At 66.9% G+C, this 45,478-nt stretch carries 41 protein-coding genes, 3 tRNA genes and 1 other RNA gene; 25 read left to right on the forward strand and 20 right to left on the reverse strand.

Annotation, left to right across the window (positions count from 1 at the left end; genetic code table 11):
* Window positions 1-2,027 precede the first annotated feature (2,027 nt).
* The 7 genes from bamE to GBG68_RS12705 all read right to left on the reverse strand — a co-directional run bounded on the left by bamE (window position 2,028) and on the right by GBG68_RS12705 (window position 9,590).
* Entirely contained in the window at window positions 2,028-2,249 is a 222-nt protein-coding gene (gene bamE, locus GBG68_RS12675) for an outer membrane protein assembly factor BamE (RefSeq protein ID WP_193222335.1), read from the reverse strand.
* Window positions 2,250-2,901: 652 nt separating this feature from the next.
* Window positions 2,902-3,279 (reverse strand): hypothetical protein, encoded by a 378-nt coding sequence (locus tag GBG68_RS12680; protein WP_152147929.1) that lies wholly within the window; start codon window positions 3,277-3,279, stop codon window positions 2,902-2,904.
* 57 nt (window positions 3,280-3,336) lie between these two features.
* Window positions 3,337-3,747, reverse strand: coding sequence for a SufE family protein (locus tag GBG68_RS12685; protein WP_152147931.1), 411 nt, complete (start codon window positions 3,745-3,747; stop codon window positions 3,337-3,339).
* A 64-nt stretch (window positions 3,748-3,811) separates the two neighbouring features.
* Window positions 3,812-5,542 (reverse strand): potassium/proton antiporter, encoded by a 1,731-nt coding sequence (locus GBG68_RS12690; RefSeq protein WP_152147933.1) that lies wholly within the window; start codon window positions 5,540-5,542, stop codon window positions 3,812-3,814.
* A 96-nt stretch (window positions 5,543-5,638) separates the two neighbouring features.
* Window positions 5,639-6,967, reverse strand: a complete 1,329-nt coding sequence (locus GBG68_RS12695; RefSeq protein ID WP_152147935.1) for a response regulator — start codon at window positions 6,965-6,967, stop codon at window positions 5,639-5,641.
* Window positions 6,968-7,074: 107 nt separating this feature from the next.
* The gene (locus GBG68_RS12700) at window positions 7,075-9,138 is read right to left on the reverse strand and encodes a BCCT family transporter (RefSeq protein WP_152147937.1); all 2,064 of its coding nucleotides are present in this window, start codon (window positions 9,136-9,138) and stop codon (window positions 7,075-7,077) included.
* Window positions 9,139-9,233: 95 nt separating this feature from the next.
* Window positions 9,234-9,590, reverse strand: a complete 357-nt coding sequence (locus GBG68_RS12705) for a phage holin family protein (protein ID WP_193222336.1) — start codon at window positions 9,588-9,590, stop codon at window positions 9,234-9,236.
* Window positions 9,591-9,842: 252 nt separating this feature from the next.
* On the opposite strand from GBG68_RS12705, the gene GBG68_RS12710 reads away from it, so the two are divergent.
* From GBG68_RS12710 to GBG68_RS12760, 11 genes are all read left to right on the forward strand, one after another.
* Complete coding sequence (locus GBG68_RS12710; protein ID WP_152147941.1) at window positions 9,843-11,039, forward strand: O-succinylhomoserine sulfhydrylase; 1,197 nt, start codon at window positions 9,843-9,845, stop codon at window positions 11,037-11,039.
* A complete protein-coding gene (locus tag GBG68_RS12715; RefSeq protein ID WP_152147943.1) occupies window positions 11,040-12,269 on the forward strand; it encodes a glycerate kinase in 1,230 nt (409 codons plus the stop codon).
* A 2-nt stretch (window positions 12,270-12,271) separates the two neighbouring features.
* Complete coding sequence (locus GBG68_RS12720) at window positions 12,272-13,075, forward strand: ferritin-like domain-containing protein (RefSeq protein WP_152147945.1); 804 nt, start codon at window positions 12,272-12,274, stop codon at window positions 13,073-13,075.
* Window positions 13,072-13,584, forward strand: a complete 513-nt coding sequence (gene thpR, locus GBG68_RS12725; RefSeq protein WP_152147947.1) for an RNA 2',3'-cyclic phosphodiesterase — start codon at window positions 13,072-13,074, stop codon at window positions 13,582-13,584. Before GBG68_RS12720 ends, thpR begins: the two co-directional genes overlap by 4 nt.
* 88 nt (window positions 13,585-13,672) lie before the next feature.
* A complete protein-coding gene (gene recA, locus GBG68_RS12730; RefSeq protein WP_152147949.1) occupies window positions 13,673-14,704 on the forward strand; it encodes a recombinase RecA in 1,032 nt (343 codons plus the stop codon).
* A complete protein-coding gene (locus GBG68_RS12735) occupies window positions 14,704-15,156 on the forward strand; it encodes a regulatory protein RecX (RefSeq protein ID WP_226801798.1) in 453 nt (150 codons plus the stop codon). Before recA ends, GBG68_RS12735 begins: the two co-directional genes overlap by 1 nt.
* A gap of 36 nt (window positions 15,157-15,192) precedes the next feature.
* Entirely contained in the window at window positions 15,193-17,790 is a 2,598-nt protein-coding gene (gene alaS, locus GBG68_RS12740) for an alanine--tRNA ligase (protein WP_152147951.1), read from the forward strand.
* Between the two features lie 97 nt (window positions 17,791-17,887).
* Entirely contained in the window at window positions 17,888-19,141 is a 1,254-nt protein-coding gene (locus GBG68_RS12745; protein ID WP_152147953.1) for an aspartate kinase, read from the forward strand.
* 290 nt (window positions 19,142-19,431) lie between these two features.
* Complete coding sequence (csrA, locus tag GBG68_RS12750; RefSeq protein ID WP_152147955.1) at window positions 19,432-19,626, forward strand: carbon storage regulator CsrA; 195 nt, start codon at window positions 19,432-19,434, stop codon at window positions 19,624-19,626.
* 83 nt (window positions 19,627-19,709) lie between these two features.
* Window positions 19,710-19,801: transfer RNA gene (locus GBG68_RS12755), tRNA-Ser, on the forward strand.
* 54 nt (window positions 19,802-19,855) lie between these two features.
* A tRNA-Arg gene (locus GBG68_RS12760) sits at window positions 19,856-19,932 on the forward strand.
* Between the two features lie 119 nt (window positions 19,933-20,051).
* Here GBG68_RS12760 and GBG68_RS12765 read toward each other — a convergent pair.
* Window positions 20,052-20,528, reverse strand: coding sequence for a peroxiredoxin (locus tag GBG68_RS12765; RefSeq protein WP_152147958.1), 477 nt, complete (start codon window positions 20,526-20,528; stop codon window positions 20,052-20,054).
* A gap of 82 nt (window positions 20,529-20,610) precedes the next feature.
* Complete coding sequence (locus GBG68_RS12770; protein ID WP_152147960.1) at window positions 20,611-21,078, reverse strand: hypothetical protein; 468 nt, start codon at window positions 21,076-21,078, stop codon at window positions 20,611-20,613.
* A 40-nt stretch (window positions 21,079-21,118) separates the two neighbouring features.
* Between GBG68_RS12770 and GBG68_RS12775 the strand changes: the two genes are divergently transcribed.
* The 9 genes from GBG68_RS12775 (at window position 21,119) to GBG68_RS12815 (ending at window position 27,964) form a co-directional block, all read left to right on the forward strand.
* Window positions 21,119-21,529: a secondary thiamine-phosphate synthase enzyme YjbQ gene (locus tag GBG68_RS12775; protein ID WP_152147962.1), complete on the forward strand. Its 411-nt coding sequence runs from the start codon at window positions 21,119-21,121 to the stop codon at window positions 21,527-21,529.
* A 65-nt stretch (window positions 21,530-21,594) separates the two neighbouring features.
* Window positions 21,595-21,930 carry a DUF1820 family protein gene (locus GBG68_RS12780; RefSeq protein ID WP_152147964.1) on the forward strand — a complete coding sequence of 112 codons (336 nt, stop codon included), beginning with the start codon at window positions 21,595-21,597 and terminating at the stop codon, window positions 21,928-21,930.
* Between the two features lie 85 nt (window positions 21,931-22,015).
* Window positions 22,016-22,106, forward strand: a tRNA-Ser gene (locus GBG68_RS12785).
* 521 nt (window positions 22,107-22,627) lie between these two features.
* On the forward strand, window positions 22,628-24,457 hold the full coding sequence (locus tag GBG68_RS12790; protein ID WP_152147966.1) for a PHB depolymerase family esterase: 1,830 nt from the start codon (window positions 22,628-22,630) through the stop codon (window positions 24,455-24,457).
* Between the two features lie 121 nt (window positions 24,458-24,578).
* Window positions 24,579-24,675: signal recognition particle sRNA small type (ffs, locus tag GBG68_RS12795), an RNA gene on the forward strand.
* A gap of 80 nt (window positions 24,676-24,755) precedes the next feature.
* Entirely contained in the window at window positions 24,756-26,528 is a 1,773-nt protein-coding gene (gene dnaX, locus GBG68_RS12800) for a DNA polymerase III subunit gamma/tau (RefSeq protein WP_152147967.1), read from the forward strand.
* Window positions 26,529-26,565: 37 nt separating this feature from the next.
* Window positions 26,566-26,892 carry a YbaB/EbfC family nucleoid-associated protein gene (locus tag GBG68_RS12805; protein ID WP_152147969.1) on the forward strand — a complete coding sequence of 109 codons (327 nt, stop codon included), beginning with the start codon at window positions 26,566-26,568 and terminating at the stop codon, window positions 26,890-26,892.
* A gap of 11 nt (window positions 26,893-26,903) precedes the next feature.
* A complete protein-coding gene (gene recR, locus GBG68_RS12810) occupies window positions 26,904-27,503 on the forward strand; it encodes a recombination mediator RecR (RefSeq protein WP_152147971.1) in 600 nt (199 codons plus the stop codon).
* Between the two features lie 116 nt (window positions 27,504-27,619).
* Window positions 27,620-27,964 carry a histidine triad nucleotide-binding protein gene (locus GBG68_RS12815; protein ID WP_152147973.1) on the forward strand — a complete coding sequence of 115 codons (345 nt, stop codon included), beginning with the start codon at window positions 27,620-27,622 and terminating at the stop codon, window positions 27,962-27,964.
* A gap of 44 nt (window positions 27,965-28,008) precedes the next feature.
* Here GBG68_RS12815 and rsgA read toward each other — a convergent pair whose 3' ends face one another.
* Window positions 28,009-28,896, reverse strand: a complete 888-nt coding sequence (rsgA, locus tag GBG68_RS12820; protein ID WP_152147976.1) for a small ribosomal subunit biogenesis GTPase RsgA — start codon at window positions 28,894-28,896, stop codon at window positions 28,009-28,011.
* A 60-nt stretch (window positions 28,897-28,956) separates the two neighbouring features.
* On the opposite strand from rsgA, the gene orn reads away from it, so the two are divergent.
* Window positions 28,957-29,508 (forward strand): oligoribonuclease, encoded by a 552-nt coding sequence (orn, locus tag GBG68_RS12825; RefSeq protein ID WP_152147978.1) that lies wholly within the window; start codon window positions 28,957-28,959, stop codon window positions 29,506-29,508.
* A 30-nt stretch (window positions 29,509-29,538) separates the two neighbouring features.
* The gene (locus GBG68_RS12830) at window positions 29,539-29,853 is read left to right on the forward strand and encodes a hypothetical protein (RefSeq protein WP_152147980.1); all 315 of its coding nucleotides are present in this window, start codon (window positions 29,539-29,541) and stop codon (window positions 29,851-29,853) included.
* Between the two features lie 39 nt (window positions 29,854-29,892).
* On the opposite strand, the gene GBG68_RS12835 is transcribed toward GBG68_RS12830, so the two are convergent.
* From GBG68_RS12835 to ppsA, 6 genes are all read right to left on the reverse strand, one after another.
* Complete coding sequence (locus GBG68_RS12835; RefSeq protein ID WP_152147982.1) at window positions 29,893-30,714, reverse strand: sulfurtransferase; 822 nt, start codon at window positions 30,712-30,714, stop codon at window positions 29,893-29,895.
* 27 nt (window positions 30,715-30,741) lie between these two features.
* A complete protein-coding gene (gene glcF, locus GBG68_RS12840) occupies window positions 30,742-31,959 on the reverse strand; it encodes a glycolate oxidase subunit GlcF (protein ID WP_152147984.1) in 1,218 nt (405 codons plus the stop codon).
* Window positions 31,960-31,962: 3 nt separating this feature from the next.
* Complete coding sequence (gene glcE / locus GBG68_RS12845; protein WP_152147986.1) at window positions 31,963-33,018, reverse strand: glycolate oxidase subunit GlcE; 1,056 nt, start codon at window positions 33,016-33,018, stop codon at window positions 31,963-31,965.
* 1 nt (window position 33,019) lies between these two features.
* On the reverse strand, window positions 33,020-34,519 hold the full coding sequence (locus GBG68_RS12850) for an FAD-linked oxidase C-terminal domain-containing protein (RefSeq protein WP_152147988.1): 1,500 nt from the start codon (window positions 34,517-34,519) through the stop codon (window positions 33,020-33,022).
* A 91-nt stretch (window positions 34,520-34,610) separates the two neighbouring features.
* A complete protein-coding gene (locus GBG68_RS12855) occupies window positions 34,611-35,594 on the reverse strand; it encodes a lysophospholipid acyltransferase family protein (protein ID WP_152147990.1) in 984 nt (327 codons plus the stop codon).
* Window positions 35,595-35,797: 203 nt separating this feature from the next.
* Window positions 35,798-38,182 (reverse strand): phosphoenolpyruvate synthase, encoded by a 2,385-nt coding sequence (ppsA, locus tag GBG68_RS12860; RefSeq protein WP_152147992.1) that lies wholly within the window; start codon window positions 38,180-38,182, stop codon window positions 35,798-35,800.
* Between the two features lie 190 nt (window positions 38,183-38,372).
* Here ppsA and GBG68_RS12865 point away from each other — a divergent pair, with 190 nt between their 5' ends.
* The 3 genes from GBG68_RS12865 to GBG68_RS12875 all read left to right on the forward strand — a co-directional run bounded on the left by GBG68_RS12865 (window position 38,373) and on the right by GBG68_RS12875 (window position 40,199).
* Window positions 38,373-39,194 carry a pyruvate, water dikinase regulatory protein gene (locus GBG68_RS12865; RefSeq protein WP_152147994.1) on the forward strand — a complete coding sequence of 274 codons (822 nt, stop codon included), beginning with the start codon at window positions 38,373-38,375 and terminating at the stop codon, window positions 39,192-39,194.
* Window positions 39,195-39,264: 70 nt separating this feature from the next.
* Entirely contained in the window at window positions 39,265-39,735 is a 471-nt protein-coding gene (locus GBG68_RS12870; RefSeq protein WP_413463314.1) for a DUF1249 domain-containing protein, read from the forward strand.
* A complete protein-coding gene (locus GBG68_RS12875) occupies window positions 39,732-40,199 on the forward strand; it encodes a Fe-S cluster assembly transcription factor (RefSeq protein WP_152147999.1) in 468 nt (155 codons plus the stop codon). Before GBG68_RS12870 ends, GBG68_RS12875 begins: the two co-directional genes overlap by 4 nt.
* A gap of 40 nt (window positions 40,200-40,239) precedes the next feature.
* On the opposite strand, the gene GBG68_RS12880 is transcribed toward GBG68_RS12875, so the two are convergent.
* The 4 genes from GBG68_RS12880 to GBG68_RS12895 are packed head-to-tail and all read right to left on the reverse strand — an operon-like array spanning window position 40,240 to window position 44,823.
* Window positions 40,240-40,998 carry a glycerophosphodiester phosphodiesterase family protein gene (locus GBG68_RS12880; RefSeq protein WP_193222337.1) on the reverse strand — a complete coding sequence of 253 codons (759 nt, stop codon included), beginning with the start codon at window positions 40,996-40,998 and terminating at the stop codon, window positions 40,240-40,242.
* Window positions 40,995-42,974, reverse strand: a complete 1,980-nt coding sequence (locus tag GBG68_RS12885) for a DUF3488 and DUF4129 domain-containing transglutaminase family protein (protein WP_152148003.1) — start codon at window positions 42,972-42,974, stop codon at window positions 40,995-40,997. The genes GBG68_RS12880 and GBG68_RS12885 overlap by 4 nt, the downstream gene beginning before the upstream one ends.
* The gene (locus GBG68_RS12890; RefSeq protein ID WP_152148005.1) at window positions 42,971-43,918 is read right to left on the reverse strand and encodes a DUF58 domain-containing protein; all 948 of its coding nucleotides are present in this window, start codon (window positions 43,916-43,918) and stop codon (window positions 42,971-42,973) included. Before GBG68_RS12890 ends, GBG68_RS12885 begins: the two co-directional genes overlap by 4 nt.
* Window positions 43,918-44,823 carry an AAA family ATPase gene (locus GBG68_RS12895; protein WP_152148007.1) on the reverse strand — a complete coding sequence of 302 codons (906 nt, stop codon included), beginning with the start codon at window positions 44,821-44,823 and terminating at the stop codon, window positions 43,918-43,920. The genes GBG68_RS12890 and GBG68_RS12895 overlap by 1 nt, the downstream gene beginning before the upstream one ends.
* Between the last annotated feature and the right edge of the window lie 655 nt (window positions 44,824-45,478).

Consider the following 45,478-nt stretch of genomic DNA (forward strand, 5'->3'; position numbering starts at 1 on the left):
AGATCAGAGAAGCTCGACTGCATCGACCACGTACTCACTCTCAACCGGGGAGGGCCGACATTGTCTCAAGCCACAGCCACCGACGGAACGGCTGCCCCCGAATAAATCAGCGTTTCCTTAGGGCGGTGAGCCTGGCCGGTTGCCACCGACAGCGCCCACTGTTTCGTTTTTGTTCTCTGGAACCTACCGCAGCGTGCCGGGCTCTGTCAGTTCCGATTCCATTCGCTCTTTCATCAGGGCGAGGTGTACGGGCCGCCAACGGGTGCTGAGCACTTCCCCGAACAGGACACCGGCTTTACGTGTTCTTCGCTCGTCGGCGGCCCGGGTTCGGAGGAGGGCGCTTGTACCGCTACCGCCGAGCTTGGAAAGCCCGCAGTGCGTGGAAGAGCATCCGCCCCGACCGCGCTTCACCGAAGCAGGCTGCGCCTTTTCGAGCGCCAAGGCCTGAGCGGCTGCCGTGATGCCCCTTTCTCGCGCTAACGGCTAGCGGTAAGCCGCAGGAAAAACGCGCAGCGTTTTTGCTGTCGGCTTCACCGCTTTGTTAGCGCAAGTTGTTGTTTTCATGGCAGTGGGCCTGGCCGGATACCACCGACAGCGCCTGCTTTCTCATCTTGTTCTCTGGAACCTACCGCAGCGCGCCGTGCTTCGCCAGCGTTGGCTCCGTTCGTTCTTTTATCACGGCGCCGTGTTCGGGCCACGATGGGGCACTGAGCATTTGCACGGACAGAACCCCAACCTTGTGTGTTCTTCGTTCTTCAGCAGCGCCCCCTGGGGGGAGGGCGAGAGCAGCGCCTACCGCCGGGCCGATAAAACTCAGTGTGCTTCAGCGATCCGCTGCCCCGTGCCTTCACCAGCGCCGGTTTTGCCGTTTCAACCGCGAAGGTTTCTGCGGCTGCTGTGATGCCCCATTTCTCGCGCTAACGGCTAGCGGTAAGCCGCGGGAAAAACGCGCAGCGTTTTTGCTGTCGGCTTCACCGCTTTGTTAGCGCAATGTGTTGTTTTACTGGCAGTGAGCGAGGCCGGATACCACCGGCAGCGCCTGCTTTTTCATCTTATTCTTTGGAACCTACCGCAGCGCGCCGTGCTTCGCCAGCGCTAGCTCCGTTCGTTCTTTTATCTGGGCGGCGTGTTCGGGCCACGATGGGGCGCTGAGCATTTGCCCGGCTAGAACCCCGACCCTCTGGGTTCTTTTTCTTCTGCGGCCCATTCTCGGAGGAGGGCGCGAGCAGCGCCTACCGCCGGGCCGGCAAAACCAAATTGCTTCCGCTGTCCCGCGCCTTCGCCAGCGCCGGCTTTGCCGTTTTAATCGCGGAGGTTTCCGCGGCTGCTGTGATGCCCCATTTCTAGCGCTAACGGCTAGCGGTAAGCCGCAGGAAAAACGCGCAGCGTTTTTGCTGTCGGCTTCACCGCTTTGTTAGCACGGTGATGAGCGTGACTACGCCACGTGCACCACCATGCGGCTAATTCTTGTTTCTTTCACTCCGGCCGGGCAGAACCACTGCCGTGCTGGGGGCCAACTTACCCCGACGCGGCACCGCCGTGCCAGTGGGCAGGGCAGTGAAGGTGGCATTCGTGGCCGCAACCACCCGTGGGAGCAGCCCATGCCGAACACGCCCCTGGGTGGTCGGCTCGTAACCCCAATGAGCGGAACCACGACAGTGTTGGGGCCCGTCCTATGGGCGCCAACGGGGCTGTTCCCACTGAGGCCGCGCCTTCACAGAATGAACCGAGGGCGGGAAGAACCACCCTTTGTGGCACGGCCTGAGCCGTTCCTGATGCGTTTGGCGGCGACCTTCTTCGAGGCTGGCACGGATCGACGTGCTGACCGCCGAGATTGCGAACCCCAACTTTCTCCCCTGGGGCCTGCACCCGCTAACGTGCGGTTAAGCCGCGACGAAGTCGTCGGCTTGAACCGCGTGTTAGAACCGGTGGGGTTCCGCGAGCTGAGTGCGGGCCACCGACCCTTCTTGTTCTTTTCCTTCATCGAGAACGCTAAACATTGATGACTCGGACAGCGCCACCGCCGCCTACTGCTCAGACCATTTCACCACTTTACCGTCCCTGAGAGTGACTCGATAGGTCCGAGGCCAGTCCGAGATAGCGTGCTCCATTTTCTTAAAGATCAGGTACACCTCGTCTTTGTCCCCGTCGGCTTGTACGGCGGCAGGCGAGCCTAGGATTTCCACGACTTCTGCTCTCGACATACCGAGGGAGAGATCGTCAAACTCGGCGGCGGTTCCGTAGATCATGGCTTGGCACCCACTGAGCGCCAATACCAATACGATTAGGGTTTTTCGGAACATTTTCCCCTCGCGGAACTGACTCTAACGTTTGGGTTGAGCGGCGGCGCCGGCTTTGCGGCGACGTCCGCTCGAACCCATGGTTAGGCTCGTCTTCCTTGGATTGTTGCCATTGGCAGCTGAGATATTCTCCTGGCCGGGCGATGCCGAGAACGAGGCGACTCCTCTACTGGATATCCTGCGTCTAGCGAGGGGTCCGAGTGTGGCCTACTGAAAGGATCCATCGCTCGACCGCCTCATAGACCGATTCAAGCCCGGGTTCTAGTTGCGAGAGCGCGGCAGTTTCTGCTTCTTTCCTATTTCCGTAATCCCAAGCCTTAATCACGAGCGACCCTTCCTTCATCTCGATCCAGATTTGATATGAGGTGCCCTGATCGTCTACAACCGCTATGGACCTAACTTCAAAACCCAGATGTTCCGATGCAACATGGAGTCCATGACGCGCACAGAAGGATTTTAAAGATTCATCTACTTCTGCTGGGAACATTTGCCTCTCTTAATGCCTAACAGTGAGTAGGCGGATATCCACATCTGCTGAAGCCAGCATCCCTGGATAAACCACCATATACCCCTATCAAGCCTCACTATATGTATATCGCTCTCACCTGTCTTCCCTGGCCTCAAATCTCACCACGCGCGGCCACAGTTTGAAGGCTCGAACGGCGTCCACGTTGACTTCCCACAGCTTCTCCTTCGGCCGCCATCGGGCACCGCACGCCCGCATCGTCTCGCGCAGGTCGAATTCCTCGTACTGGACACGGACCAGAGCCGGCCCTTCAGGGAACTCAGCGCCGCGGCCCCGGCGCCACTGCGGGCCTTCGGACCACAACTGTTCGTCTACGATCAGCTCGACTGTCTTGAAACGGCGCTCCCGCTGTCGGTCGTACCGATAACGGACGCAAACCAGCCTTTCCCCGAAATGCTCCGAAAGCCGTTTCGTGCCCGGGGCGCCCGGGCGGAGGGTCAGCTTCACATCCATGTGAGCCTCTATCCTGGTGAGTGGTCGTCAAGCAATGGGGCTTGCTTCAGTCTTTCATCAAGCCGCTTTTTCCGCGAGCGCGTGGATTGTCTCCACGGTGGCAAAGAACCCGCTGCGCCGATTGGGGCTCAGGTTCTGCTCCAGCCCCAGTTGGCGGAAGATATCCTCGATATCGATCCGCTTGATCTCCTCCGCGGTATGCCCGGAGTAGGTGAGCAGCAGGATCGCCAACAGCCCCTTGACGATGAAGCTGTCGCTGTCGGCCCGCAGCTCGATGCGCGGCGGCTCGCCGGGGAGGCTGTTACACAGTAGCCACACCTGGCTGGTGCAGCCTTCCACCCGGTTTTCCTCGGTTTTGGCTTCTTCGGGGAAGTCGGGCAGGTTACGCCCCAGGTCGATGAGCACCCGATACCGGTCTTCCCAGTTGGTGATCAACTCGAAGTTCTCTAGCAGTTCGTCGATGGTCATGCTGGTACCGCTGGCTTTGCAGGCCGGGCATTGTGCACGGCCGCAGGTGGAGCTGAAAAGACCGTCAGCGTTTACGGCGGCCGATCTTCAGGCCCACCGAGCCCGCCTCGCCCCGTTCCAGGGCGCGAATGATGAGCTCGAAATGGGCGAGCCGTATCCGATCGCCTACTACCAGGCCGCGGGCGTAGCGCCGGCGGAACAGGTCGGCCACGGTTTCCCGGGCGCTTACGCCCTTGGACAAGACGATGCCGTAAGCGTCCGCCAGATCGCCCAGGCGGGCCTGTCCGTCGATGACGAAATCACCGAAAAAGCGTTGCTGGGCGCTGCTTCGCTCCATGCTGTCGGGCCCGCCGAACAGCGCCTCCACTTCGCCCAGCCCGTCGGCGGGGGCGAGCAGGTAGACCAGGTCGCGGGCTTGCAGCTGCACATGGTCCACGTCCTGCACCGGCTGCTCGTCGCGGATCACCGCCAGCACCCGCCCGCCGCTGGGCAGCAGCAGTTGATGCGGCGTCAGCTCCTCGGCGCCGGCGCCTTCCGGCAGGCGGTAGACCACCACTTCCATGTCTTCCAGCCCCGGCGCGTCGAATTCCGCCAGCCGCTTGCCGCTGCGGTTGCTGGGGATTTCCACCTTCATCCAGCGGGCCACCGGGGCGACGGTCCAGCCCTGCAGCAGCAGTGAAACCAGCACCACGAAGAAGGCGATGTTGAAGTGGATGCGGGCGTCGGTAACCCCCAGCAGCAGCGGGTAGAGCCCCAGCACGATGGGCACCGCGCCGCGCAGCCCCACCCAGCAGATGAACAGCCGCTCGCGCCAGGCGAAACGGAAGGGGAGCAGCCCGATGAGTACGGCCAGCGGCCGAGCGATGAACACCAGCACCAGGGCGATGAGTAGCGCCTGGGGCGCGATGGGCATGAGTTCGTGGGGCACGACCAGCAGGCCCAGAATCAGGAACAGGCCGATCTGCGAGAGCCAGGCCATGCCGTCGTGGAAGCGGCGGATGTCGCCCCGGGCGGTGCGCATTTTGTGCCCGGCGATGATGCCGCCGAGGAAGGTGGCGAGAAAGCCGCTGGCGTCCACCACGGCGGCGGCGCCGTAAATGGTCAGGCCCCCGGCCAGGGCGAGCAGGGGGTAGAGCGAGGAGGCGAGCCGCAGGCGGTTGACGATGAAGGTCAGCAACAGCCCGCCGGCAATGCCGATGGCGCCACCCACGCCCATCTGCCAGGCGAATTCCAGCAACAGAGCGGTGTTGGGTTCGACCTCGCCGGCGATCAGCTCGATGAGCACGATGGTGAGGAACACCGCCATGGGGTCGTTGCTGCCGGATTCCAGCTCCAGGGTGGAGCGCACCCGGTCGTTCAGGTGCAGACCATGGGCGTTGAGCATGTAGAACACGGCCGCGGCGTCGGTGGAGCCGACGATGGCGCCGATCAGCAGGCCGTGCAGCAGCGGCAGCTGGAACAGCCAGGCGGCGGCGACGCCGGTGATGGCCGAGGTGATGATCACGCCCAGGGTGGCGAGGCTGAGCGCGGGTTTGAGCCCCGCGCGGAAGCTGTCCATCTGGGTGCGCAGGCCGCCGTCGAACAGAATCACGGCCAGCGCCAGGCTCGCCAGCAGGTGCGCGGACCGCACGTCGTCGTAACGGATGCCCAGCAGACCGTCCTCGCCCACCAGCATGCCGATGATCAGGAAGACCAGCAGCAACGGCGCGCCCATGCGGTCGGTTACTCGGCTGGCCAGGATGCTGAACATGAGCAGCAGCCCTATGGCGAGGATCATCTGGCTGGCAAACAGCATGAGGGCTTATAGACGCTCGAGGATCGCGGGAGGATGCCCGGCAGTTTACCGGGCGGGGCCGGTGTTGTCAGCGCGGACGCCGGGGCCCGCGCGGCCTCAGGGGGCGTCGGCGAGGACGATTTCCAGCCGCTGGTTCTGCCGAGCCACCTGGTTCCAAAGGCCGGCGTTGCCGTTGTCTGGGTAGCCCAGCAGGGGCTCGGCGTCGCCCACCGGGACAATCTGCAGGCTCAGGGCGCCCTTGTTCAGCGGCGCGTTGGAGGCGAGGAAGTTGGCAAAGCCCACGGTCTGACGGGCGGCGCGCTGGCGGGCGTCGCTGTAGCCGAGCTGGTTGCAGGCCTCCAGGGGAGCCTCGGGGGGGGCGAGGCGCAGGCGTTCGTCATCGTCGCGCTGCAGGCAGAAGCGGCCGCTGTGTACCCGCAGCTGCACCCTGCCCTGGTAGCCGGCGGCTTCCAGGCGGGCGAGCAGCTCGTCCAGAAAACGCGCCCGCTCGCCGTTCAGGGCAACGGCGTCGTAGTCGTAGCCGGTGTCCTGGCGCAGGGCCCAGTCCAGGGTGCCCAGCAGCAGACGGCGTTGGGCTGCGCTGCTCTGTTCGCTGGCCTGCTGGCGGTTTTGCCGTTCGGCGGCTTGTTGCAGGCTGGCCCGGGCTCGGTCCAGCGGGGCCTGGGCCGTGGTGTCGGTGGGGGCTTGCGCCGGGCTGCCCTCGCGCAGGCCCTGGGAGCCGATCAGCAGGCCGATCAGCAAGCCGACCAGGGCCAGCGCCGCGGCCCAGGGCCAGATGCGCCGGGGCGGGGCGTTGTATTCGTGGACGCCGGTGCCTTCGCTGCCCGGGCGCAGCTGGGCGAGCAGGCGCTCCACCAGGGCCTCGTGGCCGGTTTGCAGGTCTCGGCGCAGATGGCTGCGCAACTGGGTGAGGCGTTCGTCCACCACCCGCGCCAGGCTCTCTTCCACGGCGTTGCGGGCGATCTCGTCCACCAGCTGGTGGGAGAGGTTGGCGAGCTGTTCCAGGTTCTCGCCGGGGGCGGGCTCGGGGATGGTCTCGGGGCCGTCGGACGCGCCCAGCAGGTTCAGGGTTTCCAGCGCCTGCTGCAGGGCGGCGGCGCGCAGCTGCTTGTCCAGCACGCCCTCGGCGCCCAGGGCACGGGCCGCGCGCAGGTAATCCTCGTCGTCCCGGGAGGTGTACATGTAGACCGGAATATCGGCGGTGTCGGGCTGGGCCTTGAGCCGGCGCAGCACCTCGAAGCCGTCCAGGCCGGGCATCATGTGGTCCAGGAACAGGGCGTCCGGGCGGTGGCGCTCCAGCCAGGCCAGTGCCTCCTCGCCGGAGGCCGCACAGTCGGCGCCCACACCGAGTTTGTCCAGCTTGCGTTGCAGGATCAGGCGGGCGCTGCGCGAATCATCGACGATCAGAACACGTTTCTGGGCCATGGGGCTCCCCGGGGAAGGCTTTTTGTTTTCTTTTGTCGGCGCCTAGTGTGCCCCGATTCGCCGTCGGCGGGAAGCCCGCCGGCGGCGTCGGCCTCCGCCCGTGGGAATTACTCGGCGCTGCCCTTGGGCGGCCCGCTTTGCTCGGGGGCGAGCATCTCGTCGTGGGCGGCCATGTCCCAGGGCAGCCGACCGGGGGAGGTGTGCAGGAAGTGCAGGTAAAGCTCGAACTGGTCGAGGATGTCCTGGATCACGTCTTCCTCGGTGTAGCCGTAGACGTCATAGGCCCGCCCGCCGCGGCGCAGGAAGACCTCGGCGCGGTAGTACTCGCTGTCCCCCTCGACGCGGCGGGCCATTTCCGGGTAGGCGAAGTCCGGTCGCGAGAAGGCGCACGGGCGGATCTCGTAGACGAAGTCCACGGCGTCGGGTTTGCGGACGATGAGCACGGCCCGGTGGGTGGCCTCATCGTACTGCACTTCCGCCGGCCACTGGCGCTCGGTCAACTCGGCCTTGACCGCCTGCATGGCGCGGTATGCCGGGTCGCGGATGAAGCGCTCCACGTTCTCGCGGTTGGGGTAATGGAGCAGGCTGGCTATGCGCTTGCGCCAGCGCGCGCCGGCATGCTGCGGGCCGGATTGAAGGTGCCGGCGCAGGCTCGCTTCCCGGTGGCCTTCGATCACCAGCGCGCGCCACAGGCCAATGGCGGCGATGAGCATGATGATGGCGAAGGGCAGGGCGCTGGCCACGGTCATGGTCTGCAGCGCCTCCAGGCCGCCGGCGATCAGCAAAGTGGCGGCCAGCGCCCCTTCCAGCACCGCCCAGAAGATGCGCTGCGGCGCGGGGGTGTGGGGCGCGCCGCCCGAGGCCAGGGTGTCCACCACCAGGGAGCCGGAATCCGAGGAGGTGACGAAGAAGGTGGTGATGAGGATCAGGGTGATGAACGAGATGATGGCGCTCATCGGCAGTTGCTCGAAGAGCTTGAACAGGGCGATGGCCTGGTTGTTCTGCACCTCGCCGATCAGCGCGGTGTAACCCTCCCGCATGATCATGTTCAGCGCCGTGTCGCCGAAGATGGAAAACCACAGGAAGGTGAACAGGGTGGGGGCGATCATCACCCCCAGCACGAACTGGCGGATGGTGCGCCCGCGGCTGATCTTGGCGATGAACATGCCCACGAAGGGCGCCCAGGCGATGGTCCAGCCGAAGATGAACAGCGTCCAGTTGCCGATCCAGTCGCTGCGGGTGTAGGCCTGCAGGTTGAAGGTGCGCTCGACGATGTTGCTCAGATAGCTGCCGGTGTTCTGCAGAAAGGTCTCCAGCACCAGAATCGAGGGGCCGGCGAGGAACACGAAGGCCATCAGCGCGATGGCCAGCACCATGTTCAGCAGCGACAGGTTCTTGATGCCCTTGTCCAGCCCGGCCACCACCGAGAGGGTGGCAAGCCCGGTGATGATGGCGATGGCGGTCACTTGCACGCCGGTGCTCATGGGCACCGCGGGCCACAGATAGCTTATACCGGCATTGATCTGGTTCACCGACAGGCCCAGCGTGGTGCCTATGCCGAACAGGGTGCCGAGGATCGCGAACACATCCACCGCGTGCCCGATGGGGCCGTGGATGCGCTCGCCGATCAAGGGGTAGAGCGCCGAGCGGATGGTCAGCGGCAGGCCGTGGCGAAAGGCGAAGTAGGCCAACACCAGGCCCACCAGGCCGTAGATGGCCCAGATGTGAAAGCCCCAGTGGAAGAAGGCGATCTGCATGGCCTGGGCGGCGGCATCGGCGGTCTGGGGCGCGCCGGCCGGGGGGCTGGCGTAGTGCAGCACGGGCTCGGCGACCCCGAAGAACAGCAGCGCGATGCCGTAGCCCGCCGAGAACAGCATGGCGAACCAGGCGGGGAAGCTGTACTGGGGTTCGGCATGGTCCGGGCCCAGCTTGATGTTGCCCCAGGGCGAGGCCGCCACGGCGATGATGAACATCAGGAACAGCGCCACCGCCAGCATGTAGAACCAGCCGAAGGTGTCGGTGATGTAGGCCAGCGTCGCCTGAAAGGCTCGGTTGGCCAGCTCCGGCGCGCTCAGGGTGCCCACCACCAGCAGCAGGGCGACCACCACGGCGGGTATGAAAACGGGCAGCAGCATGGCTCCCGGCGCTCGCTTGCTCAGGCTGGTGCTCATGGGCGCTTGGTCTCCCCGGATGGCGCTTTCTTGATTGTGGTTTTTCATCCTGAGCCAGGGGGGCGGTGGTGACAAGTCGGGGCGCAGCGCGGTGCTCAGAACACGCTGCGCACTGCCCACTCGCCCAGGGTGCCGATCAGCGACATCAGCAGCGCGCCGCCCAGCGCCCAGCCAAAGCTGTCGATGCGCAGCGCGTCGGTGAGCTTGCTCACCAGCATCAGCAGGATGGCGTTGATGATCCAGCGGGTGATGAAGGCGAGCAGCCAGGCGATGCCCAGGGTCGCCACGGTGAACAGGGCGAACAGCAGCCAGCCCAGCAGGAAGTTGAGAATGCCGAACAAGGCCGCCACCAGCACCGCGCTGGTGAAGCTCTTCACGTGGAAGCCCCGCAGCAACTCGGCGGTGAGCCAGACGGCGAAGGAGAGAATCAGCCAGGACAGCAGCAGGTTCATGGACGGCTCCTTGTGTGGTGCGCACGCTATGTAAGAAACCATAGTGGCCACGTCGGCGCAGGGGAAGGTGGGGGCGGCGTTGACATGCCCGGGGCCTTCTCATACCGTTTCCGCAGCGCCGATTTGAGTCTCAGCTTGCGGGCGCTCTATAAATACGGCTAAAGCGATGCCTGCCGCACCCGCTTTGGTCATCAGAAGCGGGTTTTTTATTCCCGCGCCTCCGCCAGTTCGCCACGCCCCCGGAGGGCCGCCATGAGTATCGAGGACGATCCGCACGCCCATTTCGCCACCCTCGCCATACGCGCGGGCCAGCAGCACGGCATCGAGCAGGAACACAGCGAACCGATCTACGCCACCTCCAGCTTCAAGTTCACCAGCGCCGCCGAGGCCGCGGCGCGCTTCGACGAATCGGAACCGGGCAATATCTACTCCCGCTTTACCAACCCCACCGTGCGCACCTTCGAGCGGCGCCTGGCGGCGCTGGAGGGCGGCGAGACCTGTGTCGCGACCTCCTCCGGCATGTCGGCCATACTCAGTGCCTGCATGGGGTTGCTGAACGCCGGCGACCATATCGTCGCGCCCTCGGGCATCTTCGGCTCCACCATTTCGCTGTTCTGCAATGTGCTCTCGCGCTTTGGCGTGGAGACCAGCTTCGTGCCGCTCACCGATCTTTCCGCCTGGGAGCGGGCGATCCGGCCCAATACCCGCATGCTGTTTCTGGAAACCCCGTCCAACCCCTTGACCGAGGTGGCGGATCTGCGGGCGCTGTCCGAGCTGGCCCATGCCCACGAAGCCTTGCTGGTGGTGGACAACTGCTTCTGCACCCCTTACCTGCAACAGCCCCTGGCACTGGGGGCGGACGTGGTGGTGCATTCCGCCACCAAGTACCTGGACGGCCAGGGGCGTTGCCTGGGGGGCGCCGTGGTGGGCGATGCCGAGCGGGTGGGCAAGCAGGTCTTCGGCTTTCTGCGCACCGCCGGGCCCAGCATGAGCCCCTTCAACGCCTGGGTGTTCTCCCGCGGGCTGGAGACCCTGGCGCTGCGCATGCGCGGGCACTGCGAGAATGCCGGGGCGCTGGCCCAGTGGCTGGGCGGCGAGCGGGGCGTCTCCCGGGTGTTCTACCCGGGCCTGGAAACACATCCCCAGCACGAGCTCGCCCGCGCCCAGCAGCGCGGTTTCGGCGGCATGCTCTCCTTCGAGCTGGAGGGCGGGCGCGAGGCGGCCTGGCGTTTCATCGATGCCCTGCGGGTGGTGTCCATCACCGGCAACCTGGGCGATGTGAAATCCACCGTCACCCATCCGGCCACCACCACCCATGCCCGCAACACCCCCGAGCAACGTTCGGAGGCGGGGATCACCGAAGGCCTGGTGCGGCTGTCCGTGGGCCTGGAGGACATCGCCGATCTGCAGGCCGATGTGGCTCGGGCGCTGGACGCGGCGAGGGGCTGAATGAGCCCCGCCGCCCGGCGCCTGATCGCCCTGCATGGGGCGGCACTGGCCGCGGTAGGCGGTCGCAACGCCACCGCCCGGGCGCTGCGCGAGCAGCCCCTGGGCGGCGAGGGGCCGCTGTATCTGCTGGCCGTGGGCAAGGCCGCAGCGGCCATGAGCCTGGGCGCGCTGGAGGCCTTGCCCGAAGAGCCGGCGGCCGGGCTGGTGATTACCCGCGAAGGCTACACCGAGGCGGCGCTGGCGGATTGGCCACAGTTGCGGCAACTGGAGAGCGCCCATCCGCTACCCGATGGGCGCAGCCTGCGCGCCGGCGAAGCCATGGTGCAATTCCTCGCCCACGCACCGGCCGAGGCGCGTTTTCTGGTGCTGGTCTCCGGGGGCGCTTCGGCGCTTGCCGAGCTGCCGGCGCCGGGGGTGGGGGCGGCGGATCTGGCCGCGCTGAACCGCTGGCTGCTGGGCAGCGGGCGGGATATCCACGCCATGAACCGCATTCGCCGGGCCTGCTCGCGAATCAAGGGCGGGCGCCTGGCGGCCTGGCTGGAGGGCCGGCCCACCCGGGCACTGCTGATCTCCGACGTGCAGGGGGACGCACCGGCCGCCATCGGCTCGGGCCTGTTGGTGCGCGCCGACGACGATCCGCTAATCGAGGACGAACTGCCCGGCCATCTGCGTCATCTGCCGCACGATATTCCGCCGCCCCCCGCGCCGAAGGCCTTTGCCGGCATCGAGCTGCGTATTATCGCTACCAATGCCCATGCCCGCGCCGCCGCCGCCGCGGCAGCCAGAGCTCAGGGGCTGCCGGTGCAGGCCCACGAGGAATTCCTTTCCGGTGATGCCGCCGAGCTGGGCAGGCGGCTGGTCGATAGCCTGCGTGGCGCGCCGCCGGGTGTGCACATCTGGGGCGGCGAACCCACCGTGGCCTTGCTGGCGCGGCCCGGCCGGGGTGGGCGGATGCAGCAGCTGGCGCTGAGCGCGGCGCTCGCCCTGGAAGATGCGCCGGGCATTACCCTGCTGGCGGCAGGCACCGATGGTGCCGACGGCCCCGGTGAAGCCGCCGGGGCCTGGGTGGACGGGCATACCGCCGCCCGCTGTCGTGGCGCCGGGCAAGACCCGGAAAAGGCCCTGCGGGCGCAGGATGCGGGCACGGCGCTGGCGGCCGCCGAGGCGCTGCTGTACACCGGCCCCACGGGCACCAATGTCATGGATCTGGTCATCGCCCTGGTGGAATAAGCATGGAACAGAACCGCAACGTGCACGCGCGGGCCTTCGAGTGCCTGATGGCCCGGGAGCCCCAGCGCAAGATGGATCTCACCGCCCGATTGCTCGCCGACTGGCGGGCCGGGCGGCTGGAGCTGGCCGAACACGCCGCGCCGGAGCCGGTGGTCGTTCCCGGCCGCCCGGAACGCCCGGCCCTGGTGCCGCCCCGGGCGCTGGTCAAGCGGGGCCTGGGCAGCGAGGCGGGGCGCATCGCCCTGATCCACGCCGTGGCGCACATCGAATTCAACGCCATCAACCTTGGCCTGGACGCGGTCTACCGCTTCCGTGGTCTGCCCGAAGCCTTTTATGACGACTGGCTGCGGGTGGCCGAGGATGAGGCCCGGCACTTCGCGCTGCTGCGCGAGCGCCTGGGGGAGCTGGGCGCGGCCTACGGGGATTTTCCCGCCCACAACGGGCTGTGGGAGATGGCCGTGGACACCGCCCATGACTGGCTGGTGCGCATGGCTCTGGTGCCCCGGGTGCTGGAGGCCCGCGGCCTGGACGTGACCCCGGGCATGATCGAGCGCCTGGAGGCGGCGGGTGATACCCGCACGGTGGAGATCCTGCGGCTTATCCTGCGCGAGGAAATCCCCCACGTGGCGATCGGCTCGCACTGGTTCAAGCGCGCCTGCGCCGAACGGGGCCTGGAGCCGGAGGCGACCTTCCGCGAACTGCTCGCCCGCTACATGCGCGGGCGCCTGCGTGGGCCCTTCAACCACGATGCGCGGCTGGCGGCGGGGTTCAGCGCCGAGGAGCTGGCCGCACTGGAAGCGCTGTGAACCAAGCGCCGCCCCGTGCCCGCCTGTTCTTCGCCCTGTGGCCCGAACCCGCGCTGCGGCGGGAGTTGGCGCGGATTCAGCACGAGCGGGTAGGGAGCGGACGGGCGGTGCCGGTGGCCAATCTGCACCTGACCGTGCTGTTCCTCGGCCTGGCCGACCCGGCGCAGGCGATGCGGGTGGCGGACGGGTTGCGTGTGCCGCCCTTCGAAGTGTGCCTTCGCCGCGAGGGCTACTGGCGCAACGGCATTCATTGGCTGGCGCCCGAATCCACCCCGCCGGAACTGTCCCGCCTGCATGACGGTCTACGTGAGGGCCTGGCCGCGCAGGGTCATGCTTTTGAGCGCCGCGACTACCGGCCCCATGTCACCCTGGCACGCCGGGCGCGGCCCGCCCCCGGGCGTGCTCTCCCGCCACTGCGCTGGCCCGTCACGGACCATGCACTGGTCGAATCCCGGCCGCGTCCTCAAGGCCCCGAATACCGGGTGCTCCGGCGCTGGCCGCTTGGCTGAACAGGGGTAGGAGCCAACCGGCCGATGTGGGATAATCGGCCGCCACTTTGATGCCGCTGGTTTCCGGCCCCGAACGCACGAGGACTGTATGGACGAGAATCGCAAGAAGGCGCTGAGCATCGCTCTGGGCCAGATCGAGAAGCAGTTCGGCAAGGGCGCGGTGATGCGCATGGGCGATGCCCGCGCGGTGAACGCCGAGGCGATCTCCACCGGCTCCCTGACCCTGGACATGGCGCTGGGCATAGGCGGGCTGCCCAAGGGCCGGGTGTGCGAGATCTACGGCCCGGAATCCTCGGGCAAGACCACCCTGACCCTGCAGGTCATCGCCGAGTGCCAGAAGGCCGGCGGCACCGCCGCCTTCGTCGACGCCGAGCACGCCCTGGACCCGAGCTACGCCGAAAAGCTGGGCGTGAAGGTGGACGAGCTGCTGGTCTCCCAGCCCGACACCGGCGAGCAGGCCCTGGAGATCGCCGACATGCTGGTGCGCTCGGGCGCGGTGGACGTGGTGGTGGTGGACTCCGTCGCCGCGCTTACCCCCAAGGCCGAGATCGAGGGCGAGATGGGCGACTCCCACGTGGGTCTGCAGGCACGGCTCATGTCCCAGGCCCTGCGCAAGCTCACCGCCAACATCAAGCGCTCCAACACCCTGGTGATCTTCATCAACCAGATCCGCATGAAGATCGGCGTGATGTTCGGCAGCCCCGAGACCACCACCGGCGGCAACGCCCTGAAATTCTACTCCTCGGTGCGCATGGATATCCGCCGCATCGGCGCGATCAAGAAGGGTGACGAGGTGGTGGGCAACGAGACCCGCGTGAAGGTGGTCAAGAACAAGATGGCCCCGCCCTTCAAGCAGGCCGAGTTCGAGATCCTCTACGGCGAGGGCACCTCCCGCGAGGGCGAGATCATCGAGCTGGGCGTGAGGGAAGGCCTGATCGACAAGGCCGGCGCCTGGTACAGCTGCAACGGCGATCGCATCGGCCAGGGCAAGGAGAACGTCCGTCAGTACCTGCGTGACAACCCGGAGCTGGCCGCCCGCCTGGAAGCGCAGCTACGCGAGAAGCTGCTGCCCCAGCGCACGCCCGCCGCCGAGGCCGGCGAGGCGGCCAGCGACGCCTAGTGTGCGAGGCCGAGGACCAGGCCCAGGCGCGGGCGGCCGCCATGCGGCTGCTCGCCCGCCGCGAGCACAGCCGCCGGGAGCTGGCCCGCAAGCTCGTCCAGCGTGGTTTTCAGCGTGATTGCATAGAGCCGGCGCTGGACGCGCTCACGGCCGAGAACCTGCTCAGCGAAGAGCGTTACACCGAACAATACGTGCGCGCCCGGCGCGAGCAGGGCTACGGCCCGCTGCGCATACTCGCCGAACTGGGCGAGCGGGGCATCCGGGAAGGGCTCGCCGAGCCCTTTTTGCATGGGCACGACGACTGGGCCGAGCGGGCCGCCCAGGCCCGTCACAAGCGCTTCGGCGCCGAAGGCCCGGGGAACATGAAAGAGCGGGCGCGACAGTACCGCTTCCTGGCGCAACGCGGGTTCAGCGCCGAGCAGATCCGCGTTGCGTTACAGGATGCCGACTGAGCGCCCCACAGCAGTACGGAGCAACAGGCAGGGCCGATGTTCAGCAGTGCAGACATACGCCAGGGTTTTCTGAGCTACTTCGAGGGCAAGGGCCACAGCGTGGTGCGCAGCGCCTCGCTGGTACCGGGCAACGACCCGACCCTGTTGTTCACCAACGCCGGCATGGTGCCCTTCAAGGACGTGTTCACCGGCCGCGAGCAGCGCCCCTACACCCGGGCCAGCAGCGCCCAGCGCTGCGTACGCGCCGGCGGCAAGCACAACGATCTGGAGAACGTGGGCTACACCGCCCGGCATCACACCTTCTTCGAGATGCTGGGCAACTTCAGCTTCGGCGATTACTTCAAGCGCGAAGCCATCCAGTACGCCTGGGAGTTCCTCACCCAGGTGGTGAAGCTGCCCGCCGAGAAGCTCTGGGTGACGGTCTACGAGGAAGACGACGAAGCCGCCGATATCTGGTTGAAGGAGATCGGCGTGGACCCGGCGCGCTTCTCGCGCATCGGCGCCAAGGACAACTTCTGGTCCATGGGCGACACCGGCCCCTGCGGCCCCTGCACCGAGATCTTCTACGACCACGGCCCCGAGATCCCGGGCGGCCCGCCGGGCACCCCCGAGGAGGATGGCGACCGCTACATCGAGATCTGGAACCTGGTGTTCATGCAGTACGACCGGGACGTGGAAGGCACCCTGCATCCGCTGCCCAAACCCTGCGTGGATACCGGCATGGGGCTGGAGCGCCTGGCCGCCGTGGTCCAGGGCGTGCACAGCAACTACGAGATCGACCTGTTCCAGAAGCTGATCCGTGCCGCCGCCGAGCTTGCCGGCGTGGCCGACCTGGAGAACAGCTCCCTGCGGGTGATCGCCGACCATATCCGCGCCTGCAGCTTCCTCATCGCCGACGGCGTGTTCCCCTCCAATGAGGGCCGAGGCTACGTGCTGCGCCGCATCGTGCGCCGCGCCGTACGCCACGGCTATCAGCTGGGCATCGCCGAGCCCTTCTTCCACCGCTTGGTGCCCACCCTGGTCGCCGAGATGGGCGAGGCCTACCCGGAGCTGGTCGAGAACCAGGACCAGGTGGCGCGTATGCTGCGCCAGGAAGAGGAGCGCTTTCGCGAGACCCTGGAGCAGGGCATGAAGCTGCTCGACGAAGACCTGGCCAGGCTGTCCGGCCGTGAGATCCCCGGCGAGACCATCTTCCGCCTCTACGACACCTATGGCTTCCCGGTGGATCTTACCGGCGATATCGCCCGGGAGCGGGAGCTGACCCTGGACATGGCGGGTTTCGAAGCCTGCATGGAAGAGCAGCGCGCCCGGGCCCGCTCCGCGAGTCGGTTCAAGGCCGATCACAGCCAGGCCGCCGGCTTCGAGGGGCGTTCCGAATTCACCGGCTACGAGAATCTGCAAGGCCAGGGCAGCGTTACCGGCCTGTTCCGCGAAGGGCGCACGGTCAACGAGCTGCGGGCGGGCGAGCAGGGCATGGTGGTGCTGGACCGGACCCCCTTCTACGCCGAGTCCGGCGGCCAGGTGGGTGACCAGGGTTGGCTGCGCGCCGAAGGCCTGCTCTTCGAGGTGCAGGATACGGTGAAATACGGCGCCGCCCACGGCCATCTGGGCGTGCTGCGCGAGGGCAGCCTGAAGCTGGACCAGGCGCTTGCCGCCCAGGTGAACGCCGAGACCCGGGCGCGCACCGTGGCGAACCACTCCGCCACCCATCTGCTGCACGCCGTGCTGCGGGAAGTGCTGGGCGAGCATGTGCAGCAGAAGGGCTCGCTGGTCGCCCCCGACCGCTTGCGCTTCGATTTCGCCCACTTCGAGGCCATTGCCTCCGCGCAGTTGCACGAGATCGAGGACCGGGTCAATGCCCGCATCCGCGCCAATGTGGCCGCCGAAGCCGCCGAGATGGGCTACGACGAGGCCATCGAGGCCGGTGCCGTGGCGCTGTTCGGTGAGAAGTACGGCGACAAGGTACGGGTGCTCTCCCTGGGGGAGTACTCCACCGAGCTGTGCGGCGGCACCCACGTGAGCCGCACCGGCGATATCGGCCTGTTCAAGATCATCGCCGAAGGCGGTGTCGCCGCCGGGGTGCGCCGCATCGAGGCGCTCACCGGCGAAGGGGCGCTGGCCTGGGTGCGGGAGGCCGCCGGCAAGCTCAACGAGGCGGCGGCGCTGTTGAAGAGCAGCCCGGAGAATCTGGGCGTGAAGCTCAACCAGTTGCTGGATCGCAACCGCCAGCTGGAGAAGGAACTCGCCCGCTTGCAGCAGACCATGGCCAGTGCCGCCGGCTCCGATCTGGCCGCCCAGGCGGTGGACGTGAAGGGCGTGAAGGTGCTGGCCGCGCAGCTGGATGCCGCCCAGGCGAAATCCCTGCGCGAGACCGTGGATCAGCTCAAGCAAAAATTGGGTTCGGCGGTGATCCTGCTGGGCGCGGCCGAGGGCGGCAAGGTCAAGCTGGTGGCCGGTGTCAGCCAGGACTGCACCGACCGGGTGAAGGCCGGCGAACTGGTCAACAGCGTCGCCACCCAGGTGGGCGGTCGCGGCGGCGGTCGGCCCGACTTCGCCCAGGCCGGCGGCAGTGAGCCCGACAAGCTTCCCCAGGCCATCCAGGAGGTGGTCGATTGGGTGTCCGAACGGCTCTGAGCCACGCTTTCAAAGCTTTCGAAATGAGGCGGCGCCGTTCAACCGGCGCCGCATTTGGTGTTTAATAAGGCGCTCTTTCGCGAAACGGCAAGGACGTATGGCTTTAATCGTTCAAAAATACGGCGGTACCTCGGTAGGTACCGTGGAACGCATCGAGCATGTGGCCGCCAAGATCAAGGCGACCCGGGACGCCGGCAACGACGTGGTGGTGGTGGTCTCCGCCATGAGCGGCGAGACCAACCGGCTGATCGCTCTGGCCGAGGGTATCAGCAAGAAGCCCCCGGCACGGGAGCTGGACATGCTGCTCTCCACCGGCGAGCAGGTGACCATCGCGCTGCTGACCATGGCGTTGGAGAAGCTTGGCGCCCCGGCGCGCTGCTACACCGGCGCCCAGGTGAAGATTCTCACCGACAGCTCCCACAGCAAGGCGCGCATCCAGGAGATCGACGCCAAGGTCATCAGCGAGGACTTGAAACAGGGTCGCTTGGTGGTGGTGGCCGGCTTCCAGGGCGTGGACCAGACCGGTGCGATCACCACCCTCGGTCGCGGTGGCTCCGACACCACCGCCGTGGCGCTGGCCGCGGCGCTCAAGGCCGACGAATGCCAGATCTTCACCGATGTGGACGGGGTGTACACCACCGACCCGCGGGTGGTCTCCAAGGCCCGGCGCCTGAACAAGATCACCTTCGAGGAGATGTTGGAGATGGCCAGCCAGGGCTCCAAGGTGCTGCAGATTCGCGCCGTGGAGTTCGCCGGCAAGTACCAGGTGCCCCTGCGGGTGCTGTCCTCCTTCAAGGACGGCCCCGGAACGCTGATCAGTTTCGAGGAAGACGATATGGAAGAGCCGCTGATTTCCGGCATTGCCTTCAACCGCGACGAAGCCAAGCTGACCGTGCTGGGCGTGCCCGATCGTCCGGGCATTGCCGCCAGCATTCTCGCGCCCATTGCCGACGCCAATGTGGAAGTGGACATGATCGTCCAGAACGTCAGCAAGGAAGGCCAGACCGACTTCACGTTTACCGTCAACAAGGTCGATTACGATAAGGCTCTGGAAATCCTGCGCAAGATCGGCGATGACATGGGTGCGCGGGAAGTTTATGGTGACGACAAGATCGTCAAGATCTCCCTGGTGGGCGTGGGCATGCGTTCCCACGCCGGCGTGGCCAGCACCATGTTCAAGGCGCTGTCCGCGGAAGGGGTGAACATCCAGATGATCTCCACCTCCGAGATCAAGGTCTCGGTGGTGGTGGAGGAGAAGTATCTGGAACTGGGCGTGCGTGCCCTGCATACGGCCTTCGGGTTGGATGAGGACAATGAAGCGCACGCCGAGGGGAAGGAACCCGACGCCTGAACCGGCGGTAAAAAGGTTTTCCGGCGGGTAGCGTGCTCGGGATGGGCACGCGCCGGCCGGTTTCAATGATGACTTGCATTTGGTGTTGATCCTGAAGTGCACTTTCTCGCGCCGACAGGGGCGGGGAGGGGTGCGAGGGGTTTGTTTATATCGGTACACGGTGGCGGCCGAGGGAGAAGGACGACGGGCCGCACCCGCGTATTCGATTTATGCCGCAGTTCGGGCAATGACCTCCAGTAAACCAAGGGGGAGGCGACCCGGGCCCGCAAGGAGCAACGAGGAGAGGGCTTATGTTGATTCTCACGCGTCGGGTGGGGGAGACCCTGATGATCGGGGACGAGGTCACCGTGACGGTGCTGGGCGTCAAGGGCAACCAGGTTCGCATCGGCGTGAACGCGCCGAAGAACGTGTCCGTGCATCGCGAAGAGATCTACGAGCGGATCCAGCGCGAGCACGATCCCGCCGACGGTTTCGAACAGAAATAGAATGCCGTCCCAGGGTTTACCCTATAGGGCTTTTGCACTATCCTAGCCGCCGTTGTCGCAGGGATAACGCGGCACAGGATACCGGAGAGATGGCCGAGCGGCTGAAGGCGCTCCCCTGCTAAGGGAGTATGGGCTTAAAAGCCCATCGAGGGTTCGAATCCCTCTCTCTCCGCCAAAACCCGGGGGTGTTGACGAGCGAGCATCGCATCGCCATAATCCCCCACCCAACGCGCCCGTAGCTCAGCTGGATAGAGTACCTGGCTACGAACCAGGCGGTCGGAGGTTCGAATCCTTCCGGGCGCGCCATAAAAGCAAAAAAGGCCCACCGAAAGGTGGGCCTTTTTTCGTTTGGGCGGCTATGAGCGGTTCAGCGGTGAGCCCTTTTGAATGTCAGGGTTCCTTCCTGCTCAGTGGCGGCGTCGTTGTTACAGGTGTTCGTACACCGTCGCGGCGCTGCTCTTGTCCACACCCTGCTCATCCACGCCGATGTACTCCACCACGCCGTCGTTGGCGATAAGTGCGTAGCGCTTGGAGCGCGTCCCCATGCCGAAGCCGCCGGCATCCAGTTCCATGCCGATGGCGCGGGTGAAGTCGCCGTTGCCGTCGGCGAGCATCAGGATGTTTTCCGCGTTCTGGTCCTTTTGCCAGGCGTCCATCACGAACGCATCGTTCACCGACAGGCAAACGATCCGGTCCGCGCCCTTGGCCAGCAGCTCGTCGGCCTTGATGACGAAACCGGGCATATGGGTGTTGGAGCAGCCGGGGGTGAAGGCGCCGGGCACGGCGAAGAGGACGACCTTCTTGCCCTGGAAGATATCGCCGGTGTTGATGTCCTCCGGCCCCTGGGCGCCGTTGGTCTTGAGGGTCATTGCGGGGATGCGCTCGCCAGTGCTCAAAGCCATGTCAGTCTCCGATGTCAAAGTGTTCCGTGAATGGGGAGCCTTCAGCATAGCAGTCCGCGCGGCGGTGGTGAGACGAGCCTTTTCAGTCGCCGTAGCGGGCGCTCAGCTGGTCGACGAACGCCGGCGCTTCCTCCTGGCGTATGGCTCGCGCGCTGCCGCCCAGGAAGTCCCGACGCAGCCTCCTCGGCCAGGGCGTCGGGGCGAACAGCAGTTCGCGCAGGTCCCCCCACCAGAGGATGGCGAAGTGGGGGGCGGCGCAGCGGTTGAGTTCCAGGCGCAGCCCTTCCTCCGGTCCCAGCATGTCGATGCGGGTGCACAGATCGCCGGTGGCGTCCTTGTAGCCGAGCAGGGCGGGGCCGCGCAGGCCCCAGCGCTGGGGTTCTATGCGGTGCAGATAGCTTGCCAGCTCCCCCGGATCCCGGAACCAGCAAAGCGCCTGGGGTTCGTGTTCGTCGGGCCCCAGCAGCATCCCGGTGCGGAAATGCACCGGGTCGCGCCGGCGGGGCATGCGCAGACTCTCGTCCAGGTCCTTGCCTTCCCACAAATGCATGGGCGTTGTCTCCTTGGATGGGGCTGGGCATGATACCGCCATGCACCAGTCGGAAATCACCATACAGAGCGCCGGGCGCGGCATGCGCGAGATCAGTCCGGAGTTGGCCATGGAGCTGCGCCAGTCCGGCGTGCGCGACGGTCTGTGTCATGTATTCCTGCAGCATACCAGCGCCTCGCTGATCATCTGCGAGAATGCCGACCCGGCCGTGAGGCGGGACCTGGAGCGCTTCATGAGCCGCATCGCCCCGGACGGCGACCCGCTCTGGGAGCATGACGCCGAAGGCCCCGACGACATGCCCGCCCATGTGCGCAGCGTGCTCACCCAGACCGGATTGACCTTGCCGGTGCGGGCCGGCCAGCTGGCGCTGGGCACCTGGCAGGGGGTTTATCTCTGGGAGCACCGAACCCGCGGTCACCAGCGGCGTTTGATGGTGACGGTCTGGGGGTAGGGGGCCGTTACCGCGGCGGCGCCTGTGCTATTCTTCGCGCCCATGTCGATGGCCGATGGTGATCCATGAACAAACAGCGCATCTACAAGGTGATCTTCTTCTGCCAGGGGCAGGTATACGAGGTCTACGCCCGCAGCGTCGCTCAGGGCGGCCTGCTGGGTTTCGTGGAAATCGAGGAGCTGATCTTCGGCGAGCGCACCCAGGTGGTGGTTGACCCCTCCGAGGAGAAGCTCAAGGACGAGTTCGCCGGCGTCAAGCGCTCCTACATCCCGATGCACTCGGTAATCCGTATTGACGAGGTGGAGAAGGAAGGCAAGGGCAAGATCTCCGATGCCGGCGGCAACGTCACGCCCTTCCCCATGCCCGTCTACGGCAGCACGCCCAAGGGGCCGGGGGAGTAGCACCCCCGCCCGGTGATTGAATCCGCCGGGCAACTGGTTTACTCTCTTGCGCCTTGTCCGGTCCCGCCGGGCAGAAAAAGAATCTGGAGAGGTGTCCGAGCGGTCGAAGGAGCACGCCTGGAAAGTGTGTGTACCTCACAAGGGTACCGAGGGTTCGAATCCCTCCCTCTCCGCCAAATGGAAAACGGGGCCCCCTGGGGCCCCGTTTTGCATTTGCACGATGGCCGGGAGTCGAGCCCTCGGTACCCGCATGGACAATAACGGGTTCGACCGATCGCGCAGCGATCGGGACGCTGGAGCGCAAGCGACGGCGCCCCGTAGGGGTGAGCGGCCGCAGGCCGCGAATCAATCCCTCCCTCTCCGCCAAATGGAAAACGGGGCCCCCTGGGGCCCCGTTTTGCATTTGCACGATGGCCGGGAGTCGAACCCTCGGTACTCGCATGGACAATAGTGGGTTCACCTTGTCCGCGCCCATCTTGTAAGAAAATTCTGAATCACTCGTCACATGGGTACCCAATCATGTACGCCTGGTCTACTATCGCCCCAATAAAAATAATGCATCGCAACAAACAATAATTTTTGGCGCAAGCACCGGCCCTTTTCCGGCTCCCTGCTCAACGCAGCCGCGCTCTTTTGCGCCTGTCGCCGCGCGCTCTCCGCGGCGCGAAAGGATAATGAAAACAACAGGAGGTTAGACATGTTCCGACGATTGATCCTTGCGCTCTCCCTATTGGCCTTCGGCGGCGGTTCCGCCCAGGCCTTTCAGCAGGTAAGCGATTTCAACCAGGCGAAGAGCAACCCCGGCAACCTGAAGATGTACACCCACGTGCCCCAGACCCTGCGCGAGAAAGCGCCGCTGGTGCTGGCGCTGCACGGCTGCACCCAGAGCGCGAGTACCTACCACAAGGAAAGCGGCTGGTCCGAGCTGGCTGACCGCCACGGTTTCCTGGTGGTGTACCCGGAGCAGAATTCCGAGAACAAGACCGCCCAGACCGGCAACCCTTACAACTGCTTCAACTGGGCAGGGTATTACGGCGCGCGCATGGCCAAGGGCGATGGCGAGAACGCCTCCGTCATGCAGATGATCGAGTACATGCAGGAGCGGTATCCGGTGGATGCCGACAAGATCTACATCACCGGCCTGTCCGCCGGTGGCGGTCTGACCAGCATGATGCTGGCCCTGTACCCGGACGTGTTCGCCGGTGGTGCCCCCATGGCCGGGCTGCCCTACCACTGCGCCAACACTGTGGACGACGCCTACGCCTGCATGGGCGTCACCAGCTCCTTCCAGCCCCGCACCGGTGCCGGCTGCGAGTCCGGCGAGGCCTGCATGGCGCCCGATCGCAAGCGCAGCCCCCAGGCCTGGGCGCAGCTGGCCCGCGACAACAACGGTGGCTACAGCGGTAATTATCCGCGGGTGCTGATCTGGCAGGGCGACAAGGACCAGTACGTCGACGATGACAACGCGGTAGAGATCATGAAGCAGTTCACCGCGCTGCACGGCACCGACCAGACCGCCGATGTCACCGGCCAGAGCTTCAACGGCGACAGCAAGCACGTCTATCGCGAGTATCTGAAGGGCGACCGGCCCGTGGTGGGCGTGGTGGATGTGCTGGGCATGAAGCACGGCATCACCATCGACGAGGGCACCGGCGAGGACCAGGGCGGCAAGGCCGGCCTGGCCATGAGCTACACCCATGACTTCGATGTTTTCTCCAGCTATTACACCGCCAAGTGGTGGGGCCTGCTGGACACTCAGCCCGAGAACGACCGCCCGGTGGTCCGCATCGAGAGCCCCACGGACGGCGCGCACCTGAGCGGCACGGTGGAAGTCTCGGTGAGCGCTACCGATGACGACGGCATCGCCCGGGTCGACATCTGGCTGGGTGACGAGCTGCTGATCAGCGACATCAGCGCACCCTACGGCACCGAGTTCAATGCCGGCACCCTGGCCGATGGCGAGCATGTACTGCGCGCCGTTGCGGTGGACGCCAGCGCGGACGCGGTGAGCAGCGAGGTGCAGCTGACGTTCAGCACCGGCAACGATTCCCCCGCGCTGCGGTTCACCAGCCCCGAGGAGGGCGCTCACCTGAGCGGCACGGTCACCTTCAGCGTGGACGCGAGCGACCGCGACGGTATCGCCCGGGTGGCGTTCTATCTGCAGGGCAGCAACGGCGAGCAGCCGTTCGCGGTGGCCGACTCCGCGCCCTGGCAGGCCACGCTGGATGTCGCCACTCTGGCGGACGGTCAGCACACCGTGCGAGCCGAGGCGGTCGATGCCAGCGCCGAGCAGCGTACCAGCTCCACGACCCTGAGCTTCCGCACCGGCTTCGACTGCCAGGAGTGGACCACCTATAACTACTACCATGCGCTGGCCGGTCGCGCCCGCAACGTCAGCCTGCTCTGGTGGTCGCCGGAGTACCGAGTGCTTGGCTCCGACGAGGCGCTGGGCCGCAGCAGCTGGATTCAGACCACCGTGCGCAACACGCCCAACGAGGGTGAGTTCGCCAAGGGCAGCTGCCGCTAAGTCGGCGTCGAGCCAGAAACGACCGGGGCCCCGGGCCCCGGTTTTTCATGCCCGGGGGCTTTTTGCTCTGTTTGACAAACCCCCACCCACCCCTTACCTTCCACCGCGTCTATGGCGGCGGCGTCGGTCCCCCCGCGACGATAAACTGTGAACCCCGTCAGGCCCGGAAGGGAGCAGCGGCAGCAGTGGACTCGGGCGCCGGGGTGTGGCTGGCGTCGCCGCCGCCATTTCTACGCCCCGCCCGCCTCCCTCTGATAGAATTCGGGCTTCGATTCGCAGCCCTGGCACCCGAAACCACATGAGCTATCAGGCCCTGGCGCGCAAGTGGCGCCCCCGCAATTTCGCCGAGCTGGCCGGTCAGGAGCATGTGCTGCGCGCGCTGGTCAATGGGCTGGAGCGCGGACAGCTGCACCATGCCTTCCTGTTCACCGGTACCCGCGGGGTGGGCAAGACCACCATCGCCCGGATTCTGGCCAAGTGCCTGAACTGCGAGCAGGGCGTGACCGCCGAACCCTGCGGCCGGTGCAGCGCCTGTCAGGAGATCGACCAGGGCCGCTTCGTGGATTTGATCGAGGTGGACGCGGCCTCCCGCACCAAGGTGGACGACACCCGGGAGCTGCTGGATAACGTCCAGTACGCCCCCAGCCGCGGCCGCTACAAGATCTACCTGATCGACGAGATCCATATGTTCTCCAGCCACAGCTTCAACGCCTTGTTGAAGACGCTGGAAGAACCGCCGCCCCATGTGAAGTTCCTGCTGGCCACCACCGACCCGCAAAAGATTCCCGTCACCATCCTCTCCCGCTGCCTGCAGTTCAGTCTGAAGCGCCTGGCGCCGAGCATGATTGCCAATCATCTGCAGAAGGTACTGGGCGAGGAGGGCATCGAGTTCGAGGTCGCGGCGCTGCAGCGCCTGGCGCGCGCGGCCGATGGCAGCATGCGTGATGGGCTCAGCCTGCTGGATCAGGCCATCGCCTTCGGCAGCGGCCGGGTCGACGAGGCGGATACCCGGGCCATGTTGGGTGACCTGGAGGGGGACTTCGTCTTCGAATTGATCGAGGCCTTGGCGAACAACGATGGCCCGGCCATGCTGGCGGTGATCGAGCGCATGAGCGAGCGGGCGCCGGATTATGCCTCGGTGCTGGCGGAGTTGCTCAACAGCCTGCACCACATTGCCCTGGCGCAGACCATTCCGGGCGGCCTGGGCGAAGAGGTGGCGGACCGGGAGCGCCTGCAGGCGCTGGCCGGAAGTCTCGCCCGTGAGGATGTGCAGCTCTACTACCAGCTGGGCTTGCACGGGCGGCGTGATCTGCCCTTGGCTCCGGACCCGCGGGCGGGCTTCGAGATGGCCATGCTGCGCATGCTGGCCTTTCGCCCGATGGAAGGCGGCGCCGCCACGGCGGGCCAGAGTGCCGGGCAGTCGGCGCCCCCGCCCCGGCCCGCGACCCCTCGGGCGGCGGGCGGCCGGCCGGCACCCACCGCGCAAACGACGCCGCCAGCCCCGGTCCACACGGACGATTCCGGAGCCGCGGCGCCGCACGCCCAGTCCTCTTCCGACAGCGTGGCCCAGCTCCACGACGCCCGGGCCTCGGCACGGACCGGGATGCCTGCCGCCGCACCGGCGTCGGTGCCCGAGCCCGCGCTGGCGCAGCAGCCGGACGCCCCGGTCGTGGCGCCCGCCGTGCGGCTGGACTCGGTGCAGGACTGGCCCGAGGTGGTCCAGCGCCTGCCCCGCGGCATGCACCAGGTGCTCGCCTCGCATTGTGAGTTCCTGGCCCGGGAGGGCGGACGCATCAGCCTGCGCATAGACCCGAACCATACCCATCTTCATAACACTGCCCTGGAAGGCAAGCTCGCGCAGGCCCTGGGCGAGGTGCTGGGTGGCGCGGTGAGCCTGGACATGAAGCGGGCCAAAGTGGAAGAGGCCACCCCGGCCGTGCTGGCGCGGCAGGACGCGGAGGCCCGCCAGCAGCAGGCGGAGCAGACCATCGACGCCGACCCCAAGGTGGGCGCGCTGCGCGAGACCTTCGCCGCGGAACTGGTGCCCGGCAGTATTGAACCTACCGATTAGCCCAACCCGGGCGCCGCCCGGACCAGGAGAGAGGACGATGATGAAAGGTGGAATTGGCAACCTGATGAAGCAGGCGCAAAAGATGCAGGAAAAGCTGCAGAAGGCGCAGGAAGAGTTGGCCCAGCTCGAAATTACCGGGGAGGCCGGTGGTGGCATGGTCTCGGTGGTGATGAACGGCAAGCACGAACTGCGCCGGGTGAACATCGACCCGGGCCTGTTCGAGGACGACAAGGACATGGTCGAGGACCTGGTGGCCGCCGCGGTCAACGATGCGGTGCACAAGCTCGCCCGAGAGACCGAGGAGCGCATGTCCGGCATGACCTCCGGCATGGGCCTGCCCCCGGGCATGAAACTGCCGTTCTGAGGCTCGGCGGCATGGCGTATTCACCGCTCATCGACGAGCTGATCGAGGCCCTGCGCTGCCTGCCCGGCGTAGGGGCGAAATCCGCCCAACGCATGGCCTTTCACCTGCTGCAGCGGGACCGGGAAGGCGCCGGGCGGCTCGCCTCGGCGCTGGCGGAAGCGGCGGCGAACGTCGGCCAATGTGCCCAGTGCCGGGTGCTCACCGAGCAGGAGCTGTGCCGGATCTGCGCCAGCGATCGGCGGGACCGGGGTGTGCTGTGCATCGTCGAGAGCCCGGCGGATGTCTTCGCCCTGGATCAGGCCACCGACTACAATGGGCTGTATTTCGTGCTCATGGGGCGGCTTTCACCCCTGGACGGGATAGGCCCGCGGGAGCTGGGCCTGGATCGGCTGGAAGAGCGATTGGCGGCCGGCGAGGTGCGCGAGATCATTCTCGCCACCAACCCCACGGTGGAGGGCGAGGCCACCGCCCAGTACATTGCCGAGATGGCCCGGGAGCGCGATATAGGCACCAGCCGCATCGCCCACGGCGTGCCCCTGGGCGGCGAGCTGGAATACGTGGACAGCGGCACGTTGATGCATGCCTTCAGCGGCCGGCGGCAGTATCAGTAGGAGCGGCTCATGGCCGCGAATTCTCCTGCCTGCGCTCGTTGCCCGGAAGAAATCGCGGCCATTAGCCGCTGCTGCCGGGAAGGCTGGCATACAATTACCTTACGCGGAGCTTGACGATGACGGACTGTATCTTCTGCAAGATGATCAGCGGCGAGATGACGCCGGACGTGGTGCTGGAGACGGATCAGGTGCTGGCCTTTCGGGACATCAATCCCCAGGCCCCCACCCATGTGCTGGTGATCCCCAAGCGTCACATTACCAGCATCAACGATTTGCAAGCCGCGGATGCGGAGCTGGTGGGCCAGCTTTATCTGGCGGCCCAGCAGGTGGCCCGCCAGGAGGGCATCGATGAGGACGGTTACCGCACGGTGATGAACTGCGGCGAGAAGGCCGGCCAGAGCGTGTTCCACATTCACCTGCACGTCCTGGGCGGGCGTGCCATGCAGTGGCCGCCGGGCTGATGGAAGCCGCGGGCTAGCCGCTTTGGCGGGGGAAAGCGGCGCGATCAGTCTTCCGCGTCCAGGAGCCGGTAATACCTCTCCAGGCGCTCGGCGGCGATCTCGCCCTGTTGCACCGCCCCCAGAATCGCGCAGCCGGGCTCGCTGCGGTGCCGGCAGTCGTTGAAACGGCACTGCCCGAGATAGGGCCGAAACTCCCGAAAGCCCCGCTCCAGCTCATCGGCTGACAGATGTCCCAGGCGCAGGGTGCGGATGCCCGGCGAGTCGATCAGATCCCCGCCGCCGCGCAGATGGTACAGGGTGGTCTCGGTGGTGGTGTGCTTGCCCAGGCCGCTGGCGTGGGACAGCGCCCCGATCCGCAGCTCCAGATCCGGCAGCAGGGCCTGGATCAGCGAGGACTTGCCCACCCCGGACTGCCCCACCAGGATGCTGGTGCCTTCCCGCAGCCGCGCTTCCAGCTCCGCCAGCCCCTGGGCGGACTTCACGCTGCCCAGCAACACCCCATAGCCCAGTTCCCGGTAACGCTGCAGCGAGGTCTCCAGGCTTTCCCGTTCCTCGGCGGCGAGCAGATCCATCTTGTTCAGCCACAGCAGGGGCTGGATGTCGAGATTCTCCGCCAGTACCAGATAGCGGTCGATCAGCTCCAGATCGATGCCCGGACGGGGTGCCGACACCACCACCATCTGGTCGATGTTGGCGGCGATGGGGCGCAGCTTGTTGCGAAAGTTCGGGCGAGCGAGCAGGGTGCGCCGCGGTTCGATGCGTTCGATTACCCCTTCGCCGGCGCCGCTGGGTGCCCATTGCACCCAGTCGCCGCACAGGGTCCGGCCCGTGCTGCGGCGGGTCTTGCAGGGCATCAGGGTGCCTTGGGTGTCTTCCACCAGGCACTCGGCGCCGTGGCTGATGATCACGCGTCCGCGTGTGGTGTCGCTCATGGGAGCGCAGCATAGCCTCTGCTATGATCCCGGACAATCCTCAGCTGTTCGGGAGCAGCCATGGCCGCGAGCGCCGATAATCTGATCTGGATCGATCTGGAGATGACCGGGCTGGATACCGACCGGGACCGCATCATCGAGATCGCCACCGTGGTTACCGATTCACGCCTGGAAGTGTTGGCCGAAGGGCCGGTGCTGGCGATCCACCAGCCGGATGAGGTGCTGGTGGCGATGGATGAGTGGAACACCCGCCAGCACGGCAAGTCGGGGCTCACCGAGCGGGTCCGACAAAGCCGGGTGGACGAGGCGGAGGCGGAGCGCCAGACGCTGGAGTTCCTGCGCCAGTATGTGCCGGCCAAGGCCTCGCCCATGTGCGGCAACAGCATCTGCCAGGACCGGCGCTTCCTGCACCGCTGCATGCCGCAGCTGGAGCAGTACTTCCATTACCGGCACATCGATGTGAGCACCCTGAAGGAGTTGGCCCGGCGCTGGGCGCCGCGGATACTCAAGGGGCAGAGCAAGCAGGGCAGCCATCTGGCGCTGGACGACATCCGCGATTCCATCGCGGAGCTGCGCTATTATCGGGAACACTTCATAACGATACCCGCCTGAGGCGGGAGGGCACCGGGGCGGGGAGCAGGGATGATCAGTCGGCCGGCCATCAAGTTCGGGATTCTGATGCTGGCCTTCCTGGGGGCGGCCTCCATCAGCAGCAATAGCGCGGTCATGGCGCTGGGCCTGCCCAATGCGCCCTGGGTGGTGTTCTCTGCCGCCTTTGTGGTCGCGATGATGGGCTTCGGCTTCAGCTGGCGCTATATGGCGATGCTCATCGCAGCCGTGCTGGCGGCTAACCTGCCGCCGGAATCGACGCTGGCCATGGGGTATGAGCGGGACTACGCGCTGGCCGTGCTGCTGGCCTTGTTGATTACGCCTTATATTGCGGAACTGCTGGAGTGATTGAGGGATCGCGGCCATAAGCCGCGGTCCGCCCCGATTTCAGCTCTCCACCGGCACATCCGGGTCATTGCCCCACTCCGACCAGGAGCCCGCGTAACCGCGCACCCGCTCGAAGCCCAGGTGTTTCAGCACCATGAAGCTGTGCGCCGAGCGGTGGTGGGTCTGGCAATGCACCACCACTTCCTTGTCGGGTGTGAGGCCCAGTGCCTTGTAGCGCTCGCGCAGGGTCTCGTCGGCTTTCAGCCGCTTGAGATTGTGCGTATCCATGGTCTCGATCCAGTCCAGGTTCACCGCGCCCGGAATGTGGCCGGCCCGCTCGGCGCGCTTGTCCTCACCGGAATACTCCGCCGCCGAGCGGGCATCCAGTACGACCACATGCGGGTCGTTCAGGTGTTTGAGCACGTAGGCCTTGTCGGCGAGGGCGTGGGGGTTGCGGATCTCGGCGCGGTAGCGGCTGGGGCGCGGGTCGGTGCGCGCCACATCCACGGGGTGGCCTTCGTTGGTCCAGGCGTGCAGACCGCCGTCGAGCAGCGAGTAATGTTCATGGCCCAGCACGTCCAGGGTCCAGAGCAGGCGGCTCGCCTTGCCGCTGCCGTCGGCGTCGTAGGCCACCACGTGTTTGTCCTCGGTGAGGCCGATGTCCGAGAGGACAGCGCTGAGCGTTTCCATATCGGGCAGCAGCCCCATGGCCGGCGGCGCCTGGCGGATGAGGCGGGGAAAGGGCAGATGCACCGCGCCGGGAATATGCTGGGTGTGGTAGCTCTCCTCCGAGCTCAGATCGACGAGGAGCAGATCCGGGTCGTGCAGATGCGCTTCCAGGGTGCGGGTATCGAGGATCAGGGGCAGTTTCGGCTCGGTCATGGCTAATCCTGTGTTCGTCTGCGTCGATTACTGGCGGCGGGCACTGATCAGCTCAAGCCAGTGCCGCACGGGCAGTTCGGAGGCCGCGTCCAGATGGGTGAGGCAGCCGATGTTGGCGGTGGCGATGAGTTCCGGCGCGCCGCTGCCGAGCGCGGCGAGCTTGTTGTCGCGCAGCTGTTTGGAGAGTTTGGGCTGCAGCACCGAGTAGGTGCCCGCCGAGCCGCAGCAAAGATGCGCATCGGGCACCGACGTGAGTTCGAAGCCGATTTTTGCCAACAGCGCCTCCACCCGGCCGCTGAGCTGCTGGCCGTGCTGCAGCGTGCAGGGCGCCTGAAAGGCGATGCGCCGGGGCGCATCGTCCGCGGGGGCCAGTTCCTCGGCGCGATCCTCGAAAAATTCCACCGGGTCCCGGGTCAGCGCGCTGACCCGGGCGGCTTTCTCGGCATAGTCCGGGTCGTCGCGCAACAGGTGACCGTAGTCCTTCACCTGCACGCCGCAGCCGCTGGCGTTGACGATGATGGCCTCCACGCCGCGCTCCACATGGGGCCACCAGGCATCGAGGGTGCGCCGGACGATGTTCGCGGCCTCCCCGGGCGCGCCCAGGTGCTGGCTCACGGCGCCACAGCATACGCTGCCCGGTGTGCGGATGACCTCCACCCCCAACTGGTCCAGCAGCCGGGCGGTGGCGGGATTGATGGGCGGCGACAGGGCCGGTTGCACGCAGCCTTCCAGCATCAGCACCCGGCGGTGGTGGCGCTGTCGCGGCCAGGCGGGGGCGGGGCGCCGGGCCGGCACCTTGTCCTTGAGCGCGGCGGGCAGCAGGGGGCGGAGCAGCTGGCCGCCGCGCAGGGCGGCGCCGAACAGGGTGCGGCGGGGCAGCAGCTTGCGCAGCAGCCAGCGTTGCAGCCCCTGGCCCGCGGGGCGCGGCACCTGTTGTTCGACGATCTCCCGACCGATGTCCACCAGCTTGCCGTACTCCACGCCCGAGGGGCAGGTGGTCTCGCAGGCGCGACAGGTCAGGCAGCGGTCCAGGTGCAGCTGGGTCGCTTCGGTGGCCTGGGCCCCTTCCATGACCTGCTTCATCAGGTAGATGCGCCCCCGCGGGCTGTCCCGCTCGTCGCCCAGCAACTGGTAGGTGGGGCAGGTGGCCAGGCAGAAGCCGCAATGCACGCAGTTGCGCAGGATGCGCTCGGCCTCCTCGCCCTGGGGCGTGTCCTTGAGGAAATCGGCAAGTTCGGTCTGCATGGATCAGAGTCCTGGGTAGAGCCGGCCGGGGTTGAGGATGCCCTGAGGGTCGAGGCTTTGCTTGAGACGCCGGTGCAGGGCCATCAGGGGGGCGGACAGGGGTTGGAACACCGGAGTCTCGGTATCCTGGGGGCCGCGGAAAAGGGTGGCGTGGCCGCCGTGCCGGGCGGCCAGCCCCTGCAGCTCATGGGCATCGGGCGCGGCGCGCAGCCAGATCTGCCGCCCACCCCAGTCGTGCAGCGCCTCGCCGCTCAGCGTCGGCCGGGCACCCGGTGGCAGGGATAGCCGCCAAAGCGGCGCGTCGACCCGGAAAAAGGGCAGGGAGTGGTCCCGCAGTCCATCCCACCAGCTCTTGTCCAGCGTGTCGCCGCCGATGCGCCGGGCAGCGGCCTGGACGGCAGGTTCCGCACCGGACAGGCGTATGTGCAGCCGCTCGCCATCGTGGGCACAGCCGCTGAGCGGCAGGTTCTCTCCCACCCAGCGATCGGCTTGGGCCAGGCCCTCGGCGAGGGGCAGATCGAGGCTCAGGCTCTGCTCGAAGCGCGGTCGGGGCAGTACCTTGAGCGAGACCTCCAGCAACACGCCCAGGGTGCCCAGGCTGCCGCTGATCAGGCGCGATAGATCATAGCCCGCCACGTTTTTCATCACCTGGCCGCCGAAGCGCAGATCCTCACCCTGACCGTTCAGGCAGCGCACGCCCAGCACGAAATCCCGCGCCGCCCCCGCGAAAGGCCGCCGTGGGCCGCTGAGGCCCGTGGCGATGGCGCCACCGATAGTGCCGGCCCCGCCGAAGCGGGGGGGCTCGAAGGGCAGCATCTGGTGCTGCTCGGCGAGTACTGCCTCCAGTTCGCTCAACGGAGTACCGGCGCGGGCGGTGATGTAGAGCTCGGTGGGTTCGTAGCTGACCACGCCCCGGTAGCCGGAAAGCTCCAGCGGCGCGCCCGCCACCGGGCGGCCATAGAAGGCCTTGCTGCCCTGGCCGCGGATCTCCAGCGCTTCGCGGGCTTGCGCGGCGGCGCGAACCCGCTCGCTCAGTTGTTGGATCTGATCCTCGGCCATGTCAGAAGCGTTCCAGCTCGGGGTGGCGAAGCTCGCCGTGGTGTACGTGCATGGCGCCGAACTCGGCGCAGCGATTGAGCGTGGGCACGGCCTTGCCCGGGTTGAGCAGCCGTTGGGGGTCGAAGGCCTCTTTCACCGCATGAAACTGGGCCAGCTCCTCGCGGCTGAACTGGCTGCACATCTGGTTGATCTTCTCCACGCCCACCCCGTGCTCGCCGGTGATACTGCCGCCGACCCGAATACAGGTTTCCAGGATCTCGCCGCCCAGCTTCTCCGTGCGCTCCAGTTCGCCGGGCACATTGCCATCGTAGAGCACGATGGGGTGCAGATTGCCGTCGCCGGCGTGGAAGACGTTCACCACCGCCTGGCCGTACTGCTCGCTCAGCTCGCTGATGCGTCTCAGCACCTGCCCCAGGTGCTTGCGCGGAATGGTTCCGTCCATGCAGTAATAATCGGGGCTGATGCGGCCGACGGCGGGAAAGGCCGCCTTGCGGCCCGCCCAGAAGCGCAGGCGTTCGGCCTCGTCCCGGGCGATGCGGATCTCGCTCGCGCCCTGGCTGCGCAGCAGGGCTTCCACCTGCGCCATCTCCGCATCCACCTCGTCGGGATGGCCGTCCAGTTCGCAGATCAGGATGGCGGCCGCGTCGGTGGGGTAGCCCGCCTGCACGAAGTCCTCGGCGGCGCGGATGGCCGGGTTGTCCATCATTTCCAGGCCCGCCGGGATGATGCCCTGGGCGATGATGGCCGCCACGGCATCGCCGGCCACTTCCACCTGGTCGAAGCAGGCGAGCAGGGCGCGGGTTTCCTGGGGCACGGGCAGCAGACGCACGGTGACTTCGGTGACCACGCCGAGCATGCCCTCGGAGCCGTTGATCAGCGCCAGCAGATCGTAGCCCGCCGCATCCAGGGCCTCGGAGCCCAGTCGCAGCCGCTCACCATCCATGGTGACCAGCTCCACGGCGAGCACATTGTGCACGGTGAGCCCGTATTTGAGGCAGTGCACGCCGCCGGCGTTCTCCGCCACATTGCCGCCGATGGAGCAGGCGATCTGGGAGGAGGGGTCCGGCGCATAATAGAGCTTGTGTGGCGCGGCGGCCTGGCTGATGGCCAGGTTGCGCACGCCGGGCTGCACCACGGCGATGCGTCGCTCCGGATCCAGTTGAAGGATGCGATTGAACTTGCCCAGGCTCAGCAACACGCCCTGGGGATGGGGCAGGGCACCGCCGGAGAGGCTGGTGCCGGAGCCTCGGGCCACTACCGGGGCGCCCAGCTCCTGGCAGATGCGCAGCACCGCCTGGACCTGCTCCACGGTCTCGGGCAGGGCGACGAACAGTGGTATCTGGCGGTAGGCGGCCAGGCCGTCGCACTCGTAGGCCCGGCGGCCGGCCTCGTCGACGATCAGGCCTTCGGCGGGCAGCAGCTCGGCGAGGCGGCGGCGCAGTTCCTCATGGTCGAACTGGTAGGCGGTATCTTCAGGGCGATAGAGGGTATGCGCGGACACAGCGGCTCCCAGAGTCGCGAACCAGCCACCAATCTAGCAGTATCGCAGCGCAGCATGAAAGGCCAGGCGGCCCGGGCCTGGGGGGCGCTGTTCAGTGCCTTCCCAGCTCCTCCAGGCGCGCGCAACGGTTCTCCCGGCGGGCACGACGCAGTGCCTTGACACTGCCGCGCCGGTACAGCGTGCGGGGGCCGTGGGCGGTGCGGGCATAGCGCTTGTTGGTCCAGTGGTACTGGGCCGGCGCGCGTTCGATGATGCGGGCAAGGCCCACGCTCAGCGCCGTGAGCCCGGTCTGGGGGTCCGGGTCGTGCAGGGCGGTGTCGGCCGCTTCGAAGTGAATCTCCACCCGGCCGTCGTTGCCCGGGCGATGGCTGTACATGAAGAACACCGCCGGGTCGAAGCGGCGGATCAGTTGGTGGGGCAGTGAGGAGCTGCGTACCGGCACGCCGAAGAACGGCACGTAGGGGTTGTTCCGGCCCTTGGGCAGATGATCGGCGACGATGACCACGGCCTCCTTGCGCTCCAGCGCCCGCAGCCCGGCCTTGATGCCCCGGGCATTGGCCTCGACCAGCCGGCTGCCGGTGGCCTCCCGCGCCGCGGTGACCGCACGGGTGAGCTGCGCATCGTCGTGGGGGTTGTAGAAGATGGTGGCGGGCAGCTCCCGGCCCAGCAGCAGGGAGGGCAGTTCCCAGCTGGAGTGGTGCAGGGTGAGAATCAGCAGCGGTCGCCCGGCGGCATGGGCCTCGCGCACGGCTTGCAGGCCCTCGATGCGGCTGATGCGCGACAGGTTCTCCTCGGGGCTGGCGGACCACACGTGGGCGGCATCGGCCAGATTGCGCGCCGAGCCGGCCAGTGCGCGGCGGGCCAGGCGGCTCGCTTGCCCCCAGTTCAGGTGCGGGTGGCTGAGCATGATGTTGATCAGGGCGTTGCGGTAGGCACCGGCCATGCCCAGTGGCAGCCAGGCGCTCAGCCAGGCAAGCCCCGCCGCCAGCCGGGCGCTCAGGGCGAGCGGCAGCTTGCCGAACAGGCGCATGGCGAGCAGCGCCGTGGAGGGGCGTTGGCGGGTCTGGCTTGTCATCGTGAGGGGGCGTTACCGGTGTCTCGGGGATTGTTCGCACGAACAGACCGTCGAAGGCCGCGTTCGGTTCCGCAATTGCACGGCTTCGCGTCGCCCGGATGAGGCCGACGGCGAGAATCCGGGCCTTGTGCGTAGCGAACGGCTTCGTGGCTGCAAAAAGGCGCCCCTGGGGGCGCCTTCAAGCTGTGCCTTGAGCTGAGGTGTCAGCTCTGTTCGTCCACCGACTGACCGGCCAGGAACAGCCAGGTCTGCACCACGGTGTCCGGGTTCAGGGACACGCTGTCGATGCCCTGTTCCATCAGCCAGCGGGCCAGGTCCGGATGGTCCGAGGGGCCCTGGCCGCAGATGCCCACGTACTTGCCGGCTTTCTTGGCGCTCTGGATGGCCATGGCCAGCATGCGCTTGACCGCCGCGTCGCGCTCGTCGAACAGGTGCGCGATCAGGCCTGAATCCCGGTCCAGGCCCAGGGTGAGCTGGGTCAGGTCGTTGGAGCCGATGGAGAAGCCGTCGAAGATCTCCAGGAACTCGTCCGCCAGCAGGGCGTTGGAGGGCAGCTCGCACATCATGATGACCTTCAGGCCGTTCTTGCCCTGCTCGAGGCCCTGCTCGCGCAGCAGTTCGATGACCTGACGGCCCTCGTCCAGGGTACGCACGAAGGGAATCATGATGATGACATTGGTCAGGCCCATGTCGTCACGCACGCGTTTCAGCGCATCGCACTCCATGGCGAAGCACTCGCGGAACTCCTCGGAGATGTAGCGCGAGGCGCCGCGGAAGCCCAGCATGGGGTTCTCTTCGTGGGGCTCGTACTGCTCGCCACCGATGAGATTGGCGTACTCGTTGGACTTGAAGTCCGACATGCGCACGATGACCGTCTCCGGCGCGAAGGCGGCGCCCAGGGTGGCGATGCCCTCGGTGAGCTTCTCGACGTAGAAATCCCGCGGGCTGGCGTAGCCGGCGATCTGGGTGCGAATCACCCGCTGCAGCTCCTCCGGCTGCTGGTCGAATTCCAGCAGCGCCCGGGGGTGGATGCCGATCATGCGGTTGATGATGAACTCCAGCCGCGCGAGACCCACGCCGGCATGGGGCAGGCTGGCGAAGTCGAAGGCCCGATCGGGGTTGCCCACGTTCATCATGATCTTGAAGGGCAGCTCCGGCATGTCGGCCAGGCTCACCTCGTTGACCACGAATTCCTGCTCGCCCTCATAGATGAAACCGGTATCGCCCTCGGCGCAGGACACGGTGACCGGCTGTCCGTCCTGGACTCGCTCGGTGGCGTCGCCACAGCCCACCACGGCCGGGATGCCCAGCTCGCGGGCGATGATGGCCGCGTGGCAGGTGCGCCCGCCGCGGTTGGTGACGATGGCCGCGGCCCGCTTCATGATCGGCTCCCAGTCCGGGTCGGTCATGTCGGTGATCAGCACATCGCCCGGCTGTACCCGGCTCATCTGCTTCAGGTCATCGATGATCTTGGCCTTGCCGGCGCCGATGCGCTGGCCGATGGAGCGGCCGGTGGCGAGCACCTCGCCGCGATCCTTCAGCTGGTAGCGCTGCAGCACCTGGCCGGCGTCGCGGCTCTTCACCGTCTCGGGGCGGGCCTGGAGGATGTAGAGCTTGCCGTCGTTGCCGTCCTTGCCCCACTCGATATCCATCGGGCGGCCGTAGTGCTTTTCGATGATCAGCGCCTGGCGGGCCAGATCCTGCACCTCGGCGTCGGTGAGCGAGAAGCGCATGCGCTCGGCCTCGTCCACGTCCACGGTCTTCACCGTCTTGCCGTGGGCGCGGTCATCGCTGTAGACCATCTTGATGGCCTTGCCGCCCAGATTGCGGCGCAGCACCGCCGGGCGATCGGCTTCCAGGGTGGGCTTGTGGACGTAGAACTCGTCCGGGTTCACCGCGCCCTGCACCACGGTCTCGCCCAGGCCGTAGGAGGAGGTGATGAACACCACATCGCGAAAGCCCGATTCGGTGTCCATGGTGAACATCACGCCGGCCGCGCCCACATCGGAGCGGCACATGCGCTGGATGCCGGCGGACAGGGCGACTTCGCTGTGCTCGAAGCCGTGATGCACCCGGTAAGCGATGGCGCGGTCGTTGTACAGGGAGGCGAACACGTCCTTGATGGCGAGCAGCACATTGTCCAGGCCGCGCACATTCAGGAAGGTTTCCTGCTGCCCGGCGAAGGAGGCATCGGGCAGATCCTCGGCGGTGGCGGAGGAGCGCACCGCCACGGCCAGCTCGCCGCCGGCCTCGTCTTCCAGCTTGCGATAGGCGCTGACGATGTCGTCGCGCAAGTGATCGGGGAAGGGGGTGTCCACGATCATCTTGCGGATGCGCGCACCGGTGGCCACCAGGGTGTCCACGTCGTCCACATCCAGGCCCTGCAGTTCCTGGTGAATCTGCTCGCGCAGGCCGGAGGCGTCGAGGAAGTCCCAGAAGGCGGCGGAGGTGGTGGCGAAACCACCGGGCACTTGCACCCCGGCATTGGCCAGGTTGCTGATCATTTCACCCAGGGAGGCGTTCTTGCCGCCTACGCGGTCAACATCGCCCATACCCAAGGAATCGAACCAGACTACATTCTGTCGCAAGGTGGAGTTCCCCCTGTTGCTGCGCGCCGGCATCACTTGCCTGTAAACGTCGGGACGCCCGGGGGCGCCCACAATTTCAAAACCTTCTCCGCACCTCGGTGTCGCGCCGGGTGGAGTCGTTCTACCGCCCTGGAAATTGGGCTAGGATGACTGACCCGCTATTCAGGCCAGCCAGTGAAGAACAAGCTCCATGTCGCGTAAACGCACCGTATTTTTCGTCTCCGACCGAACGGGCATCACCGCCGAGACCCTGGGTCACAGCCTGTTGACGCAGTTCGAGGTGGATTTCGAGCAGATTACCTTACCGTTCGTGGACAATCCCGAGCGGGCCCACAAGGCCCTTGAGCAGATCCGCGCGGCCAACGAGGAAAGCGGCGAGCGCTCCTTCGTCTTCAGCACCATCGTCGATGACGAGGTCCGGCGGATCGTGGCCACCGCCGATGCGGTGGCCTTCGATTTCTTCGACACCTTCATCTCGCCACTGGAGCGGGAGTTGGGTCGACCCTCCAGCCACACCGTGGGGCGCTCCCACGGGATGGCGGATAATAGCATGTACGACGTGCGCATCGATGCCATGAACTACGCGCTCAACCACGATGACGGCGTTACCACACGTCACTACACCCAGGCGGACCTGATCCTCATCGGCGTGTCACGCAGTGGCAAGACGCCCGCCTGCATTTATTTCGCCCTCAAGTACGGCATCTACGCCGCCAACTACCCCCTCACCGAGGAGGAGTTGGACGAGGGCAAGCTGCCGGAGTCCCTGCGCCAGTTCAAGGACAAGCTCCATGGCCTGACCATCCAGCCCACCCGGCTGCACACCATTCGCAAGGAGCGCAAGCCGGACAGCCGCTACGCCTCCCTGGGCCAATGCCAGTTCGAGGTGTCCCAGGCGGAGAAGATCTTCCGTCGCGAGCGCATCCCCTTTGTGGAGACCACCACGATGTCCATTGAGGAGATCTGCACCACGATCCTGCACGGCGGCAAAATCAAGCGGCGACTTTATTAAAAAACCGTGATGGATTCCACCCGCGCGCAGGAGCGGGAGAGGAAAACCGCTGTGCTATGATCCGGGTATGATTCTGCTGACACCACATACGCCGCTGGCCGAGCTCACACCGGGCAGCTTCGCGAGCCTGATGGAGCTCTACGAGAGCAACTACATCTATATGCGTCGCCTGGTGCCGGAGCTGCGTCAGCTGGGCCCGCGGGAGGTCTCCCGGGGCGGCTCGGCGGATCTGCACCTGGAGGTGCTGGAGAAGAACCCCTATACCACCACCTGTCACCTGACCCACCTGTTCGGCCGGGACGGCGAGGGGGTGCATTCGCTTCCCAATCTGAAGGTGCGGGTGTATCACGATGCCCGCAGCGCGGAGGTCTTGCCGGAGCGCGGTCTGGAGGCCTTCGCCCGGCATCGGTGCGAGCCGCGCCCGGTGCCTGGGAGCCTTGCCTGGAAGTGGGAATTGAACCGCTTTCTCAACCGCTGGCTGCGATACTGCCTGGGGCAGGGGCACGGTTTCTCGGCCCGGTCCGAGCCGGGTGTGGCATGAAACTCTCCACCAAGGGCCGCTACGCGGTCACGGCGATGATGGATCTCGCCCTGCATCAGGACAACGGGCCGGTGGCGCTGGCGGACATCTCCCGCAGCCAGGGGATTTCCCTGTCCTACCTGGAGCAGCTTTTCGCCGGCTTGCGTCGTCATGGGCTGGTCACCGGCGTGCGCGGCCCCGGCGGCGGCTATCGTCTGGCTCGGGAGACGGCGCGGATTACCGTGGCGGATATCATTCTGGCCGTGGACGAGAGCGTGGACGCCACCCGCTGCAAGGGCCGACGCGATTGTCAGGACGGTGAAGCGTGCCTTACCCACGATCTGTGGGCGGAATTGAGCGGCCAGATCCACGATTTCCTCGACGGCATCAGCCTGGCGCGGCTGGCCGAGCGGCCGGCGGTGCTGGAAGTGGCGGCGCGCCAGGATCGAAACTGCCAGCGGGGGAGTCGGGCGAGGGCGCATTGAGCGAGCCCGGGGCTTTCAGCCGTGGCCATGCCCATGGCTCCTACGGGGTCGGGGGTGTGGGCGTGTCACGGGCGGCGGCCAAGGCGCGCAGGTCCCCGGTCTCCACCCAATCGAATCCCTGCCGATGCAGCCGTCGGGCTTCCTCCGGCTCATTGATCTCATAAACCACCCACTCCCAGTCGCCGCCCCAGCAAGGCGCGCCGGTGCCCGCGGGCAATAGCTCGATGTCACAGAAGACGAAGTCGGGCCGCAGCAGCTCGCAGCGCTCCCGTTCGGCGGCGTCCAGGTTGTGCAGCGCACGGCCGGTGCGCAGCCCCGCGCGCAGCGAGCGGGCCTCCTGCAACACCTCGTCGGCGTAGCTGATCAGCACCAGTTGTTTGCCGAGAGGCGCGCAGGCCGCCAGCACCTGCTGCACACAGGCAGGCAGGCGGTAGCGGGGGAGGGTGTCGGTCTTCACCTCCACGAACACGGTCAGCTCCGGCCAGGCCGCCAGGGCTGCGGCGGTCTCGGCCAGGCCGGCCAGACGCACCTCGCGAAATCGATCCCCGAAACGCTCCGGCTCGCCCGCGGGGCGTTGCCGCAATTGCTCAAGGCTCAGTGCCTGCACCTGCTCTCGGCCGCCGCCGATGCGCCGCAGATCCGGGTCGTGGATCACCACGGGCTCGCCGTCGCGGCTGAACTGTACGTCCAGCTCCACGCCCTGGGCGCCGGCCTCGGCGGCGGCACGCAGGCCCTCAAGGGTGTTCTCCGGGTAACGGCCGATGTCACCACGGTGGGCGATCAGTCTGGGCTGGCTCACTGGGGTCCTCCTGGTTTGAAGGCGTCCACTTCCCGGCGCAGCTCGGCGAGCCGTGGGCTGCTCGATTCGCTGCGATAGCGCAGGGCGCAATAGAGCTCGGTGATTTGCTGCACCCTGGCCGCCAGCTCCGGCCGGGCGGCGCTCACGCGGTGTGCGTAGTCCCGGGGCCCTTCACTGGGATGGGGGGGGAGGCCGCCGCGGGCAAGCTTGCGGCAGTACCGCTGGTAGAGGCGCAGGCTGGGGTCCCGGGGTTGACGGCGTCGTTCATGGAGCAGGTACAGGCCCAGCAGCAAGAGGGTGCCGCCCAGCAGCAGCGCCAGGGCGCCGGCCATGCGCCGCCAGTCATCGAGGCCCACGCGACCGAGCAATTGACGCTGCAGCCGCGGGCCGTAGGCGATGACCCACTGGTTCCATCGATTGTCGAGCAGGTCCAGTTGCAGGCGGAAGCGGCGCAGCAGCCCGCCATCGCCCCGGGCCATGGCCGGCACCGGCTCGCCCGCGCCCAAGGCCTCGCCCAGGCCCCATTCCACCCGGTCCGGGGCGACGAAACCGGTGGGATCCACCCGCACCCAGCCCCGGCCTTCCAGCCAGACTTCGGCCCAGGCATGGGCATCGGACTGGCGCACGATCATGTAATCCCCCGAGGGGTGGGGTTCGCCGCCCTGGTAGCCGGTGACGATGCGGGCGGGCACGCCGGCGGCGCGCATCAGTACGGCGAAGGCGCCGGCATAGTGCTCGCAGAAGCCGCGGCGGGTGTCGAAGAGGAATTCGTCCACCGGGTCGTCGGGGAGCCGGGGCGGAGTGAGGGTGTAGTGAAACTCGCGCTGGCGGAACCATTGTTCGGCCAGGCGGACAATCTGCCCGTCGTTGTCGCTTTGCGCGCGCCACTGCCCGGCCAGGGCCCGGGCCTGGGGGTGGGCGCCCGGGGGCAGTTCCCGGTAGCGATCCAGGTGTCGTTCCGCGGCGGACGGCGCGAGGCGGTAGTCCAGCCAGGAGTGCATCCGGTAGGCGGTCAGCTCCCGCACCGGCTCATCGCTGCGCAGCTCGTAGTGGGCATTCAGGGCGCTGCCGGCGGGGGTGTCGCCGGGCAGGTCCAGGGCGAACAGCCAGCGCTGGTCATGGGGTTGCAGGGTGACGGTGTAGCGGCTGGGCCGGCCGGTGCCGAGCAGGGCCGGCGGGGTGGGGGGTACTTCCCCGGGCCGCCAGCTGCGCCCATCGTAGTTGGCGAAGACCAGGCCGCGCCAGTAGCGCGCGGCGTGGGGCGGCGGCTCGCCCTCGAAGCTTGCCCGAAAGGCCACCGCGTCGGATTGACTGAGCTGGCTGATGCTGCCCGGGCTCATGCTGTCGCTGAGCCCCGTCGTGCCGGCGTAGGCATCCTCGGGCAAGCCCCACAGCGGCCCGGCAATGCGCGGGAACAACACGAACAGTATCAGCATGATGGGCAGTGCCTGCAGCAGCAGGGTGAGGCTCAGTCTGGCCTGCCGGCGCAGATCCCGGGTGGGGGTGGGACGACCGGTGCTGACCAGCAAGGTGGTCACCGCCCAGGCCACCAGCATCATGTAGCCCGCGGTGAGCAGGGACTGGGAGTAGAGGAACTGGGTGACGATCAGGAAAAGGGCCAGGTACAGCAGCACCTGGGTGTCCCGGGGGCGGCGCATTTCCAGCAGCTTCAACGCGGTCATGGCGGAGAGCAGGGCGGTGCCGGCATCCCGCCCCAGGATGCTGCCGTAGCTCAGGTACACCCCCAGGGTCATCAGCACGGTGAGCAGGATGCGCAGCCAGGCGGGCGGCAGGGGTTCGCCGCGCAGGGCGAGGCGCAGCCGCCACAGGCCGATCAATACCACGGTGGCGCTGAGCCAGGGCGGGATGCGCAACAGATGTGGCGCCAGTACGGCGGCCAGGGTAAGCAGCAGGGCCCCGAGCACCGGGTTGGGCAGCAGAAAATCCCGCCCCAGGGGTGGTGTGGCCGTACTCATGCCGGGTACTCCGCCAGCGCCCGCAGGCAGCGTCGGTAGTGTGTTTCACCGCACCCCGGGGGGAGGCTGAGCCCGGGCAGGCGCAGCCCGTAGCGTTGTCCGCGCCGCTCGGCCTCCAGCACCCAGCGACACAGCCGCGACAGGCGTGCCTCGGTATCGGCTAGCCCCACCTGGTCCCAGTCCAGCCACAGTTCGCCGGCGGCCTCGCCGGTGAACTGCTTGGTCTGGGGCTGCTCGCCCCGGGCCACGGTGCGCCAGGCGATGCGTTTGGGCGAATCGCCGGCTCGATAGCGCCTCAGGCCGCCGAAATCCTCCTCGCCGGCACCGTTGTGCTGCCCCTGGCCCTGCTGGCCGGAGGCCGCTGGCGTCGGGCCGCCGGCGGCCTCCGGTGCCGGATACACCAGACAGGACCAGTCCGGGTCCAGCCAGGACCAGGCGCGAAACAGGCCGCCCGGATAGCGGGTCGCCAGACTGATACGCCCCGGGCGCAGTCGGCCGCGCCGGGGCGCGGGAATCGGCAGGACGACGCTCCCCTGGTCCCGGCCGTCCAGGTCCACGTGCACCGGGTGGTCCTTGCCATGGCGCAGCTCCAGGGCGGGTCTGGGCCGGCTCAGGGGGTTCTCCAGGTGCAGGGGGAAACGCGCCTGTTGCCCGGCGAACACCGGTTCCGCCTGCCCCGGGCGTATCAGCAGACCGTTCAGGTTGCGGAACGTGTGCAGGATCATCACCAGCGCCAGGCCGGTGAGCAGGAAGGTGAACAGATAGCCCATGCTGTTGTTGTAGTTGGCCGAACCCAGCCACATGACCAGCAACAGCAGCGCGTAGACCAGCCCGGCGCGACTGGGCAGGATGTAGATGCGGCGATAGGGCAGCTCGATGAGTTGGCTGCCCGCCGACAGCCCCTTGAACAGATGCTTGCGCAGCAAGCCGTTGAGCGTGCTCATCAGGGAATGGCCACCTCGTCCAGCAGGCGCGCCCCTTCACCCGGGGCATGCTCCTCGCCGGCGCTCAGGCGGTGTTCCGCCACCGGCGCGAACACCGCCTGCACATCCTCGGGCAGCACCGCGTCACGTCCGTCGATCCAGGCCCAGGCCCGCGCCGCGCGCAGCAGGGCAAGCCCCGCCCGGGGCGAGAGCCCATGTCGGTAACGCCCGCAATGGCGGCTGTGCTCCAACAGCGCCTGCAGGTAATCCAGCAGCGCCTCCGAACAGTGCACGCGGCCCGCCTCGTGCTGGGCCGCCAGCAGCTCCCGTGGCGAGAGCACCGCCGGGAGGTCCCGGATCAGGCCGCGCCGCTCGGCGCCGGCGAGCAGCGTGCGCTCCGCCGCGCGGTCCGGATAGCCCAGGCTGATGCGCATGAGAAAACGGTCCAGCTGGGATTCGGGCAGGGGGAAGGTGCCCAGCTGGTTGTCGGGGTTCTGGGTGGCGATGACGAAAAAGGGCTGGGGCAGGGCGCGGGTTTCCCCCTCCAGGGTCACCTGCTGCTCTTCCATGGCTTCGAGCAGCGCGCTCTGCGCCTTGGGGGTGGCGCGGTTGATCTCGTCGGCGAGGATGAGTTGATGAAACACCGGACCGGGATGAAAGCGAAAGGCGCCGGTATCGCGCTCGTACACCGAGGCACCGAGGATGTCCGAGGGCAGCATGTCGCTGGTGAACTGGATGCGCTGAAAATCCAGCCCCAGCAACTGGGCCAGGGTGTGGGAGAGGGTGGTCTTGCCCACCCCAGGCAGATCCTCGATCAGCAGGTGGCCGCGGGCGAGCAGGCAGCTCAGCGCCAGGCGCAGCTGCGGCTGCTTGCCAAGAATGACCTCTCCGGCCTGATCGAGGAAGCCGCGGATCTGTGCGTGCATGCGGGGTCCTTGTGGGAGTTGTTCGGCCCATATTGGCCTTTATCAAAGGCTGTTAACAGCTCCCCGGTACGATCTGGGCGTACTCCAGGGCAAGCACAAGGACCGCGGCATAGCCCGGCGGGTTCGTGACCCTGTGCCGGGCCAATGTGGATTGCATCGGCACCGAGCACGGCGTAGTGCGACGGCTCCTGCCAGGGAAGAGGGGCGTTACGATCCGCAGGCAATAGAAAGGTTCATCGCGGGTTGGCGGGAGAATCTGAAATGAAAACAGAAGCTGGCGCTGTGGCTCCGGTCTTGTGCCAACCGGCTGGGTCAGGGTGGGGCTTTCCGGGTTCCACGTCTTGGTCCCGGGCTGCGCCCGGGACTCCCCTGTGCTCCTCGGCCCGGGCGGCGCTCCGCGAACTCGCTACGCCTGCGGCTCCGCTCAGACAGCGCTCCGCTCATTTCCGCCCGGCCCTGCGGTGCTCGGCGGCGCCGACGAACCCGGAAAGCCCCACCCTGACCCGGTTCCCAATGGCTGGTGGAGCGTCCACCGGAGCGTGAAGGCCCTGGGGCGGGTACGGCCGGCGGTGGCCGTCGATGCAGCCGAGCATCGCAGCCGGAAGGGGATCAGCGAGCAGCTTGTTTGAGCGTAGCGAGTTTGCTGCTCGCCCCC

Source organism: Alkalilimnicola sp. S0819, assembly GCF_009295635.1.
Lineage (GTDB): Bacteria > Pseudomonadota > Gammaproteobacteria > Nitrococcales > WHIW01 > S0819.

Bases quoted from the DNA above. Each gene is read 5' to 3' on its own strand.
- bamE (WP_193222335.1), bottom strand. From the start codon at position 2,249: ATGATCTACGGAACCGCCGCCGAGTTTGACGATCTCTCCCTCGGTATG.
- GBG68_RS12680 (WP_152147929.1), bottom strand. From the start codon at position 3,279: ATGGATGTGAAGCTGACCCTCCGCCCGGGCGCCCCGGGCACGAAACGG.
- GBG68_RS12685 (WP_152147931.1), bottom strand. From the start codon at position 3,747: ATGACCATCGACGAACTGCTAGAGAACTTCGAGTTGATCACCAACTGG.
- GBG68_RS12690 (WP_152147933.1), bottom strand. From the start codon at position 5,542: ATGCTGTTTGCCAGCCAGATGATCCTCGCCATAGGGCTGCTGCTCATG.
- GBG68_RS12695 (WP_152147935.1), bottom strand. From the start codon at position 6,967: ATGGCCCAGAAACGTGTTCTGATCGTCGATGATTCGCGCAGCGCCCGC.
- GBG68_RS12700 (WP_152147937.1), bottom strand. From the start codon at position 9,138: ATGAGCACCAGCCTGAGCAAGCGAGCGCCGGGAGCCATGCTGCTGCCC.
- GBG68_RS12705 (WP_193222336.1), bottom strand. From the start codon at position 9,590: ATGAACCTGCTGCTGTCCTGGCTGATTCTCTCCTTCGCCGTCTGGCTC.
- GBG68_RS12710 (WP_152147941.1), top strand. From the start codon at position 9,843: ATGAGTATCGAGGACGATCCGCACGCCCATTTCGCCACCCTCGCCATA.
- GBG68_RS12715 (WP_152147943.1), top strand. From the start codon at position 11,040: ATGAGCCCCGCCGCCCGGCGCCTGATCGCCCTGCATGGGGCGGCACTG.
- GBG68_RS12720 (WP_152147945.1), top strand. From the start codon at position 12,272: ATGGAACAGAACCGCAACGTGCACGCGCGGGCCTTCGAGTGCCTGATG.
- recA (WP_152147949.1), top strand. From the start codon at position 13,673: ATGGACGAGAATCGCAAGAAGGCGCTGAGCATCGCTCTGGGCCAGATC.
- alaS (WP_152147951.1), top strand. From the start codon at position 15,193: ATGTTCAGCAGTGCAGACATACGCCAGGGTTTTCTGAGCTACTTCGAG.
- GBG68_RS12745 (WP_152147953.1), top strand. From the start codon at position 17,888: ATGGCTTTAATCGTTCAAAAATACGGCGGTACCTCGGTAGGTACCGTG.
- csrA (WP_152147955.1), top strand. From the start codon at position 19,432: ATGTTGATTCTCACGCGTCGGGTGGGGGAGACCCTGATGATCGGGGAC.
- GBG68_RS12765 (WP_152147958.1), bottom strand. From the start codon at position 20,528: ATGGCTTTGAGCACTGGCGAGCGCATCCCCGCAATGACCCTCAAGACC.
- GBG68_RS12770 (WP_152147960.1), bottom strand. From the start codon at position 21,078: ATGCATTTGTGGGAAGGCAAGGACCTGGACGAGAGTCTGCGCATGCCC.
- GBG68_RS12775 (WP_152147962.1), top strand. From the start codon at position 21,119: ATGCACCAGTCGGAAATCACCATACAGAGCGCCGGGCGCGGCATGCGC.
- GBG68_RS12780 (WP_152147964.1), top strand. From the start codon at position 21,595: ATGAACAAACAGCGCATCTACAAGGTGATCTTCTTCTGCCAGGGGCAG.
- GBG68_RS12790 (WP_152147966.1), top strand. From the start codon at position 22,628: ATGTTCCGACGATTGATCCTTGCGCTCTCCCTATTGGCCTTCGGCGGC.
- dnaX (WP_152147967.1), top strand. From the start codon at position 24,756: ATGAGCTATCAGGCCCTGGCGCGCAAGTGGCGCCCCCGCAATTTCGCC.
- GBG68_RS12805 (WP_152147969.1), top strand. From the start codon at position 26,566: ATGATGAAAGGTGGAATTGGCAACCTGATGAAGCAGGCGCAAAAGATG.
- recR (WP_152147971.1), top strand. From the start codon at position 26,904: ATGGCGTATTCACCGCTCATCGACGAGCTGATCGAGGCCCTGCGCTGC.
- GBG68_RS12815 (WP_152147973.1), top strand. From the start codon at position 27,620: ATGACGGACTGTATCTTCTGCAAGATGATCAGCGGCGAGATGACGCCG.
- rsgA (WP_152147976.1), bottom strand. From the start codon at position 28,896: ATGAGCGACACCACACGCGGACGCGTGATCATCAGCCACGGCGCCGAG.
- orn (WP_152147978.1), top strand. From the start codon at position 28,957: ATGGCCGCGAGCGCCGATAATCTGATCTGGATCGATCTGGAGATGACC.
- GBG68_RS12830 (WP_152147980.1), top strand. From the start codon at position 29,539: ATGATCAGTCGGCCGGCCATCAAGTTCGGGATTCTGATGCTGGCCTTC.
- GBG68_RS12835 (WP_152147982.1), bottom strand. From the start codon at position 30,714: ATGACCGAGCCGAAACTGCCCCTGATCCTCGATACCCGCACCCTGGAA.
- glcF (WP_152147984.1), bottom strand. From the start codon at position 31,959: ATGCAGACCGAACTTGCCGATTTCCTCAAGGACACGCCCCAGGGCGAG.
- glcE (WP_152147986.1), bottom strand. From the start codon at position 33,018: ATGGCCGAGGATCAGATCCAACAACTGAGCGAGCGGGTTCGCGCCGCC.
- GBG68_RS12855 (WP_152147990.1), bottom strand. From the start codon at position 35,594: ATGACAAGCCAGACCCGCCAACGCCCCTCCACGGCGCTGCTCGCCATG.
- GBG68_RS12865 (WP_152147994.1), top strand. From the start codon at position 38,373: ATGTCGCGTAAACGCACCGTATTTTTCGTCTCCGACCGAACGGGCATC.
- GBG68_RS12875 (WP_152147999.1), top strand. From the start codon at position 39,732: ATGAAACTCTCCACCAAGGGCCGCTACGCGGTCACGGCGATGATGGAT.
- GBG68_RS12885 (WP_152148003.1), bottom strand. From the start codon at position 42,974: ATGAGTACGGCCACACCACCCCTGGGGCGGGATTTTCTGCTGCCCAAC.
- GBG68_RS12890 (WP_152148005.1), bottom strand. From the start codon at position 43,918: ATGAGCACGCTCAACGGCTTGCTGCGCAAGCATCTGTTCAAGGGGCTG.
- GBG68_RS12895 (WP_152148007.1), bottom strand. From the start codon at position 44,823: ATGCACGCACAGATCCGCGGCTTCCTCGATCAGGCCGGAGAGGTCATT.